Annotated in this window: 52 protein-coding genes, 1 other RNA gene and 7 pseudogenes (1 of these 60 only partly in view); 20 read left to right on the plus strand and 40 right to left on the minus strand. The window is 41.0% G+C overall.

Annotated elements, in window-relative coordinates; translation table 11 throughout:
• Window positions 1–105 precede the first annotated feature (105 nt).
• The 4 genes from HGO23_RS15125 to HGO23_RS15140 form a co-directional block, all read right to left on the minus strand.
• Window positions 106–345, minus strand: coding sequence for a DinI-like family protein (locus tag HGO23_RS15125; protein ID WP_244967821.1), 240 nt, complete (start codon window positions 343–345; stop codon window positions 106–108).
• Between the two features lie 16 nt (window positions 346–361).
• Complete coding sequence (locus HGO23_RS15130; protein WP_099136848.1) at window positions 362–574, minus strand: hypothetical protein; 213 nt, start codon at window positions 572–574, stop codon at window positions 362–364.
• A gap of 169 nt (window positions 575–743) precedes the next feature.
• A complete protein-coding gene (locus tag HGO23_RS15135; protein ID WP_209027160.1) occupies window positions 744–2,732 on the minus strand; it encodes a replication endonuclease in 1,989 nt (662 codons plus the stop codon).
• Between the two features lie 106 nt (window positions 2,733–2,838).
• Window positions 2,839–3,177, minus strand: a complete 339-nt coding sequence (locus HGO23_RS15140) for a DUF5347 family protein (protein ID WP_209027161.1) — start codon at window positions 3,175–3,177, stop codon at window positions 2,839–2,841.
• A 202-nt stretch (window positions 3,178–3,379) separates the two neighbouring features.
• On the opposite strand from HGO23_RS15140, the gene HGO23_RS15145 reads away from it, so the two are divergent.
• Window positions 3,380–4,000 carry a phage repressor protein CI gene (locus HGO23_RS15145; RefSeq protein ID WP_099136851.1) on the plus strand — a complete coding sequence of 207 codons (621 nt, stop codon included), beginning with the start codon at window positions 3,380–3,382 and terminating at the stop codon, window positions 3,998–4,000.
• Window positions 4,001–4,070: 70 nt separating this feature from the next.
• Here the strand turns inward: HGO23_RS15145 and HGO23_RS15150 are convergent, their stop codons facing one another.
• A complete protein-coding gene (locus HGO23_RS15150) occupies window positions 4,071–4,616 on the minus strand; it encodes a GNAT family N-acetyltransferase (RefSeq protein WP_099136852.1) in 546 nt (181 codons plus the stop codon).
• Window positions 4,617–4,769: 153 nt separating this feature from the next.
• The gene (locus HGO23_RS15155) at window positions 4,770–5,261 is read right to left on the minus strand and encodes a bactofilin family protein (protein WP_099136863.1); all 492 of its coding nucleotides are present in this window, start codon (window positions 5,259–5,261) and stop codon (window positions 4,770–4,772) included.
• 989 nt (window positions 5,262–6,250) lie between these two features.
• On the opposite strand from HGO23_RS15155, the gene HGO23_RS15160 reads away from it, so the two are divergent.
• Window positions 6,251–7,066 carry a helix-turn-helix transcriptional regulator gene (locus tag HGO23_RS15160; protein ID WP_209027162.1) on the plus strand — a complete coding sequence of 272 codons (816 nt, stop codon included), beginning with the start codon at window positions 6,251–6,253 and terminating at the stop codon, window positions 7,064–7,066.
• 130 nt (window positions 7,067–7,196) lie between these two features.
• On the opposite strand, the gene HGO23_RS15165 is transcribed toward HGO23_RS15160, so the two are convergent.
• Window positions 7,197–7,892, minus strand: a complete 696-nt coding sequence (locus HGO23_RS15165) for an epoxyqueuosine reductase QueH (protein ID WP_099136854.1) — start codon at window positions 7,890–7,892, stop codon at window positions 7,197–7,199.
• Between the two features lie 159 nt (window positions 7,893–8,051).
• Window positions 8,052–8,801, minus strand: a complete 750-nt coding sequence (locus HGO23_RS15170; RefSeq protein WP_099136855.1) for an SDR family oxidoreductase — start codon at window positions 8,799–8,801, stop codon at window positions 8,052–8,054.
• A 283-nt stretch (window positions 8,802–9,084) separates the two neighbouring features.
• On the opposite strand from HGO23_RS15170, the gene HGO23_RS15175 reads away from it, so the two are divergent.
• Window positions 9,085–10,713, plus strand: a complete 1,629-nt coding sequence (locus tag HGO23_RS15175; protein WP_209027163.1) for an AMP-binding protein — start codon at window positions 9,085–9,087, stop codon at window positions 10,711–10,713.
• 67 nt (window positions 10,714–10,780) lie between these two features.
• Here HGO23_RS15175 and cobT read toward each other — a convergent pair whose 3' ends face one another.
• The 3 genes from cobT to cobU form a co-directional block, all read right to left on the minus strand.
• The gene (gene cobT, locus HGO23_RS15180) at window positions 10,781–11,845 is read right to left on the minus strand and encodes a nicotinate-nucleotide--dimethylbenzimidazole phosphoribosyltransferase (RefSeq protein WP_099136857.1); all 1,065 of its coding nucleotides are present in this window, start codon (window positions 11,843–11,845) and stop codon (window positions 10,781–10,783) included.
• Between the two features lie 82 nt (window positions 11,846–11,927).
• Window positions 11,928–12,692 (minus strand): adenosylcobinamide-GDP ribazoletransferase, encoded by a 765-nt coding sequence (gene cobS / locus HGO23_RS15185; RefSeq protein ID WP_099136858.1) that lies wholly within the window; start codon window positions 12,690–12,692, stop codon window positions 11,928–11,930.
• The gene (gene cobU / locus HGO23_RS15190) at window positions 12,689–13,234 is read right to left on the minus strand and encodes a bifunctional adenosylcobinamide kinase/adenosylcobinamide-phosphate guanylyltransferase (protein ID WP_209027164.1); all 546 of its coding nucleotides are present in this window, start codon (window positions 13,232–13,234) and stop codon (window positions 12,689–12,691) included. The genes cobS and cobU overlap by 4 nt, the downstream gene beginning before the upstream one ends.
• A gap of 364 nt (window positions 13,235–13,598) precedes the next feature.
• On the opposite strand from cobU, the pseudogene HGO23_RS19765 reads away from it, so the two are divergent.
• Window positions 13,599–13,722 (plus strand): annotated as a pseudogene (locus HGO23_RS19765) (VOC family protein); the annotation flags it as partial.
• A 168-nt stretch (window positions 13,723–13,890) separates the two neighbouring features.
• On the opposite strand, the gene HGO23_RS15200 reads toward HGO23_RS19765, so the two are convergent.
• Both HGO23_RS15200 and HGO23_RS20090 read right to left on the minus strand, forming a co-directional pair.
• On the minus strand, window positions 13,891–14,610 hold the full coding sequence (locus HGO23_RS15200) for a hemagglutinin repeat-containing protein (RefSeq protein ID WP_425330500.1): 720 nt from the start codon (window positions 14,608–14,610) through the stop codon (window positions 13,891–13,893).
• Between the two features lie 27 nt (window positions 14,611–14,637).
• Window positions 14,638–14,814, minus strand: a pseudogene (locus tag HGO23_RS20090) (hemagglutinin repeat-containing protein); the annotation flags it as partial.
• A gap of 92 nt (window positions 14,815–14,906) precedes the next feature.
• Here HGO23_RS20090 and HGO23_RS15205 point away from each other — a divergent pair.
• A pseudogene (locus HGO23_RS15205) lies at window positions 14,907–16,042 on the plus strand (ISAs1 family transposase).
• Window positions 16,043–16,046: 4 nt separating this feature from the next.
• On the opposite strand, the gene HGO23_RS15210 reads toward HGO23_RS15205, so the two are convergent.
• The gene (locus tag HGO23_RS15210; RefSeq protein WP_209027165.1) at window positions 16,047–17,546 is read right to left on the minus strand and encodes a ShlB/FhaC/HecB family hemolysin secretion/activation protein; all 1,500 of its coding nucleotides are present in this window, start codon (window positions 17,544–17,546) and stop codon (window positions 16,047–16,049) included.
• Between the two features lie 801 nt (window positions 17,547–18,347).
• Here HGO23_RS15210 and HGO23_RS15215 point away from each other — a divergent pair.
• Window positions 18,348–19,415 carry a PfkB family carbohydrate kinase gene (locus HGO23_RS15215; RefSeq protein WP_209028804.1) on the plus strand — a complete coding sequence of 356 codons (1,068 nt, stop codon included), beginning with the start codon at window positions 18,348–18,350 and terminating at the stop codon, window positions 19,413–19,415.
• A gap of 12 nt (window positions 19,416–19,427) precedes the next feature.
• On the opposite strand, the pseudogene HGO23_RS19770 reads toward HGO23_RS15215, so the two are convergent.
• The 3 genes and pseudogenes from HGO23_RS19770 to HGO23_RS15225 all read right to left on the minus strand — a co-directional run.
• Window positions 19,428–19,562: pseudogene (locus tag HGO23_RS19770) on the minus strand (GNAT family N-acetyltransferase); the annotation flags it as partial.
• Between the two features lie 124 nt (window positions 19,563–19,686).
• Window positions 19,687–20,301 carry a tail fiber assembly protein gene (locus HGO23_RS15220; RefSeq protein WP_209027166.1) on the minus strand — a complete coding sequence of 205 codons (615 nt, stop codon included), beginning with the start codon at window positions 20,299–20,301 and terminating at the stop codon, window positions 19,687–19,689.
• Window positions 20,301–21,278 carry a tail fiber protein gene (locus HGO23_RS15225; protein WP_425330521.1) on the minus strand — a complete coding sequence of 326 codons (978 nt, stop codon included), beginning with the start codon at window positions 21,276–21,278 and terminating at the stop codon, window positions 20,301–20,303. Before HGO23_RS15225 ends, HGO23_RS15220 begins: the two co-directional genes overlap by 1 nt.
• Window positions 21,279–21,778: 500 nt before the next feature.
• On the opposite strand from HGO23_RS15225, the gene HGO23_RS15230 reads away from it, so the two are divergent.
• Both HGO23_RS15230 and tssI read left to right on the plus strand, forming a co-directional pair.
• On the plus strand, window positions 21,779–22,714 hold the full coding sequence (locus HGO23_RS15230; RefSeq protein WP_244589947.1) for a type VI secretion system baseplate subunit TssF: 936 nt from the start codon (window positions 21,779–21,781) through the stop codon (window positions 22,712–22,714).
• 101 nt (window positions 22,715–22,815) lie between these two features.
• Window positions 22,816–23,841 (plus strand): annotated as a pseudogene (gene tssI / locus HGO23_RS15235) (type VI secretion system tip protein TssI/VgrG); the annotation flags it as partial.
• Here tssI and HGO23_RS19990 read toward each other — a convergent pair.
• Window positions 23,832–23,993 (minus strand): annotated as a pseudogene (locus tag HGO23_RS19990) (IS630 transposase-related protein); the annotation flags it as partial. The pseudogenes tssI and HGO23_RS19990 overlap by 10 nt on opposite strands.
• 48 nt (window positions 23,994–24,041) lie before the next feature.
• Here HGO23_RS19990 and HGO23_RS15240 point away from each other — a divergent pair.
• Both HGO23_RS15240 and HGO23_RS19775 read left to right on the plus strand, forming a co-directional pair.
• A complete protein-coding gene (locus HGO23_RS15240; RefSeq protein ID WP_244967823.1) occupies window positions 24,042–24,698 on the plus strand; it encodes a DUF2931 family protein in 657 nt (218 codons plus the stop codon).
• Window positions 24,699–24,770: 72 nt separating this feature from the next.
• Window positions 24,771–25,033 (plus strand): annotated as a pseudogene (locus HGO23_RS19775) (PAAR domain-containing protein).
• Between the two features lie 142 nt (window positions 25,034–25,175).
• On the opposite strand, the gene lysS reads toward HGO23_RS19775, so the two are convergent.
• The 5 genes from lysS to xerD form a co-directional block, all read right to left on the minus strand.
• A complete protein-coding gene (lysS, locus tag HGO23_RS15245; RefSeq protein ID WP_099136394.1) occupies window positions 25,176–26,690 on the minus strand; it encodes a lysine--tRNA ligase in 1,515 nt (504 codons plus the stop codon).
• A gap of 9 nt (window positions 26,691–26,699) precedes the next feature.
• Window positions 26,700–27,798, minus strand: a protein-coding gene (prfB, locus tag HGO23_RS15250; protein WP_099136393.1) for a peptide chain release factor 2 whose coding sequence is annotated in 2 segments (ribosomal slippage) — window positions 26,700–27,722 and window positions 27,724–27,798 — 1,098 coding nt in all. Because the reading frame shifts where the segments join, the coding sequence is not laid out codon by codon here.
• Window positions 27,799–28,016: 218 nt separating this feature from the next.
• Window positions 28,017–29,750, minus strand: coding sequence for a single-stranded-DNA-specific exonuclease RecJ (recJ, locus tag HGO23_RS15255; RefSeq protein ID WP_099136392.1), 1,734 nt, complete (start codon window positions 29,748–29,750; stop codon window positions 28,017–28,019).
• Window positions 29,751–29,803: 53 nt separating this feature from the next.
• A complete protein-coding gene (gene dsbC, locus HGO23_RS15260; RefSeq protein ID WP_209027168.1) occupies window positions 29,804–30,505 on the minus strand; it encodes a bifunctional protein-disulfide isomerase/oxidoreductase DsbC in 702 nt (233 codons plus the stop codon).
• Window positions 30,506–30,581: 76 nt separating this feature from the next.
• Complete coding sequence (gene xerD / locus HGO23_RS15265) at window positions 30,582–31,520, minus strand: site-specific tyrosine recombinase XerD (RefSeq protein ID WP_209027169.1); 939 nt, start codon at window positions 31,518–31,520, stop codon at window positions 30,582–30,584.
• Between the two features lie 106 nt (window positions 31,521–31,626).
• On the opposite strand from xerD, the gene fldB reads away from it, so the two are divergent.
• Window positions 31,627–32,145: a flavodoxin FldB gene (gene fldB / locus HGO23_RS15270; RefSeq protein ID WP_099136389.1), complete on the plus strand. Its 519-nt coding sequence runs from the start codon at window positions 31,627–31,629 to the stop codon at window positions 32,143–32,145.
• Window positions 32,146–32,234: 89 nt separating this feature from the next.
• Here fldB and HGO23_RS15275 read toward each other — a convergent pair whose 3' ends face one another.
• A complete protein-coding gene (locus tag HGO23_RS15275; RefSeq protein ID WP_209027170.1) occupies window positions 32,235–32,615 on the minus strand; it encodes a DUF4354 family protein in 381 nt (126 codons plus the stop codon).
• Between the two features lie 1,013 nt (window positions 32,616–33,628).
• Here HGO23_RS15275 and HGO23_RS15280 point away from each other — a divergent pair.
• A complete protein-coding gene (locus tag HGO23_RS15280; protein WP_244967824.1) occupies window positions 33,629–34,723 on the plus strand; it encodes a Txp40, insecticidal toxin (previously name A24tox) in 1,095 nt (364 codons plus the stop codon).
• 278 nt (window positions 34,724–35,001) lie between these two features.
• On the opposite strand, the gene HGO23_RS15285 is transcribed toward HGO23_RS15280, so the two are convergent.
• A complete protein-coding gene (locus tag HGO23_RS15285; protein WP_244589944.1) occupies window positions 35,002–35,460 on the minus strand; it encodes a protein YgfX in 459 nt (152 codons plus the stop codon).
• Complete coding sequence (gene sdhE / locus HGO23_RS15290; protein ID WP_209027171.1) at window positions 35,441–35,707, minus strand: FAD assembly factor SdhE; 267 nt, start codon at window positions 35,705–35,707, stop codon at window positions 35,441–35,443. The genes HGO23_RS15285 and sdhE overlap by 20 nt, the downstream gene beginning before the upstream one ends.
• Before the next feature lie 299 nt (window positions 35,708–36,006).
• Here sdhE and ygfZ point away from each other — a divergent pair, with 299 nt between their 5' ends.
• Both ygfZ and HGO23_RS15300 read left to right on the plus strand, forming a co-directional pair.
• Window positions 36,007–37,005: a tRNA-modifying protein YgfZ gene (gene ygfZ, locus HGO23_RS15295; protein ID WP_209027172.1), complete on the plus strand. Its 999-nt coding sequence runs from the start codon at window positions 36,007–36,009 to the stop codon at window positions 37,003–37,005.
• Window positions 37,006–37,025: 20 nt separating this feature from the next.
• Window positions 37,026–37,634 (plus strand): HD domain-containing protein, encoded by a 609-nt coding sequence (locus tag HGO23_RS15300; protein WP_099136385.1) that lies wholly within the window; start codon window positions 37,026–37,028, stop codon window positions 37,632–37,634.
• Window positions 37,635–37,704: 70 nt separating this feature from the next.
• On the opposite strand, the gene HGO23_RS15305 is transcribed toward HGO23_RS15300, so the two are convergent.
• From HGO23_RS15305 to HGO23_RS15340, 8 genes are all read right to left on the minus strand, one after another.
• Window positions 37,705–38,427, minus strand: coding sequence for a type 1 glutamine amidotransferase (locus tag HGO23_RS15305; protein WP_099136403.1), 723 nt, complete (start codon window positions 38,425–38,427; stop codon window positions 37,705–37,707).
• Window positions 38,428–38,564: 137 nt separating this feature from the next.
• The gene (gene gcvP / locus HGO23_RS15310) at window positions 38,565–41,441 is read right to left on the minus strand and encodes an aminomethyl-transferring glycine dehydrogenase (protein WP_209027173.1); all 2,877 of its coding nucleotides are present in this window, start codon (window positions 41,439–41,441) and stop codon (window positions 38,565–38,567) included.
• Between the two features lie 101 nt (window positions 41,442–41,542).
• The gene (gene gcvH / locus HGO23_RS15315) at window positions 41,543–41,935 is read right to left on the minus strand and encodes a glycine cleavage system protein GcvH (protein ID WP_099136383.1); all 393 of its coding nucleotides are present in this window, start codon (window positions 41,933–41,935) and stop codon (window positions 41,543–41,545) included.
• Window positions 41,936–41,981: 46 nt separating this feature from the next.
• Window positions 41,982–43,079, minus strand: a complete 1,098-nt coding sequence (gene gcvT, locus HGO23_RS15320) for a glycine cleavage system aminomethyltransferase GcvT (protein WP_209027174.1) — start codon at window positions 43,077–43,079, stop codon at window positions 41,982–41,984.
• Window positions 43,080–43,454: 375 nt separating this feature from the next.
• The gene (gene ubiI, locus HGO23_RS15325) at window positions 43,455–44,687 is read right to left on the minus strand and encodes an FAD-dependent 2-octaprenylphenol hydroxylase (RefSeq protein WP_209027175.1); all 1,233 of its coding nucleotides are present in this window, start codon (window positions 44,685–44,687) and stop codon (window positions 43,455–43,457) included.
• Between the two features lie 23 nt (window positions 44,688–44,710).
• Entirely contained in the window at window positions 44,711–45,901 is a 1,191-nt protein-coding gene (ubiH, locus tag HGO23_RS15330) for a 2-octaprenyl-6-methoxyphenyl hydroxylase (RefSeq protein WP_209027176.1), read from the minus strand.
• Window positions 45,901–47,241: a Xaa-Pro aminopeptidase gene (gene pepP, locus HGO23_RS15335; RefSeq protein ID WP_209027177.1), complete on the minus strand. Its 1,341-nt coding sequence runs from the start codon at window positions 47,239–47,241 to the stop codon at window positions 45,901–45,903. Before pepP ends, ubiH begins: the two co-directional genes overlap by 1 nt.
• A gap of 44 nt (window positions 47,242–47,285) precedes the next feature.
• Window positions 47,286–47,867: a YecA/YgfB family protein gene (locus HGO23_RS15340; RefSeq protein WP_099136378.1), complete on the minus strand. Its 582-nt coding sequence runs from the start codon at window positions 47,865–47,867 to the stop codon at window positions 47,286–47,288.
• Between the two features lie 264 nt (window positions 47,868–48,131).
• Between HGO23_RS15340 and zapA the strand changes: the two genes are divergently transcribed.
• The 3 genes from zapA (at window position 48,132) to HGO23_RS15355 (ending at window position 49,450) form a co-directional block, all read left to right on the plus strand.
• Window positions 48,132–48,440 carry a cell division protein ZapA gene (gene zapA, locus HGO23_RS15345; protein WP_038270060.1) on the plus strand — a complete coding sequence of 103 codons (309 nt, stop codon included), beginning with the start codon at window positions 48,132–48,134 and terminating at the stop codon, window positions 48,438–48,440.
• A gap of 180 nt (window positions 48,441–48,620) precedes the next feature.
• Window positions 48,621–48,804: non-coding RNA, 6S RNA (ssrS, locus tag HGO23_RS15350), on the plus strand.
• A gap of 49 nt (window positions 48,805–48,853) precedes the next feature.
• Window positions 48,854–49,450 carry a 5-formyltetrahydrofolate cyclo-ligase gene (locus HGO23_RS15355; RefSeq protein WP_209027178.1) on the plus strand — a complete coding sequence of 199 codons (597 nt, stop codon included), beginning with the start codon at window positions 48,854–48,856 and terminating at the stop codon, window positions 49,448–49,450.
• Between the two features lie 121 nt (window positions 49,451–49,571).
• Here HGO23_RS15355 and serA read toward each other — a convergent pair whose 3' ends face one another.
• Window positions 49,572–50,813: a phosphoglycerate dehydrogenase gene (gene serA, locus HGO23_RS15360; RefSeq protein WP_099136376.1), complete on the minus strand. Its 1,242-nt coding sequence runs from the start codon at window positions 50,811–50,813 to the stop codon at window positions 49,572–49,574.
• 272 nt (window positions 50,814–51,085) lie between these two features.
• Window positions 51,086–51,745, minus strand: coding sequence for a ribose-5-phosphate isomerase RpiA (gene rpiA, locus HGO23_RS15365; RefSeq protein WP_209027179.1), 660 nt, complete (start codon window positions 51,743–51,745; stop codon window positions 51,086–51,088).
• 229 nt (window positions 51,746–51,974) lie between these two features.
• Between rpiA and HGO23_RS15370 the strand changes: the two genes are divergently transcribed.
• Window positions 51,975–52,883 carry a LysR family transcriptional regulator ArgP gene (locus tag HGO23_RS15370; protein WP_209027180.1) on the plus strand — a complete coding sequence of 303 codons (909 nt, stop codon included), beginning with the start codon at window positions 51,975–51,977 and terminating at the stop codon, window positions 52,881–52,883.
• Here HGO23_RS15370 and HGO23_RS15375 read toward each other — a convergent pair.
• Both HGO23_RS15375 and HGO23_RS19780 read right to left on the minus strand, forming a co-directional pair.
• Window positions 52,880–53,617, minus strand: a complete 738-nt coding sequence (locus tag HGO23_RS15375) for an oxidative stress defense protein (RefSeq protein ID WP_209027181.1) — start codon at window positions 53,615–53,617, stop codon at window positions 52,880–52,882. The two genes, HGO23_RS15370 and HGO23_RS15375, sit on opposite strands and share 4 nt — an antisense overlap.
• Window positions 53,618–53,807: 190 nt before the next feature.
• Entirely contained in the window at window positions 53,808–54,359 is a 552-nt protein-coding gene (locus HGO23_RS19780) for a LysE family transporter (RefSeq protein WP_244967825.1), read from the minus strand.
• On the opposite strand from HGO23_RS19780, the gene HGO23_RS15385 reads away from it, so the two are divergent.
• On the plus strand, window positions 54,243–54,887 hold the full coding sequence (locus HGO23_RS15385) for an IS6 family transposase (RefSeq protein ID WP_244967826.1): 645 nt from the start codon (window positions 54,243–54,245) through the stop codon (window positions 54,885–54,887). The genes HGO23_RS19780 and HGO23_RS15385 overlap by 117 nt on opposite strands.
• A 570-nt stretch (window positions 54,888–55,457) precedes the next feature.
• On the opposite strand, the gene HGO23_RS15390 is transcribed toward HGO23_RS15385, so the two are convergent.
• The gene (locus HGO23_RS15390; protein ID WP_209027183.1) at window positions 55,458–55,796 is read right to left on the minus strand and encodes a LecA/PA-IL family lectin; all 339 of its coding nucleotides are present in this window, start codon (window positions 55,794–55,796) and stop codon (window positions 55,458–55,460) included.
• A 721-nt stretch (window positions 55,797–56,517) separates the two neighbouring features.
• Here HGO23_RS15390 and HGO23_RS15395 point away from each other — a divergent pair.
• Window positions 56,518–56,805 carry a hypothetical protein gene (locus HGO23_RS15395; protein ID WP_209027184.1) on the plus strand — a complete coding sequence of 96 codons (288 nt, stop codon included), beginning with the start codon at window positions 56,518–56,520 and terminating at the stop codon, window positions 56,803–56,805.
• Here HGO23_RS15395 and HGO23_RS15400 read toward each other — a convergent pair.
• Window positions 56,791–57,671, minus strand: partial view of an IS30 family transposase gene (locus HGO23_RS15400; RefSeq protein WP_209027116.1) — the 3' portion only. It continues 88 nt past the right edge of the window; 881 of the gene's 969 nt are visible here — the last part of the coding sequence; its start codon lies off the right edge, out of view — the gene reads right to left on this strand; it ends in the stop codon at window positions 56,791–56,793. The genes HGO23_RS15395 and HGO23_RS15400 overlap by 15 nt on opposite strands.

Here is a 57,671-nt window from a genome sequence, read left to right on the forward strand (position 1 = left end):
TCTGCTGGGATATTTATCTTTTTAAAAAGCATAAGGGCAGGAATTGCCCTGCCCTTATGTTATTTAAATTGCTTGCTATTTGTAGGTGAATTCAATCTATTAGGCCTAATCCGCTAGCCAGCTATCATCCTCCCAGACACTTTGGATGAGTTCCATTATTTGGTTGTGTTCATTACTGTTTTTATTTCCTGTCACTTTTACGGATGTATTGCTGCTGACGGCAATTCTAAAACGCGTATCTGGATACTGAGGTAGTATTTTCTTTTTAAGTTCATTTTCAAGTGCAGACATGACTGATTCAGAAACATTAGCTCGCTTATCGAAAAGTATTTCAACTCGCATCATTTTCTCCCGTCAAAGTCTATTCTTCTACCGAATCTGAATTTACCGACCATTCCCTTTCTAATAAATTATTTTTATACAACTTATTATAACCACTGAGTCTTTTTTCATAAGGTGCAGATAACTCAGCTATCCAGACCAATGCCAATTCTTTGTCTTCTGCTTGATTGCATTCACAACTTGTCGCCATTCTGGCAATAAAATTAATACGTTGTGCTACCAATGATTCCATAAGAGAGTCCACTGATATATACGCCTCCACTCAAAACTGTATATATATACAGTACACCTAATTAGTGAAAATTTAAAGTAGTTTTTTCCCTTCCTAAAGATAAAAATTAATAGTTAATAACTATTATTTATTTCTTTTATGGAATTTTTTTTTGTAAAAATAACATTACTTAAAATAATTTCACATCCATATCACAACAATACCTTTCCTGTCTATCCGTACAGTTATTGACAGAACTCCAAGAGCACCATTTTCTGTTTCTTTTATAGACAATCTTTTCCGATGTCGGAATCGCATCAGATTTTGGTACAATTGTCCATTGATGGATTCGTGTACAGATATATTTCGCATAAGACAGCAAAGAAGACGTGACTCCTTGAATGGCATGGACATCTTCACCATAAGGGCTACCAAATGGAATCTGTTTGTAAGAGAGCCGAATGACCAAATCACGACGAGCAACCCACGGCCCACCCTGAGCCTGTGTATAGGCGGCCCAATTTCCTTCATCTGCGGCCTGTAAAACCGCATTCATTTTATTATCAGATAAACGTACTTCTTTGAGTCGACGCAATTCACGCCAAACTGAAACCGGAGCGCCACCAATTTGTTGAAATTGGCGAATACGCCAACGACTTGCCCATGCTGTTACCGATTTAGCCATATCGCGCAATGATTCGCCCGTTTCATGGTCGATTTCATCTTCTAACGCATAACCATCGATATTTTTAGAAATATACTTTGCGATATAACCTGTCGCACTACCTTGATGAGGATCTATCTCCCTGTAATCAAAACGGGATTTTTTGTCATTATTACGATTACGTAGCAACTCTTCCTCCTCTTCCTGACAAGCGTAATGTTCAAGGATTTTTCTGACCTGCTGCACATGTTCTGGCAACATAAATAATAAAATATGCCAATGCGGAGTACCATCATGGTGAGGTTCAACAACACGAAAACCAAACAGATTAATTCCCGCACGGGCAATAGCAGCACGAGCTTTTGCCCATACACTACATAAATAACGCTGTGTATCACTGGGGGTGACTCCCTCCCACTGTTTGACAAACCCTCCTTGATACCGGACTGCGTGGTATTTTGATGGGGCCGTAATAGTATAGAATTCCCCTACACATCCCATTTTGTCAGCAATATCCTCGAAACCGCGCATTCTGACCATCAATTCACAACGACGAATAGCAGGATTCGCATTACTGTGAACTACCGTTTCAGCTAATGAAATACGTTCTCCCGCTTCATTTTCCAGATCAAAATGCTGGAAAAACTCACGATTGCGTCGCTTCTGCTCCAGCCATTCACGCAAAGCATGCTGCGAAACATAAGGCGATGCCACTTTCTGAACCTGTCCAACTGCAATTGCCATATGTTCCGATTGAATATCCCGCAGTCGCTTTAAACGGAAGTACCACCAGCGGGCGGACATCATACGCAACATTCCCGCACAGAGCTGATCGACAGAAAGTGCTTTGCGTCCATGGTTAAATCGTTGCCAATAAGGTGGATTAGTACCACATTGCAACGTTAGTTTTGCCAATAATTGATAAACTTCTGCGATACGAGAAAATTGTTCCGCTTCGCTATCCAAAGATTTCGTTTGGCTATATTGGGACTCTTGCAAAAAAGGTTTTTGCAAAGAAGAGAGATTTAAAGAAGCAGGTTCCACAGAGGGTTTCAGAGAGTAGTACTCATAGTTCTCCATGATAAACACAGAGACTTCATGAGCGAGCTTCAAAAGCTGCTTGCGATCATAAGTCACCACGTTATCCAATTGTGCAATAAAAGGGAAAGGAGCGATACCAGACACACGGTGTTTGAATTGGTATCTGTGCTTAACCAACTGTAACCGTGGCAACACATTCTGCCCGACAGTTTTTCTCAGATAAGAATTAGCATCCCTGCGCCCTGATTTGGTAAAAATATCGGCATAACGGCGGCTGAAATATTTCGCCAGAAAGTCCGGCATCTGACCGATATATTGATGGCACCATTGATAATCTTCTGCATTCGCCTCCCACAATAAACATTCTGCCATTGAAACGTTCTGTGAGATGTTTGGTCGGTACATCCCCGGCTGCTTATTGTTGGCAATATAATTGCCAGCGTGATATTCATGAGAGAAAAAAACACTATTCATCCATGCCACCATATTAAAGATATGTGAGTGCCTGGCATACACATGCCATCTGTTCAAAAATGCTATTTATTCAAAAAATAAACAGAAAAAATGTTTAAAAGAGTAATTAATTGGATAACGTCAAATGTTTGGGAAACTGACTAACTACAACCTTAATATGATTCATCGCTTTGATCAGAGACTGTTTTTCCTCTAGAGTAAGTTGGCTGATTTCACTGTCATGACGGGAACGTGGGATATTCGCCAAATAAAAAATAGCGGATAGCACCCGCTTATTCTCTTCATAATGACAATCCCTTTTGTCACGCATATCAGCAAGAAACCGTCTTAATTCTTTCTCATCATCTCCCCAGTATATCGCTCTGATCCTCGACAAATGGTTCAATCCTTCCAATCGCTGACCGAGGTTAACTTGGGCAAATTTTTCTTTCTCTGTATTCGCCATATTTTCCTCACTCTTTTACCTTCAGAGAGATTATTGTCAGAGCAATACCTGGAACACAGCTGATCTCTGGTATAAGGATTGAAATTTGGCAATTCATGATGCAATATCTCTCAATGGTTTTCGCATTAACCAATCTGGGCCCACACTAGATCTCAATTAGAGAACTTAAGTGGGATAATAATTTCCATTATCTATACTGTCAATGAAAAATACCAATATTGAGATCAAGATGGGGGCTGATAGTGGTGGGCGACCAGCTATCGAGCGCCTTGTCCGCGCGTATGGATATAAGTCTCGTCAGGCTCTGAGTGACCATTTAGGCGTGTCCAAAAGCACTATGGCAAACCGCTATCTTCGTGATAGTTTTCCGGCTGATTGGATTATCCAGTGTCATCTAGAAACTGGTGCTTCACTGCTATGGTTAAGTACAGGGCAAGGAGAGATGTTCCCAAACGGCGAAGAGGGTAAAAAAACGGAACGGTTGGAAGATATCATCGCGCCGTCAATCTCTCGTGTAAAACTGTCAGGGGGAAAACTAAATGAGGCTGATCCGGTTATCCTGGACAGTGAGCTAATTTCCAAAGACCTCAGAGAACCGCTGGTGGTTGATGATGGTATATCCTGGTATCTGCTTAATGCTCAGGAAGACAACATTCAGGATGGTTTATGGCTGGTAGACATTGAAGGAATGCACAGTATCAAGAAAATAGCCAAAATCCCTGTCAGTAAAATTCGGGTCAGTGATGATGATGTCACCTTTGACTGTGCGATCAGTGATATTCAATTCATTGGCCGCGTCACTTTGGTGATCTCCAGGCAATAACGGTTTATGTAGTAATACGTTTTCCATCAAGGTCATTTCTGCCCATCAGAATAACCTTGATGGCGTTTATTTAATCATCCGGACACTTGATCCGGTACAGAACGTGCTCCCGCAACGGGTTATCTTCCTCAACTGCTGGATGCATGAATGTTTTTTCATCTCTGGTCATACCCAATTTTTTCATCACACTTTCTGAGCGATAATTCAACAAGGAAGTGAACGCTACAATTTCATCCAGTCCAATTTCTGTAAAAGCAAAATCAAGAACTTTACGGGCAGCTTCACAAGCATAACCTTTTCCCCAAAATGGTTTATCAAGACGCCAACCTATTTCAACAAAAGGAGAAAATGGAAATTCAAGATTAGGGATATTCAGCCCGACAAAACCAATAAATTCGCCACTCTGCCTTAATTCAACTGCCCATAATCCCCAACCTCCCTGTATTTCGAATTTACGAATACAATTATCAACTAACATGTCACTTTGCTCTTTTGTCAGCGTTTTGGGGAAAAATTCCATCACTTCTGGATTACTGTTTAAGCGAAAGAAAAGTTCTCTATCTTCTTCCTTCCAGGCGCGAAGCCATAACCTTTCTGTTTCCAGCTCTATAATCACAGTACCTCCTTGAAATCCATTAGGTATAAATCAATTGACTATAAAAACAAAAACTGCCGGAAAATTCTACATATTCCCGGCAGAAATACATGGAGTTTTATACTCTATGAATCTCAATAGATTGAAATACGAGGAGTATTTTATCGGCAGATATCAGGCAGTAGTTTTAGATTTTGGCTTGTCTGCCTGACTTTCCTTGATAGAAACAATTCGCTCTGCTTCCTGTTTTTTCTTATTCTCTACTTGTTCAGACTGACCAACAAATAATCCACCACGTCGGATTGACAGACTTCCGCAACGGCTAATACCCCGTAATTCTCCGTGCTCAAAAATATCCAATGTTTCTGCACAGCACGTTCCTTCAACATGACCATCAATAATAATTTCAGGTGCACTTAGTTCACCTTCCACTTTTCCGGCGTGCATAACACGGATAGCACCTCCTTTTACGCGGATATTCCCGACAACTTTTCCCCAAATCTGAATATCTCCTTCCATATCAATATCCCCTTTGAAGACAGAATTCTTCGCGATAATTGTATTCGCGCGGGCTTCAGTACCGGAGATTTTTTTCTCTTCAATTTGCATGGGAATGATTTGTGTGACCGGGCTGGCAGCAGATGCCTCAGTTTTTTTTCCAAACATAACTTTGATTCTCTGTTTCATATTAGTAAAGTAAAATACTAAGGCTAAAAAAGATAAAATTGCTGTTATGGCACAACTAATATTTGCACCATACATGTACAATCCCAGTGTAATAGCCCAAAAGAGCCATAGACTGTATAAAAAAACGCTATCTGAAAAACGATACTTTTCCATACTTTTCTCGTTCTTGTGATCTTTTATCTTTCATCAGCAAATATATCAATGAGTATGCCTTAGCGGATATAGAAGAAAGGCGATGAAAATACATCCTAGCATTGTATCAGTATAAAAAACAATCTACAAAGCTATAACAGAGGTATTTGTAACGCTATTACACCGATAACGTTGTCTCTAAAGCCTAATGTACTGAATTATTGGTGATTCTCTCTTAAACTCCAACATAAAAAGCTCACTTCAACAGCTTTATCTTACTATTTTCAATATAAAAACCATATAAACCAATAAATCCGCAACACAATTAAACTAATAATTAACAAAATAACATCACAGGTGATACAGTAATATTGCTGTGCTCCAATACCTAAACAATGAAAGAATAATCATGAGAGCATAAACTCTAGTATAAATATGACTCTATTCTTTTACCTTCTCTAATATAAATATTTATTTCAAAAAATAATCAATCCATTGGGATTTAAATTTACCCGATTAAAAATTGATAACTTTTATTAACGGAATGGATAAAAACATATCACCGTCTCAGCCTCTCTAGCGTGAGAAAAAATAAATTTAAATCTAAATTTTTGACATTTAAAACTAACATAAATATTAATTTGAAGATATAATACTGGAGTAATTTAATTGATGTTACGCATACGATTTTGATATCTGCCAAGATGTTTAATCCTACATTCAATTTATCAATATATATTCAATAAGTTTTGAGTTGCAAAAAAGCCACTTGAAAGATAGCGGGTATGGTCAATGGATCTCAGATTACTCATGATACGGAAGATTAGGAGTATAAAATGAAAAGGACGACAGGCTTAAACAAAAAGAGTATTTTCTCTTTACAGTTAACCATGCCGGACTTCAATATTCTCGAACATAAACAAAGAGGGCTGTATATTTTACTTGATGGCGAAATGATATGGAAAGATTGCACCAAAACCTATCACATCAAGTCAAATGATATCCTTCTTACCCATCCGGGAAACTATGCCGCAAAAACTAATACAAAAAATTGTCAGGCATTATGGCTACCATTACATATGGATTTTTTACGTAGTTTTATAAAACGTTTTGGAGCGCTATTAAGTAACGTAGAGCGCCATGATTTCCCAGCTTATCGGTTAATTCCTTTCAATCAGTTTCCTTTATTAACAGAAAGTGTCCGTGGATTAGTCAACTTACTTGCTCATGACTATCCCCCAGCATTAATTCAGTTAAGAATTGAAGAGCTACTTTTATTACTTTCTCTCGGAAAGCAAGGCTCATTATTGATATCGGTTCTGCGGCAGTTGAGTAATCGTCAGGTAGAACGATTGCAAACATTTATGGAGGCTCATTATCTCAAAGAATGGAGGCTGAATGATTTTGCCCGCGAATTTGGTATGGGATTAACCTCCTTCAAGGAGCTTTTTAACCGTGTTTACGGCATATCACCACGTGCCTGGATCAGTGAACAGCGTATTCTTTATGCACATCAATTATTACTAAACAGTGGAATGAGTATTGCGGATATCTCGCTGGAATCTGGTTTTTCCAGTCAGTCTTACTTTACTCAAAGTTATCGGAAACGTTTTGGATGTACACCCAATCGAGCCAGATATGGCAAAAATTAATTATAGTTTTTTTGCCTCATCAAAACTCAGACAAATATGATGAGGCAAAAAATAACAAACCTGCCTCCATATCAAAATGGTGGACAGGTAATTAAATAAGAGAGAATGATTTAATCGACAGTGATAGTAATTAATGATCTTTCTTATCACAGTTTTTATTACTTTTTTTATCGCTATCTGCACTATAAAATACAGTACCGAGTTTTATTCTTTCCCGTCCGGTCGCCAAACGATGTCGATTAGTATCGCGCAGAGAATAAATACAGCCGCAATATTCTTGCTGATAAAATTCTTCGCGTTTACTGATTTCTATCATACGCGCAGAACCACCGCCTTTACGCCAGTTATATTCCCAATATGTTAACCCCGGATAACGGGAAGCCGCGCGGATACCACACTCATTAATTTGCTGCATATTTTTCCAGCGTGAAATACCAAGTGAACTGGTAATAACAGGAAAACCATGTTCATGAGCATATAGCGCCGTCCGCTCAAAACGCATGTCAAAACACATAGTACAACGAATGCCGCGTTCAGGCTCGTTCTCCATGCCTTTTGCTCGTTCAAACCAGTTATCACGATCATAATCAGCATCAATAAAAGGAATGCCCATCTGCTCTGCAAAACGAATATTTTCATCTTTACGCAGTTCATATTCCTTTAGCGGATGAATATTCGGATTATAGAAAAATATCGTGAAATCTATCCCCGAAGCTAACATTGCTTCCATCACTTCCCCTGAGCACGGCGCACAACATGAGTGCAGCAGTACTTCATTATGTCCATTGGGTAGCGGAAGCGACTTACGTTCATAGTTCAATAACATAGTATTTTACCTAACTCAGACAATAAAAAACCAGGAAGAGAATATGCTTCCCCTCCCTGTGTTTATTAGTTGCCCATCTTACCTTTTTCTTCTGCCTTACGACAACGGACAGAAAGAAAAGAATAGAAAGAAAAGGCGATTTTGATCACATTAGGTCAATCAAACACCTTGTATTTCTGGCAATACCTGCCCACCATCAACCACAATTGTCTGTCCGGTTATATATTTCGCTTCATCAGAAGCCAGGAAACAAGCAGTATGACCAATATCTTCCGGTGTTCCCAAGGTACGCATTGGGGTTGTAGCTTCAAGCTGTTTCAAAAAATCCTCACCGAATGCCTGCAAGCCTTCAGTGACAATCATGCCGGGCATGATGGAATTAATCGTAATACCCTGAGTCGCATATTCAAGTGCCGCACTTCGCATAAACCCTAGCTGCCCTGCTTTACTAGCACCGTAATGGCTGTATCCCGGCATTCCTACCATCTCACCAGTGATAGATGAAGTAATTATAATTCGTCCATATTGCTGCTTCTCCATTACATTCAACGCAGCCTGAACTAATAAGAATGTGCCTTTCAGGTTGACGGTATACACTAAATCCCAATCTTCAACCGTCATCTCTTTTAAAGAATGTTGTGGAAAAATACCCGCATTTGAACAAAGAATATCAAGCCTGCCATATTTTTCGACAATTCCATCAATCACATTTTTACATGCAGCCTGATCCGTGACATCAAGGGAGATAAAATCAACACCCAATTCTTTGGCGATAACCTCCCCTTTTACTTTATCCGTACCTGAAATAATGGTCGTGGCACCTGCCCGTTTAAATACCTGAGCAATCCCTTTACCAATACCTTTGGTTCCTCCAGAAATAAATGCAATTTTTCCGGTTAAATTAAACATTTTTGTTTCCTTTTATATCGGTAGATACAGTATTTTTGCTACCTTACACTTAATTTCCCAATATATTTTCGGCATATTATTTTATCAATAACAATAAATATAATCGATATACTAAAAACAATAAAATATCAATTTAATATCTAAATAAAAAGTGTGATGTTATTTAACTTAATTTCGTGAGAAATTTATTGAGAAAAGAGCACTCATAATTATTTATTATGGATTGCATATTCTCATAACCACGATTACTTTTAGTAATAAGTGAAGATACAGGGTAAAAAATATGACTCTCTCTAATTCATTCTTAAATGAATATGACGGTAGTGCACTATCACCTATTTTATTTCTCAAAAGATCCATATTAAGTAATGGTGACTATCCTGCGGTAATAGATGGAGAGCAGTGTTGGACGTGGCAACAATATGCAAAGCGCTGTGAAAAAGTTGCAGTTGCACTTCAGCAAATGGGAGTAGGTAAAGGTAGTGTTGTCTCCACACTATTACCCAATATCCATGAACTGCTGGAGCTACATTATGCTGTTCCGCTATCCGGTGGGATCCTCAATGCCTTAAGTATCAGAACAGATTCAGCTACACTAAATTTTATTTTTGAGAAAATTAATCCTGAGATATTGGTTATAGATAAAACCTATCTTCCATTGTTAGATGATGTTGTTTTTAATAATCCGATAAAAATCGTTGTGGTTACTGGAAATATTGTAGTGACTGAAAATAATTCGGCCATATCAATATCAGAGCCTGATCAGGATTTTATCTACTATGAATCACTATTAACCCAATATCCATCCAAGACCCTGAATTTTTATCCCATTGATGAACAGGAAGCCATCAGCATTAATTTCACTTCGGGAACCAGTGGACATCCCAAATTGGTTGTCTATTCACACCGAGGAACATTCCTTAATGCTATTTCCAATATCCTGGATTGGGATATGCCTAAGCGCCCTACTTATTTATGGACACTACCAATGTTTCATTGCAATGGCTGGTGTTTTTCCTGGACTATAGCTGCACGTGCCGGTACACATATCTGCATGCGCAAATTTGATGCAGAAGAAGCCATACAGCTTATGCAGAAACATCAGGTTACACACTATTGTGGCGCTCCAATTGTGCATTATTCCCTGGGACAAGAAGCTCAAAAACGCGGTATCTCTTTTAATAATAATGTCTACGGTCTTATTGCCGGCGCTCCACCAACAGAGAAAATCTTTGCTCTACTTGACGCTGTCGGGATCGCTGTTACCCAAGTCTATGGCCTGACAGAAACTTATGGGCCGGTCGTTGTTTGTGAAGATAAACACGATTGGGAAACACTACCAACATCAGAAACAATTTTAAAAAAGATGCGTCAGGGTATTGTTTCTAATTTACAAGGAGAAGTCAGGGTTATTGATGAAAACAGTGGATTAACAGTCCCTTCTGACGGGCAATCCATTGGTGAGATTGCCATCCGGGGCAATATTGTTGCCTCTTATGATCTTGCCCACCGTGTTACATCTGATATGACAAATCAGTGGTTTTTTACTGGGGACTTAGCCGTTGTTGATTGCGATGGTTATATTAAAATTATCGATCGGAAAAAAGATATCATTATTTCTGGTGGTGAGAATATTTCCAGCCTTGAGTTGGAGAATGCTCTGTCAAATTATCCCGGAGTTTTGGCTGTCGCTATTGTGGCAAAACCTGATGAATATTGGGGTGAAGTTCCCCATGCCTTTATTGAACTTGATGAACATACATTGATTACTGAACAAGAATTGGATGACTATATCTGTACCGTTGTAGCACGCTATAAGCGACCCAAAGGCTATACTTTTTTAGCACTGCCTCGCAATGTAAACGGGAAGATCCTCAAAGAACAATTAAGAAAATTAGCTAAAGACCTATAACATACAGGACATGGTAAAATGCAAGGATTCATGCAGTAATATAACATTACTCCCGAAAAAACTTAACTCAATGGAGTAACGCAGGAAATCGAATCCCACTTTTTGCCAGATACCCCATATTGCGATACATGGCACAGGCAGCATCAATCAGAGACATTGCAATTGCTGCCCCGCTGCCTTCACCAAGACGCAGATCTAAATGCAGATAAGGCTGTAGCCCCAAATGCTGTAATGCCAATACTGCACCTTTTTCTGCTGACATATGAGATGGAATACAATAATCCCGAACAGAGGGAGCCATCTGAACTGCCGCCAGCGCAGATGCGTAAGAAATAAAGCCATCAAGGACGACCGGAACACCTGCTGCTGCTGCTCCCAAAATCACTCCTGCCATCCCCACAAGCTCAAACCCACCCACCTTTGCTAATACATCAAGAGGGGACTGCACATCAGGCTGATTCACATCAATAGCACGACGTACAACAGATTCTTTATGCCTGAGTCGTTCAATCGGCAAATTAGCGCCCAATCCAACCACATCACAGGGCTCGCTTCCGGTAAGGACACTGATGACTGCCGCTGCTGGTGTAGTATTTGCAATTCCCAGCTCTCCCACACCAAACACTGAAACTCCTGCTACAATACGCTGTTGAACTAGTTGTGCACTTGCCAACAATAATGCTTCTGCATATTCATAAGGCATAGCTGGGCCTTGTGTAATATTGCCACAGCCCCTGGCTAATTTGAGGGATAGCAAATTATCTATTGGCTCACAATCGATACCAATATCTACAGGCAAAACATGAGTATTGCTATTTTTCGCCAATACACAAACCCCTGTCAGCCCTTGCAACATATTCCGTGCCTGTATAGCCGTCACATTCCTGGGAGAAATAGCCACACCTTCATCATAAACGCCGTGATCAGCACACATAACGACGATCTCTTTTTGCAGATCTCGCAGATCTTCAATACCGGGCATTCCCGCAAGTTGTATTGCCAGAGTCTCCAGACGCCCCAGGCTGCCAATCGGTTTGACCAAGCTGTTGATATGCTGTGCTGCTTTCTCCATTTTTGCCCGATCAAGTGGTTGAATTTTATCAAACAAAATCGACAAAGATTGAAAGGCCATAATTATCCTTCCGGCTACATTTCAGATTGGATGCTTAAAGAAAACCACATTCATTTACTCTCCATAAACCCATTTTTAAAAGCTATTTCCAAATCAAAATCAAAGTCAGTAAAAAAACCACTTCGCCTATTTCAATTGCCGCTCCCATCGTATCTCCGGTCTGCCCTCCCAACCGATAATTAAAATAGAGAGAAAGTAAAAAAATGGCGATCATCGTAACCATCATTGCAGATAATCCCTGCCAATCGCCAAGTATCATCACCAATACTGTCCCTGTCAGTAAAACGAGTATCGTACCACGTGGAGTAATACGACCAATATAACTGCTCCCCATCCCTTCATTTTCACGGGCATAACGCTGCTCAAACATCAAAAGCACAACAACAGTACGTCCAACAACAGGAGCACAGGATAATAAGGCTAATAACTTCAGGGGAGGATGATAGGCAAGTTCAACAACAACAAGAATTTTAATGAGGATACAAAAAATCAGGGCCAGCCCGCCATACGTTCCAAGACGACTATCCTGCATAATTTCCAGCATTCTTTCCCTCTGACGGCTGGAGAAAATCCCGTCACAGGTATCAGCCAGACCATCTAAATGCAATCCGCCAGTCAGAAGCGCCAAAGCTAACGCATAACCGATTGCACCAATATACACGCCCCCGCCAGATTGACTTATTGCCAGAGCAATACAAGATGCAATTACACCGACAATAAGACCAATCAAAGGGAAAACAGGTACACCACGCCCTAGTTGGCGAAAATCAATACCCTGGGCCCATTTTGCAGGCACAGGAAGCCGTGTCATAAACTGTAATGTTGCCCAAAAAAGTTTCAATTTCATTTAATCTTCACTCCAATACCAGAAACCATCAGCCAGACTGATTCTGCTGTCTGTGCCAGTTTCTGGTTAGCTCGTCCGGCAATATCAATAAAATGACGAGCCAGTCGATTTTCAGGGGTAATTCCCATCCCTAGTTCATTGGTCACTAAATAAATGGGCATCGGACAATTCAGGCAAGCATCGACCAAGTCATCTATCTGGTGGTGGACAAATACCTCCAATGAGGTGAAATCCAGTTTATCAGGTGACACACCTTCTGATTTATCAAAAAGAAGGTTAGCAATTAATGTGGTTACACACTCAAGTATAACTCCCTCTTCCGGTTTACGGTGCTGGCGAATAACATTTCCCAGATCCTGATGTCCTTCCCAGGTTCGCCAATGTGAGGGGCGATTTTGCTGATGCCGCTCTATACGAGCAGCCATCTCCTCATCCGTGATTTGAGCCGTAGCAATATACAATACCTGTTCGCAGCGCTCTGTGATCAACCGTTCAGCATAAGCACTCTTTCCACTACGAGCTCCGCCAGTGACTAAAATCATTTGTTGGCTCCAGAAAATTGCACAGTATTTTGTGATTACAACAAACTCTGGCTAAGCCAGCTTATATCGTTGCCATAGAATAACGTATTGAATAACTATTTGATGAATTCATACAGATAAGTGTTTTGTATCGATGTGAATTAGCTCACAAAGTCAAACAAATATTCGTATGTGCTGTCTGTTACAATAATATTCCAATATAATTACCCTATTATTAACAGATATACAGACATGCAAAATCCAGAAAATCACCTCACAGATATATCTACTTTTATGGCCCTCGATATTCGTGTTGGCAGAATCACCAAAGCTGAAAAAATGTGACCTTAGGGACACGGATGCTGTAGTTTTAAATAGGAATACTATGAGAATACAAAAAAGATGTGGGTTACATTGCTATTGTTGTTGATGATTACGACAAAGCTATTGATTACTACACCAACAAATTGGGTTTTACGCTGGTGGAAGATACTCCCCAACTAAGTAAAAGTGAAGATATTTATGGTAACCGTTTGGATTTATATCAAAACGCAATTTCTTAATATAAAGATTATCCAAATTTAAAAAACAGCTTAATTCAAATTCTAAAATATCAATGGCGCAATATTATTACGCCATTGATGTTAGTTATAAATGATAATAAAACGATGCTCACTTTATTTATAGCCTTTTATTTCACTTTCAAGCGCTCTGCTTTTTTCATCATAATTTTGAATATCTGTATATGGAATTTTTTTATTTACAATATTGGAAATGATTTCTGGCAAACTCGCTATAAATTCAATAGGCGATTCAGGTAATTTTACTGACACTTTTTCTCCTTTACTATATGCAGTTACTGAATGATTTTCTATTTCCTGAGTATTCAAATTGACAGGTTTATTAGGGCTGTCAATTTTCGCCCCAGTCAGATAAGTTTTACCAACTACGCTCAGATCTACACCATTAGCACCAAAAATACCAGACTGATTTGCCAAAGCCTCATCATCGTATTTTTCGTAATCAACCTTTAATTTATCTTTTGTCCCGATTAAAATATTTTTGATTTTACTCAATACACCCCAAATGCCGGTTGGCTGTTTATCATTAAATAAATTACCACTACTAAACATAATTCCAGCATCTACATATGTCTTTTGTCCATTATTTATATTCTTAACAGTTTCAATATTGAGATTACCTCCCATTTTACCATTCACTCTATCTGCTACAATATTAGAACTTTTGAGTGTAGTATCTTTTCCACTAGTTAATGTAACAGTTTCACCTGTAATCTGGCTGTTATGGTTGGTAACTGCATTTGCATAACCTTTGCCGAATTCTCCATAAGCCTTCACACCAAATTGACCTAATTTAGAACCAGTTATTGCAGCCACGAATCCCCCTTCACCACCAACTTGAAGACTATTTTTCTTTGTAATATCCTGCGCTGATGTAATAATAATCTCGCCCCGTTTTGCTGTTAAATCTATCTGATGACCAGAAACATTTGTGCCTTGTAAGGACAGATTATTATCAGCAGTTAAGCTAACACCTTGTGCACCTTTAATATTACTGCTTTTTGCTATTATCGTCCCCAGGGTGAGATCACGAACGTTATTTAATCAAAATTAATCCATTTGACCCACGAATTCAGTTGTGATCTTATACTCCTTTTTTTGGGAGTACCCTAATGGAACTCGATGCTTTTTCTCAGCATTTCGGTGAAATCAAAGATCCTCGTCAGTCTGCCAAAATCAGCTATCCCCTGTTTGATGTGCTTTTTCTGACAATGTGTGCCGTCTTGACGGGCGCTGAAGGTTGGGAAGATATCGAAGATTTTGGGAATATGCGCATCAACTGGCTTCAGGAAAAGGGATTTTTTCAAACCGGCTTACCTGTACATGATACAATAGCACGTATCATTTCCCGCCTTGACCCTGTCCAGTTTCAACACTGCTTTATTCGCTGGACTCAGTCGGTCAGCAAACGTACCGATGGTGAAATCATCGCGATTGATGGCAAGGCATTACGGGGAACCGGGCATTGGCATAAACGATTATCGGCTATCCATATGGTGAGCGCATTTGCTACGGCCAATGGCGTTGTCATGGGACAGTTAAAAACTGAAAAAAAATCTAATTAAATCAATGCGATCCCGAAGTTAATTGATTTACTGGACATCAAAAGTTGTTTGTTCACCCTTGATGCGATGGGATGCCAGACTAAAATTGCTAAAAAAATTATCGCCCAGGGCGGTGATTATCTGCGGGCGGTAAAAAATAATCAGGAAACGCTACATCGCGCGGTTAAACAAACACTGTCAGCGCAAGTCACTGCCGTCAGGCAATCAGAAAATGTCTGTATAGAACAAGGGCATGGGCGAATTGAATTACGTGAATATCATGTATTACCGGCGGGAGAACTTGCCTCGCAATTTCCGGAATGGAAAGGCTTAAAAAGCATTGGTGTGGCAATACGATATCGCCTTGATAAAGCGAGAAAAAAGAATCACTGGATTATCATTATCATATCAGCTCTGCCGAACTTGAATCAGACCGTTTTAGGGAGGCGGTACGGGGTCATTGGGGTATCGAAAATCGCGTTCATTGGGTGCTTGACGTATCAATGAATGAAGATGCGTGTGCCATTCGTCGCGGCAATGCTGCTGAGATATTAGCGGGTATGCGGCACTTCTCGCTTAATATGCTGCGTGCAGAAACCAGTGTAAAAGCCAGCATGCGACGCAAAGCAAACATGACCAATATGAGCAGTGAGTATTTGGACAAAGTTTTCATTGCAGGTTTTCAGGTGTTGGGCAAGAAATGAACATTCATGCTTTTGCCCTGCTACCAATACTTAATGTCAGAGAGCCTTGAGGTATAGAGATCGGATAAGACAATGTATTTTTTAAATACCGACCATTTTCAGAGCATAAAAAACTTTCATTAAATCCCCGAATATTATTTTTATCACTAATATCTATACATTCCATAGCTGGTAACCGATTTCGACTATATTGCGTATAAAATTTGCTATAAAAAAAATAGGATGATTTAAACAGTGTCAATCTCTTTTTCAGATTCAGTGACATTTGACCTTTAATAAAATCCTTGTCCATAACTGTCTGTACATCAAACCATGGCATTCCTTTATCAATTCCAATATAAAAGGTAAAAACACCTGTAGGAATAACTTGCAAATGATTAACACTAAGAGAAACAAGACTAACGGTTTCACTATTTGTTATGAGTTTTTCATCATTTAAATAATTATTTCCTTTTTTATATATGACCTGTGTACTTAATGTATCTATTTGTTTTTGATTACGATGAAATACCCAATCAACACGCATTCCTGTTTGCTCAGCATTTCCTCTTATATTTATTGACCTAACCTGTAAATGCATCTTATTTCTATATTGGGAATCAACATAAAATCCGCTGAATGTCATCTCACCATAAGGAAGTGAGTAAAGTAAGATATAAGAATGGTTATACTTTTTTTTAAAAGTATTTAATGTAGAGCTTCCACTGAAACTAATAAAATCCGATAATCCCAATGGGCTGTCAAAACTGGTATTTAACCTTCCCATCCACTTCCCGGTACTTTTTTGCCCATAATTATCGGTTGTCACAGAGACTTTCCAGGGCGCACTATGTTTGTTACTCAAGAGAATGATAGAACCTCCATTGACTGTACCCGGCAAAATATCCAACGTGGTTCTATTTGATTGCAGACGATTTGCCTGATCTAACCCTTGATCAAGTTGATGTATATTTAATGACTTATTCTTTAAATCAGGAAAAAGAGTCTGGCTATTAACCCAGCGATCTCCTCCCTGAATATCTTCAACAAAACCCTCTATAACGCTAATCCCCAATTTCTTATCATAATCAGGCGGAATGAGTTTTACTCTGGCTGTAACATAACCTTTCTGAATATAAAGATTCGTAATTTCTGATGCTAATCTATTAATATAACTACTGGTAATACAATCACTAGGAATAGCACTTAACGTTTTCAGGTCAGAGGTTGACAATAATGATATTCCCTGCATATAAATGCCACTAATTGGCAAACATCTTTTTGACTCCACAAGCGTTGGTGATGATTTTTTTGCAGAATTCTGTTCTGATCGATTGAGTATTGCCTGATGCCGTCTCTGTTCAATGAGTTTGTTAATCTCTCTTTCACTGTTCTGTAAATTATTTATTCCTTCACTCACAACAGATGGCGATAAATTTTCATTAAGGCTTACCGGAGAGGCAGATACTGTAAACGAAATATACGGTATTAAAAATATAAATATTGTTGTGAATTTTCTAATCATATACGGCACCAAAATAATCAATTAATACTTATCATTAATACATTAATTCACACTGAAAATTTTTTAATCACAATTAATTAACATCAAATTTAGTACTTACATATTGCCATATTTTTTTAAGTCAAATACAAACAATTCATAAACACCAACAAGAAAGAGATTAATATGAAACTACTTAATAACATTAACGTAATAAAAAATCGCTCATTATCCCTATGAAAATCATAAGAAATAAAATTAATAATCTATTTTTGGCAATATAATCAAACTCATAAAATGTTTTATTCAGATGGTAAAAATAAATATATATTTAAATAACGGAAATTTGTGAAAAACACCTCATATCATGAAGATAGACTTAAATACCAACGTTGTTATCTGAATACAGAAATCAGATTTATTTCTGATAGCATTAGGCAGGTTTACACAAAATTTTTAATTTCATGATGTGAATTTAATATAGTAAGATATGAAATATCTTTCGCTATCACATGATATTAAAAGCTCTTCCATAAAAACCAAACACTTGTTTGTAAGAAACATAATTATCCATAATGCATTGATATTAAATAATTTTATTTAGAATAAAATATAGTTTACAATCTAAACACTTTTATTATCCTAAACATTTCTGATTTATTAGAATAATATTTATGATACAGATCACAATTTTATCACAAAATCAATCCAACCAAACTTACGATCACTTTCTCAAAAGCCGAATAAACTATAAAAATAACCTTTACTGTCCGCTCAATATGAAATAAAAGTATGAATACAAAAAGTAACCAAGGCCATAATATGTCAAATAGGGAAACCCAAATACTGCAAATTTTAAAACGAGATCCTTTTATCCAACAGCAAGAAATTGCAGATATTCTTGGAATTAGTCGCTCGTGTGTTGCAGGGCATATTATGAACCTAAGTAAAAAAGGTTATATCAAAGGGAAAGGTTATATTTTATCCAATGATGTTTATGCTGTTACGATTGGTGCAACTAATATAGATATAACCAGCTATACCTTTGCTAAAGTAGTATATGATGATTCCAACCCAGGGAAAATAATCTCGACCCCCGGTGGGGTCGGGAGAAATATCGCTCAGAATATTGCTGCATTAAAGAATGAAAGTTATTTAATTTCCGTCGTTGGTAACGACCAACATGGCAAATTTCTGTCAGAACAAACAAAATTATCTGGCGTTAATATTAAATGTTTACATAAGCTGGATGATGAAAAAACATTAATCTGCAATTCATTTATTGATGAAAATGGAAAATGTATCATATCTGTAAATGATATGAGCATTCTGGATAAACTTACTCCCTCGTTACTGACTCAATCTAAAAAACTTATCCAAAATGCCAGTGTATTAGTTCTTGATTGCAATTTATCTCAGGAATCATTGGAATGGATATTCAGCCACGCTAATAATGTTCCGATTTTTGTTGATACTGTTTCCACCTTCAAAGCGTCTAATATCCGCCATTGGCTATCCTATATCCATACTCTGAAACCTAATCGCTCCGAAGCCAAAATACTCAGTGGTATTGAGATTGAAACATTGGAAGACGCAGCCATTGCTGCATCTTGGTTTCATCAACAGGGTGTCCAACGAATAATTTTAAGTATGGATGCAGAGGGTGTGTATTATAGTGAATTAGATAACAAAGCAGGTCATTCTCACGCACTAATGAGTAATGTCGTCAATACAAATGGAGCTGGTGATGCAATGATGGCAGGGCTTGCTCACTGTTGGCTGGCCGGAATGACACTGGAAGATAGTGTTCAATTTTCTCAGCAATGTTCTGCATTCACATTGTCATCGGAAGACATTGTAATCTTTCCCAATAAATTTAAACATCGGTAGCCTTGTTTGGTATCAATTTTTTTCATAAACATCTGGACGAAATATTTGCCAGACAAAAATCTCACGATTAACAGGAGAATAGCCAAACTTTTCGTATAACGAATGTGCAGATGAAGTCACCAGCATTACTCTTCGCAATCGTTGAATAATAGGAATTGTGTGTTTAGGTATTCTGTTGGCGATAGGGAACTTGTGATATTTCAGAAGAGTATCGATTAGACGTCCGTGTCTAGATTGGTATGAGATCAATATATGCTTATACACCCTATCATCATTTTGGCTGTTCAGGCCATACGATATCAGGGGCCATAGAACAGTCTACCCGGTTGAGCAGAACCCGATATCTGCGCCAGACGGTAAGTTTTGATTTCTCTGTATCGGTGGCAATGCCTAAATCAATGGCATCCTGTAGTGGAGCAATCCGATGAAACACCTCAATCAGCAATTGTTGTTTCTGAGATTCTGCCTGCTGCACCTCATACTGACTCTGTGCTCCAACATCCGTCACCCACTGCGTACCATTCCATTTATCAAAGGGAGTTTTCGGCTCCAGTAACGTTAATTCTGTGGGAATATCCCCAATTTCTGTTATCTCAATGTGCTTACGAGTCTGAATATGGTATGCCATTTTACCCCGGTAATCTGGTACGTACTCCCATGATTTGCCGTCAACTGTCCGGCAAATCACCTTATTCGGAGCTTTGGGCAGTTTGGGTTCATCCAGATACGATCCCGCAGATAAAGTAACGCCAATAAAGGTACGTTCCAGTTTTGTTCCGATGTATTCCCGGTTTACCGCACTCGTGCAATAAACCTGTATCCAGCCATAGGACAGGGCAAATCCATTTTCATCAAATTGTACCGATGGTTCTGTTGGCTGAGTCATTACCTTCCCCTTACTAAAAATATCACTGCAACGTTTTTCATTCTATTTTCAGACGATGTTGGGACAACGGAAGAAGCACGAAATTCTCGATCCTCATAAGTGTAAATGTTGGTTCCTGGAGTATAAGCCTGATATTCCCTACCCTGATTGATAGTAGTGAATGCCCCTGTTGTATTATCGGGAGCTTCATCTGTCTTACGACTACCTGTCCTAATTACTCCTGTGATATCCCTAATAGCATCGGACTGAAATGATCCCAGCTCTCTATCAAATTCCGGGTCAACTCCTCCGGTTTGATCCCATCCACGAGGCACATAACCCCGCCAATCTGGCAGATTTCCCAAAGGGTAATATTTAAGTAATTCAGGATATTGATTAGGGTCAATTTGTCCACCCTCCATCGGCAAGAAGTTATTGGGGTGCGGTAGATCACTGCCCCACATTAAAATGCCACCGATGGGAACTGCCAATAACTCAGCGTCTTCTTTTTTGATGCACTCACTAATCAGCATAGTTGTCACATTTTGGCTCATCACAAGGTCATTAGATACCCCAGTTTGTTGAACAATGGCTGATTTTTGCAAGGCATTTTCCGCCTGATTGACTGTATCTCGTAATCCGAGATTGTTTATAAAAGCGTCTTTATCAGGAATATCAGCTCCGTTCTGGCCTTTCGCTAAGCGGGTATTGGCATTGCTATTCGCATTGTTGGCATTTTGGTTGGCTGTATTAGCTAAATCATATGCTGTTTTCACCGCTTTTGGTGTTGCTGCATCAGTCTCGCTATTACTACCGACATCATTGCTCAGGATAACAAATCCTTTATCTTGTAGCGTTGCATCTGGATGGTTGCGACTTAGGGCGTGTTTTTCTATCGCTTTTTTAATTGAATCTTTGACATACTCCGGTGTTGTAACGGTCACAAAGCTGCTATCGTCTAATGCCTTTGTCTCAGGTTTTTTATCTTGCATATTTATTCCCTCATTTAATCAACAATACACATTGCTAAATAATATGAAGGCGGTGGAATACTTCTCCGCCTGTGAACATCAACAAAATTGGTTCATCAATACTAGAGAGTACGGCTTGGCTAAGTTCAGTGTAGCGGTCAAGAAATTCCGGACACATTTTTAGCCACCCTTTCAGGCTACGGGAGTTTTGATTTGCCACCCGAAGGCGCTCCTGACAGGCGACAGATCGTTTTTGTAGAAAAAATATTAACGGTTAGGTAGGGTGGTGTCAAATTGTTGCTGTTCCTGCCATCCTTATTTCTGCCTGAATTTCCGTGCAAATTCCGCTAACACCTCCATATTCCGCCAAAATCAGACGAAAATTGGATTTAATTTGTTAATTAATTTTATTGATGTATGTGTGCAATAAACCACCTTTATTGGTCGGATACCCATGTTATCTCCACCTGATGCAGACATCACCGATCCCTGATTAATAAAACATCTGACATGACTAAGTGAAAATAATGAAAAACAACAAGGAATCGCTGTATCTACAAGAACGCACAGTGAAAAAAACCGGCATCCACAGTGAAATTATTCTGACCCTGTGTCAAACCGGCACGGTGTCTCCGGTCTGGCGAAGCGGAGCATTGTCTTTTTTTCTCGGCACTGACACGGAAAAGGCGGCACAGCTCAGTCTCTGGCTCGATCAGCATCTCTGTGATGTCAGCCTGACAATACAGGGAGAGCAGCGAAAACTGCGCTGTTCCCCTTATGTCTGGCATAACCTGTTTGATAGTCCGGTGCTGCCTGCGTCAAAGAATACCTATTCTGGCCTACAACCGTTGGTGGAATATTATGCGCTGCCCCAGCTTTATAACTTTGTTACCCTCGATATCCGTAGTCACTGCGTGGAAATTCCGCTGAATGCGGACGGCACGTTTGAGCTGGTTTTTCGTTTCGAGGGTGAACTACCGCTGAATAATGTCGATGAGGCGTTTTTGTTGGGCTACGTCCCGGCCATTCATCTGGAAAATCAGACCAGCCCGTCCATTCTGCTGGATTCCGGCAATCACAGTTACCCGCTGCCATTGGGGGAATCAGTGCGATTATTCCGGTTGCGCGATATTCAGGTGGTGCAACAGCCCGATGACAATGAGCAACGCGGTACACCTTATCACTGGCTGCCGATTGAACAGTTTACCCCCGCCGGGTATTTTCTGGATGAGGATTACCAACCCGACACTTTTTACTACCAGCTTCAAACCGAGCGTGATTTTCTGGACAGGACACAGCACCGGCTGCACTTTTTTGATTTGATGGGCAAACCAGCAAACCACTTGCCGACCCTTTCGGTATCGGGCTATTTCATCGGCTACTATGAGCAGGCGTGCGCCTTGGAACAAGGCACTATCACTGTGACGCAGGAAGGCTCGCCGTCCCTATCTCATCGTACATAATATCACGCCAGTTACCCCCTGATTTGTCACCGAAAGCCTGAAACAGTTTCTCCGACTGTTTGACCCTTATGCTGACACGAATCGCCCATTGAGCCGCCGGCTCTCATATGCAGAGCAGCGAAGGGTTCCGCGATTTTGGTAGCCAGACGCCCTATACCGTGTTTGAAAGTTACGGCCGTTTTCAGAAAGATGCCGCCGCCAAACCGTTTTTAAAATACCGGCAGGAAGCACTGGATAACCAGAAGCAAACCGGCAGCGGCAGTAGTAACTGCATCAAACTGATGCCGGGCAAAATCTTCGAGATAAAAAGTCACCCGCACGCGCCGCTCAATACCCGCAGGCACTGGGACACGATGCCAGTGAAGGCACCACGCTCTCCAATCATTTCAGTTTTATTTCCGGCTTTGATGATTACCGCCCGCCTTTCCACTACAAACCCTTAGCGGACGGGGATGAAACGGCGATGGTAGTTGGGCCGGAAGGAGGGGAAATCTTCGTCAATAAAGATGGTGCCATTAAAGTCCATTTCCACTGGAACCGCTATGACCAGCCGGATGATGGGGTTTCGTGCTGGGTACGTGTTGCGTAGGGCTGGAATGGTAATGGCTTCGGTTTTATGGCGATACCGCGTATCGGGCAGGAAGTGATTATTTCTTATTTAAACGGTGATATTGACCGCCCAATCGTCACCGGATGTGTTTACAACGGTCTGAACCGCCCGCCACTGGATTTACCAGCAGAAAAAACCCGCACTACCTTTAAGACCAAGACGCACAAAGGTAAAGGCTTTAACGAACTGCGCTTTGAGGACGCGAAAGACAGTGAAGAAATCTATTTCCGCGGTCAGAAAGATTTTACCGCGCATATCAGAAACGATGCCTACTGGCATATCAAGCATGACCAGAAACAGCGTATCGATAACAACCGTTACCACGATATCCGCGCTGATGATCATCATCAGGTCGCCGGTTCACGCAAAATTACCACCGAAGGAAATGTTTCCCACCGGATTGCCGGCAGCCAGCATATCCAGACAGGGGATGTCACCGTGATTGACAGTGGGCAGGAAATTCACCTGAAAAGTGGCGCTGGAAGCCGCGTCAGAAATCACGCTGAAAGTGGACGGTTTATCACGAGTCATACAAGGCGCTATTTTATGACTCCAGCGAAATAAGGTACGCATAGAAATGTCAAAATGGGCACTCGTTTGTTCGAAAGTCAACGAATGCTTGTCTTTGTATGCCAGTACTCGCTTTCGAAAATCCAAACTGTAGCCCATCTTACTTTATCCCTTGTCAGTTGAATCCAGACATTATGCCATATTAATATGATTCTGCTATATAAACCCATTGTGCACCACAGTGAGCCGCTGCCTTATGAGAAATGGTGGTTTAAATTGCGCACTCCTGAATATTTTCCCGCCAGCATCAGCTTTGTTCAGTTTCAGGATGAGGATAATTACGTTGTACAAAAATTTATGCCTGATGGCGCAAATCCAGATTATGAAAGTCTGAATAGTTGGAATAAACGATTAGGAGGGAGTCGTGGTATCCGAAACAATGGAGAAGCGCTGCCCCAATGGATACAAATCTGTTGGGATTCCGTGATTGATAAAAAATCTTATCAGACAACTTTTAAATTTACTCCCGAAGTCTGGCAACTGATGCGTGAACCTTATATCGGGCGTGCAGTTAAGGGATATGTATTCTATCGGGATACAATACTTGTTGGATTAGCTCTCGGTGGAACTACCTGGGCTTGGTTACGTGATTATGATAAAAATAACGGTGATAATATTTTAGTTGCCACTGGTGAATCCGTTTCCGGTGATAAAATGGCTATTTGTCAGGGAAAAACAAACCATCCGGATGGTTATGATGAATATTCCGAACGTATCAAGAACTTTATCAAAGGAAAAAATATCCCTACGGAGAATGGTAAAACGCTTGTCTTGAAGCCATCACAACATCAGAAATTAATATAAATTATTTATGATTTCTGATGTTTTTGCTGACTTAATCATTGATAACCGAATTTTTCAGGTATGAGGTCAAACATGGCAAAAAAAGCCGTTATTTTATTAAACGACACCACCGATCACGGTGGAAAAGTGATTACTGCTGTGGGTGGCTACACCTAAAAAGGTATTCCCGTTGCTGGAGAATCGGATTTAGTTGAGTGCCCCAAATGTGATGGCGTTTTTCCTATTGTCGAAGGCAGTGATAATTTAAAAACTAAAGGAAATCTATCGCTGTGGAAGGGATGTACACAGCCTGTGGTGCCAAACTGATTGCCAGCCAGAAAGAGTTTCTCGCGTAATCTAGTTATTTTGGCCTATTCTGAGCGTCACTGACGCGCTGCGCTTGTCTTCTCCTCACTTTTTATTTTTTTCCTCACTGTAAAAACGCCCCGCTCAACAGACTGAGCAGGGCGTTATTCATCGATTTTAATCAAAAAGCGATTATTTGTTCGGACGCATGGCCGGGAACAAGATCACGTCACGAATGGTATGGCTGTTAGTGAACAGCATCACCATACGGTCGATACCAATACCCAAACCCGCTGTTGGTGGCATACCGTGTTCCAATGCGGTTACGTAGTCATCATCGTAGAACATGGCTTCGTCATCACCTTCGTCTTTCTGACGAACCTGCTCTGCAAAACGTTCTGCCTGATCTTCTGCATCGTTCAGCTCGGAGAAACCATTACCGATTTCACGTCCACCAATGAAGAATTCAAAACGGTCAGTAATGAATGGATTATCGTCATTACGACGTGCCAGTGGAGAAACTTCTGCCGGATATTCAGTAATAAATGTTGGCTGAATCAGATGGCTTTCCGCAGTTTCTTCAAAGATTTCACACTGAACACGGCCCAATCCCCAACCTTTTTCAACTTCAATACCAAGAGATTCAGCGATAGCAACAGCTTTATTCATATCATCCAGATCCGCCACATTGGTTTCCGGGCGATATTTGCAAATCGCTTCTTTCATGGTCATTTTCACGAAAGGTTTGCCAAAATCAAACTCTTGTTCGCCGTATCTGACCAGAGTTGTACCCAACACATCCTGAGTCAGTGTGCGGAACAGTTCTTCAGTCAGAACGATCAAATCCTGATAATCAGCATAGGCCATGTAGAGTTCCATCATGGTGAACTCTGGGTTATGCCGTGGTGAAACCCCTTCATTTCGGAAGTTACGGTTGATTTCGAACACACGTTCAAAACCACCCACCACCAGACGTTTCAGGTAAAGCTCTGGTGCTATACGCAGATACATATCGATATCCAACGCATTGTGGTGAGTAATAAATGGACGCGCACTCGCTCCGCCAGGGATCGCCTGCATCATTGGCGTTTCAACTTCCATGAAATTTTTACTGATCATGAAATTACGCAACGCGGACATAACCCGGGAACGGATCTGGAATGCCTGACGCGATTCATCATTCGAGATCAGATCCAGATAACGCTGACGGTAACGGGTTTCCTGATCCGCCAGACCGTGGAATTTATCCGGCAGTGGGCGCAGTGCCTTAGTCAATAAACGCAGTTCACTACAATGAATGGAAAGCTCACCGGTTTTAGTTTTAAATAATTTACCGCGTGCACCTAAAATGTCACCTAAGTCCCATTTTTTGAACTGTTCGTTATAAATGCCTTCCGGCAGGTCGTCACGGGAAACGTAGATCTGAATACGACCGCCCATATCCTGTAAGGTTGCAAAAGATGCCTTACCCATGATACGGCGGGTCATCATACGACCTGCAATAGTCACTTCAATGTTCAGCGCTTCCAGCTCTTCCTGAGTCTTGTCATCGTATTTTGCATGCAGATCTTCAGAAATGTTTTCACGACGAAAATCATTCGGGAATGCAATGCCGTTGCTGCGCAGTGTAGCCAGTTTTTCACGGCGTGTTTTCAGTTCGTTATTTAAATCAGGAGCCTGTTCAGCCCCCTGCTGTTGTTGTGACATTTTAGTTCCTCATAGGCCAGCTTTTAAGCTTGCTTCAATGAATTTGTCCAAATCACCATCCAGCACAGACTGCGTATTGCGGGTTTCAACACCTGTACGCAAGTCTTTAATGCGGGAATCATCCAAAACATAAGAGCGGATCTGACTACCCCAACCGATATCCGATTTGTTCTCTTCCATGGCCTGTTTATCAGCATTTTTCTTCTGCATTTCCAGCTCATACAGTTTGGCTTTCAACTGTTTCATCGCCTGATCTTTGTTTTTATGCTGAGAACGGTCTGTCTGACACTGAGTAACAATACCCGTCGGTATGTGAGTAATACGCACCGCAGATTCGGTTTTGTTGACGTGCTGACCACCCGCACCAGAAGCACGGTATACATCGATACGCAAATCAGCAGGATTGATTTCGATATCAATGTCATCATCAACTTCCGGGTAAATAAAAGCTGAGCTGAATGATGTATGACGGCGACCACCAGAATCAAACGGGCTTTTACGTACCAGACGATGTACGCCAGTTTCTGTACGTAACCATCCGTAGGCATATTCACCGATAATTTTGATGGTAGCGGATTTCAGACCTGCAACATCACCATCAGATTCTTCAATAATTTCGGTCTTAAAGCCTTTAGATTCCGCCCAGCGCAGATACATGCGCATCAACATACTTGCCCAATCCTGTGCTTCCGTACCACCAGAACCTGCCTGTAAATCCAAATAACAGTTTGCACTGTCATATTGACCAGAGAACATACGACGGAATTCAAGCTGGCCCAGTTTTTCTTCCAATTGCTCCAATTCAGCTACCGCTTCATTGAAAGTTTCTTCATCATCAGCTTCAACAGCCAGTTCCAACAAGCCGTTTACATCTTCTAAGCCTTGTTCAAGCTGATCAATCGTTTCTACAATGCTTTCCAGTGATGAACGCTCTTTACCCAACGCCTGTGCCCGCTCCGGTTCATTCCAGACATCAGGCTGTTCCAATTCAGCATTGACTTCTTCTAAACGTTCTTTCTTGGCATCATAGTCAAAGATACCCCCTCAGAACTGCTGTCCGCTCAGACAGGTTCTGAATATGGTTTTTTACCGGATTAATTTCAAACATATTTCGTGTCTTATACGTTGTGTTTTTATAAAAAACGATGTTTTTTACAGAAAGATGATCGCATGGATATTTTCGAACCGCGTATTGTAACGGATCTGGCAAAGGGTTTATAGCATTTCAAGTGACTTGCCACATAATCACATTTGATTATGTGGCAATGGATAAATGGTTAGTCACACTACCTTAGACACTCGATCGACTCAGTCAATGAGGCCAATTCAGTGAGGCCAGATGTGCTGGATTAAAAGCTGAACATCACGGTTACCGCGAAATTCGTTGATATCCAGTTTATAAGCCAGTTCCACCGTCTTAACGCTGTTATCTGGCCAGAATTTTGTATCGATGTTAAACGCGATACCATCCAACATCGGCCCTCCTTTTAACGGCTCAAGCATGACTTTCAGATGATTTTCACCAACAATCCGCTGTTGCAGAAGCTTGAATTTACCGTCAAATACCGGCTCAGAAAATGCCTGCCCCCAAGGACCGCCATCTCGCAGGATCTCAGCAACTTCCAGTGACAACTCTTTTAATGCCAGCTCACCATCACTCCAGATTACCCCTTCAAGTTGAGCGATATCCAGCCAGTCTGCCACCAACTCAGAGAAATGGCGCTGAAACTGGTCGAATTTATCCTGCTCAATCGATAGCCCGGCTGCCATGGCATGGCCACCGAATTTCAGCATTAATCCCGGATATAAGGTATCAAGGCGCTCAAGGGCATCTCGCATATGTAGTCCATTTACGGAACGGCCTGAACCTTTCAGTGTTCCGTCTCCCGCAGGGGCAAAAGCGATAACCGGACGATAAAAACGTTCTTTAATACGAGATGCCAAAATGCCCACAACTCCCTGATGCCATTCAGGATGATAAATAGCCAGCCCGTAAGGTAATTCAGTATGAGTACGCTCAATTTGGTCACAGATCTGCAAGGCTTCCTGCTGCATACCCTGTTCAATTTCACGGCGGGTTTGGTTCAATCCATCTAATTCACAGGCAATCTGTCGCGCCTGTGCGATATCATCGGTTAGTAACAATGCGACACCAACGGACATATCATCCAGTCGCCCTGCTGCATTTAACCGTGGGCCAAGGGAGAACCCCAAATCGCTGGCAGCCAGCTTTCCTGATTCCCGTTTAGAAACTTCCAGTAATGCACGAATACCGGCACAACAACGCCCTGCCCGGATCCGGTTCAATCCCTGATACACCAGAATACGGTTATTGGTATCAAGAGGAACGACATCTGCCACTGTTCCCAATGCAACCAAATCAAGCAATTCTGCCAGATTCGGCAAAGGAATACCCTGTTGCTCAAACCACCTTATTTTACGTAGTTCCGCTCTGAGTGCGGACATCAGATAAAAGGCAACACCAACACCCGCCAATGCTTTCGAAGGAAAGGAGCAATCCACCAGATTGGGGTTGATAATAGCATCTGCGGCTGGCAATGTTTCTCCCGGCAAATGGTGATCTGTGACGATCACTTTGATGCCATGCTGATGTGCTGCCATAACACCATCATGGGAAGATATCCCATTATCGACGGTAATGATCAGATCAGCCCCTCTTTTGGCGACATCATTCACGACCGGCACACTTAGGCCATAACCATCTTCAAAACGATTAGGCACAAAATAATCCAGATCCCGATATCCCATTGCACGTAATGCACGGATGCTTAATGCGGTGCTGGTTGCTCCATCAGCATCAAAATCACCAGCAATAACAATGCGCCAATGTTGGTGCAACGCTGTGATAAGCAAGGAAACAGCCTCTTCAATGCCATTAAGAGATTGATAATTAAGTAACCCTTTTGCTCCGCGTTCTAACTCATCAGTCTGGCGTATACCACGCGTAGCATATAAACGGCGCAATAACGGATGGATACTATCGGGAAGGTGGCTATCATCCGCCGCTGGACGGCGGCGGAGCTGTGTTTTTCTATTCACTGGGCTTAATTCACTACCTGTTATTAACTAAATCAGGATCCGTTGGCGATGGATTATTCAGCATGCTGTGCTAATGCGTCAGCTAAATCTTTTGGTGGCATAAAACCACTAATCATACTGCCATCTTTGAGTATCATAGCTGGTGTTCCACTGACACCAAACTGTAAGCCTAGCTCATAATGTTTGGCAATATCCTTCTTACAACTTTCAATAGGTGAAATTTTCTCACCTTTAAAAGCATCATCCAATGCTTTAGCAGGCTTCGCACTACACCAAATAGATTGCATATCTTTCGCTGATTGGTGTTGCAAACCATGACGAGGGAATGACAGATAACGGATAGTAATTCCTTCATCATTATATTCCTTAATATTTTCATGTAACTTACGGCAATATCCACAAGTAATGTCTGTAAATACAGTAACTACATGTTTTTCTTTTGGAGCCTTATAAATGATCATTTGATCTTTCAAGGTTTCCAGTTTTTCTACCAAAGCCTTATTAATCACGTGTTTTGGTATTTTTCCACTGAGATCGTAAAGTGGCCCCTGGAACAAATATTTACCATCATTGGATATATAAAGAGTTCCATGCTGGGTCAAAGCAGTACTTACCCCGGTAATATGTGATGGAGTAATACTTTCTGCCTTAAGCCCCATTTTTGACAATGATTTATTAATCATGCTGTCGTCAGCAAAGGTATTGTTGGTAAAAGCAGTTAGTATCAAGGAAAGACAAAACGCAATCTTCTTCATTACTTTGTTCCTTTTTTTCATCTTTCTTCGCAACCTATTCATAAGCTGTTATCAACGAACAGTCATTTATGAGTTGTTATCCGCGAGGATGATGTTGTTGATGCAGCACTTTAAGACGTTCAGTTGCCACATGTGTATAAATTTGTGTTGTGGAGAGATCACTATGTCCGAGTAACATCTGCACAACCCGTAAATCAGCACCATGATTGATTAAATGTGTTGCAAAAGCATGGCGTAAAACGTGCGGGGATAAACGCTCGGAATCAATACCAGCCAATACAGCATAATGTTTGATCCGATGCCAGAAAGTCTGGCGCGTCATCTGTGTTCCCCGTTTACTGGGGAAAAACACATCGGACACTATGCCATTCAGTAACCATGAGCGTCCATACTCTAGATATTGTTCCAGCCAGTAGAGAGCTTCTTCTCCTAAAGGAACTAACCTCTCTTTGTTCCCCTTACCCACGATCCTGACAACGCCCTGACGTAAGCTCACATCCGATAATGTTAACCCAACCAATTCGGATACGCGTAACCCACAGGCATAAAGCACTTCAAGCATCGCTTTATCCCGCAGTTCTATTGGTTGATCAGTCGAGGGAGCGTTTAGCAAATTTTCAACCTGTTTTTCGCTTAAATCTTTTGGTAAGCGCTTAGGTAATTTTGGAGCAGATAAAAGCGCAGTTGGATCATCCGTCCGCATTTTTTCGCGATAGAGATACTGAAACAATCTGCGCATGGAGCTCAACAAACGCGCAGAGCTACTGGCTTTATAACCGCCATCCACCCGTTCAGCCAAAAATGATTGTAATTCGATAGACTGTACAGAAAGCAAATCATAGCCACCATGCACCAGCCAATTATTCAGGGATTGTAAATCAAGCCGATAAGAAGCCAATGTGTTTTCTGCCAGATCTTTTTCCAGCCAGATCGTATCCAAAAATTGTTCTATCAGGGGATTAGCCGACGGGCTCTGTTCCGATACATCAGTTTTTAATACGTGTTTGCTTGGCACAAGCCCTCCTTTATATCTGTGCCTTCCGATCGGCTATTATGCCTGAAAAAGCAATTCTTCTGTTACAATACCCTCTCTTATATTAGAAATTCCCTGATAAATAATGATGAAAATTGGTCTCTTTTACGGCTCTACCACTTGCTATACTGAAATGGTAGCAGAAAAAATACGCGATATTCTTGGTGAAGATCTGATTGAGCTGCACAACATCAAAGATTGTGATCTTAAATTGATGGAAGAATATTCTGTCTTGATCCTCGGCATTCCTACATGGGATTTTGGTGAAATACAGGAAGATTGGCTGACTATTTGGGATCAACTTCCATCACTGAATTTGGCAGGGAAAATTGTTGCCATGTATGGCATGGGCGATCAAATTGATTACAGCGAATGGTTTCTGGATGCTCTGGGAATGCTGTATCACCATTTACTTCCTACGGGCGTACAGTTTATCGGCTTCTGGCCGACTGAAGGTTATGAATTCACCAGTCCAAAACCACTGATCGAAGATGGCAAACAGTTTGTTGGCCTTGCTCTGGATGATGTGAACCAGTTTGAAGAGACTGAGGAACGCTTGAATCAATGGTGTATGCAGATATTGGCAGAGATGGAAGCACTGTTTTAACATCACTTAAGCTTTCTTAAAAGTTCAGAGCGAGCCTGAACAGTTAATCCGAAGAAAGCAGCCAAAAAGCTGCTTTATCTGGTTAAATTTTAATTGCAATCGCCAGAAATTTTAATAAGAGCGGCTTTATAAACTACGTCATTTTCAGAAGCAAACACAGCAATACCTTTGACGGACTTGCCCGCTTTCAGTGTGCCCTGATTCAAGTCTTCATCAACCGTATCCAGCCTAAATTCTTTTTCGTCAGAAGAGTAAGCTTTCAGGCAAAGCTTCGACAAATCAATATCCTTACCGGATAAGTTCGCTACTGCAACCTCGAAGGATTTAGTGTAAGCATTTTTGCCACCCACTGACATAGAGCCGTTAGATTTCTCTGTAGAATAAACAGCAACATTATCAAGAGTAGACGCGTTTGCAACAAAGCAAAAGCCAGCCAAAGCAACTGATGCGACAAATGTGGAAACCTTCATATAAGTCCCTTCTTTAGTTGAAATTTCGTAATAACTGTACGTATGCAAGATACAGTCTCAATTATGATACTACCTTTAAGTAACTAATCCATCAGTAAAGTGATATTTCAATATTATTGCAGGATTGGATGACATTTTTAAATTGCAATGACACAAAATAATTCAGATTGTTACCACTTATAATATCCTGAAAAATGCCTCAAAAAAAATCTTGTAGAAATTTTATCTAAAGACCCTGATTATTTTAAAGTTAATTAAAATTAAACCAATGATAAATTACTTAGTTATTAGTAGAAACATATTGCTCATAAATAAATTGGCATTAATTTATAACTAGTAAATATATAATAAAATGTAAATCCTATTTGCAAAATTAATTTACTACCATAAAAAATTGAGAAATATGTGCTAACGCTTAAATTATTTTATAATTAAAACCAACAACAATTTAAAAAAAATTTAACAACATGTACGCCAACATATTTGTCAGAAATTCCGTACAATATTGATGGAAAAAATTTAATATCAAAACTACATCGCGTAATTTTATCTTTTTTACTTTATTTTTCATTATCATTAGAAACACCACTAAAACAAAATATATAGAGCTAATGCTGTTTCATTCGCTACAGTTGCCTCTAAAAGAGTCCTGATAAACTGGCTCAGGCCACAGAGATTTAATTAAAATCGAATCATTCATGCCTATAATATAATCAAAATCAAGTCACTTAGCAGTGCTTGACACTATAAAAGTGCTATGTTATCTATATGTCTAACGGTCATATAAACAAATGTTTTTTATATTTATTCATAATCATAGAAAATGATTATATAGTTACTTATTATTAAGATATTAGCATCTCAATTATCCGAAGTATTTGTAAGGATATTATCGAGAGCAAATAAACTTGATAATTTAATTAAAGCAGTCAAGAAACCGTAACAGTGGAAATCAGCGCTGCAATTTATATTAGTAGTTATTTCAATAAGTACCAACATAATGGGAAAGTACAATGGTTGAAAATACAATGGTTATAAAATCCGTAACAACTTCGAGTGTAATACAATTAACTCCTGATGATAGAGGTGAAGATTATCTACCCGTTGAAAAGCAAATAGCGAACGAAATAATACGTGTACTAAACTTTAGGCAAGAAGAAGATGGAAGTTATACATCAACATCTACAAAGGAATTTCGAGCTAAAAGAACAATATTAGCATATGCTTTAGCGGTAAGTGGTATTCATAATGTATCTCAACTTCCAGGTTACTATTATCATAAAGATACTGCAGAGAGAATTTTTCAAGAATATATGCCTAATCTTTCATCTGCACTATTGGGTGAGAATGGTGATCAAATTTCTAAAGATATGGCAAATGGATTTCTCCAGAACGAACTGGATTTTGAAGGTGAATATCCTGAAAATATCTGGGATGTTCCTGACCTTGAAAATAAGCCATTGAGTGATTATTTAGATGAAGATAAATTATTAGCACTCTATTTCTTTGCTTCACAAGAAATCCCACTGGAGGAAAATCAACAATCAAACGCCACAAGATTTTTTAAATTAATTGATTTTTTATTTATCTTATCTGCTGCAACATCACTAGGAAAGAGGATTTTTTCAAGAAATTTTTACAATAGACTAGAAACTAAATCATTAGAGAATTATATTGGGAGAAAAAAACTTTCTCAGCCTTTCTTTCGACCACCTCAGAAATTACCTGATGGCAGGATAGGTTATCTGGCAGGCCCAACAAAAGCACCTAAATTGGGTTCAGCAGCATCGTCCACAACAGCACCGTCTAAATGGAAAGTTAGTTTGCAAAAACTTAGAGATAACAAATCCAAGAATGGATTTGCTAATATGGACGACGCTGCAAAACAAAAATATAGCTCCTTTATAAAAGAGGTGCAAAAGGGTAATGATCCAATTACAGCAGCAAAAAACATTGGTACAGCAAACGGCAGTAACTTCGAAAAACTGCAAGGTAGAGATTTATTTAGTATAAGGCTAAGCCAAGAACACAGGGTAACATTCATCAAAAATGACACTGACAAAATAATTGAGATTCAAAGTGTTGGAACTCATTATAAAAATTTGTAGCCTGATTTATAGATGGTGATAAGAGGTGAGATAAATGTGAAGGTTACAATTCTATTGTACTGGGTGTAAAAAATGGGTGGTAAAAATAGGCAACGTGGTTGACGTGGCTAATGGAGCCTGTATTGCATTTTGTGTAAATGCCTTTTCTAGAGGTGACCGTCCAGACGGTCACCGAATTCGCTAATAAAACAGCTTATTGCCATTCGCTAGTCCAGCAGTGACATATCCATTTCTTAGCCACAACAGATTCCCCACACAAGAATAAGACAGTCAGATTCTCATGATCTTTCTGCCTTTACCTTTTCTTTCCACAATTCTGTACTACGCATAATCTGGCTAAAACTACGCCAAGCTTCAACCGACACACTATCCGATGCTACCCATAATCGAATATTAGACGGGAGGCAGAAACTTTCCGTTTGCTCAAAGGCACGTAGTGTGAGCATTATTCCATAACGGCTAAGCCACGGTGGCTGAGTCATTTTCCATCTTTCTTTTTGCCAATGCACTTTATTGCCACGAAACAGTATTAGTTTTCCCTGACACTGCATGATATTTCTCTGGCTCCTTATCCAACTCGCCACTATGGAGATAATGATCGGCAGCAGAAGCCAGACATAAAAACTATTGGCAAACCACGGTGCTAATAGAGCAGCTAGGGCTATCACTCCATGCACGCCAGAGGAAAACAGGCGGGTTCGGAGGGATACTCTCAGTTCACTGTGCCACAGGGCCACGAGCTTGGTTTCTGCTTTGAATCAATTGCACCATGTTAAAAAGCTCCTCATCTTCCGGGCGGCCATGATTCATCAGCCAATTGAAAAGATCAGGATCTGGACATTCCAGCAAACGAACAAAAATGCGTTTTTCATCATCACTCAACAAGTCATATTCATATTCAAAAAATGGCATGATAGAAATATCCAGTTCACGCATCCCGCGACGACATGCCCAGTGAATACGCGCTTTATTGTCAATATCCATGTTTAAAAAGCCTCTTGATTATTTTCATTCGTGCCATTGGGACGGCAATGCTTTATCACTGTAAAAACCTGTTACAGTAAAAGCCTGTAATTATCAATGATTCTGGGCTGTTTTTCATCATTGGCAACGATTGAACTGTTGGTATCTCTACAATATGCGAAGAGTATCGCAATAAAATGTATCGCTACAATCAGCCAATAAACCTTCAACCAGCAAATAAAAGAATAACTCCTTTGCATTGAGCTTCATCTCTTTTACCATTAACGTTATTTCTCAGATAGTTTATGGCAGGAGCTGTTATGGCTTACCAAATTCCGTTTTCTGCACAATCTCTATTATCTTCCACAATACTTCCACTGACGTTAATTTCCCTTGATGATTGGGCAATGGCTACTGTAACCGGGGCTGATACAGAAAAATATCTGCAAGGTCAGATGACAGCAGATATTAATTCCCTGGATGTAAATCAACATGTACTATGCGCCCACTGTGATGCCAAAGGAAAGATGTGGAGCAACCTGCGACTGTTTCATCGTGGAGAAGGTTTTGCCTATATTGAACGTCGTTCGGTATTGGATATACAACTGACTGAATTGAAAAAATATGCGGTATTCTCCAAAGTGGCCTTTGCCAAAGATGAAAAAAGTATCTTACTTGGTATTGCCGGAGCGGGAAGCCGGGAAGCACTGGCAACACTTTTCCCCATTTTACCTGACGCAGAAACAGCAGTTATCCAACATGAAACAACAACTATTCTTCATTTCTCTCTCCCTACAGAACGTTTTCTTTTAGTTACAGATAGCACTACTGCAACCAAATTAGCAGAAGTGTTAGTTGAAAAATTTCAGGCACAATTGAACGATAGCCAACAGTGGCTGGCGCTAGAGATTGAAGCAGGGTTCCCCGTAATTGATGGAGCAAACAGTACACAATTTATTCCACAAGCTACTAATCTTCAGGCCATCAAAGACAGTATCAGTTTCAAAAAAGGCTGCTATGCCGGTCAGGAAATGGTAGCACGTGCTAAATATCGCGGTGTTAATAAGCGGGCCATGTATTGGCTGGCAGGTAGCGCATCTTCTCTTCCTGTAGCCGGTGATGAACTGGAGTGGCAGTTAGGCGATAAATGGCGCCGGACTGGCTCAGTTCTCGCTGCGGTCAAATTGGCTGATGGCTCCGTTTGGGTGCAGATCGTTATGAGCAATGATATGGAAGCAGATAATGTATTCCGTATTCGCAACGATGAAGGGCATTCTCTTTCTATTCAGACACTGCCTTATTCATTGGAAGAAAAATAATATTTGAGGTTTAGTTTTTTATGTCATCAAATGTATCTCCTGTTAATTTCGGCCCGTTTACCGATGTTATCTCCTTTATCATGGAGCTGGATAAATTAAAATATGTCCATCGTAAAACGAAAATCCTGAACAATCAGCGCAATGAAAATTCTGCGGAACATAGCTGGCACTTTGCTCTTGCAGTTATCAGTTTTGCCCCTTATGCCGGAGAGGTAAATATCAGCCGTGTTATACAGATGGCATTGATTCACGATATTGTGGAAATCGATGCCGGGGATGTTATCGCGTTTGATTTAGCCGCCCGTGAAGCTATCCACGAGCAAGAAGTGCAAGCTGCCAAGCGTATTTTCGGCTTACTGCCAGAAACGCAGAGAGATTATTTTCTGGCCCTTTGGCACGAATATGAAGACGGTGAAACACCTGAAGCGCGTTTCGCCAAAATGCTCGACAGGGTCATGCCAGTATTTATGAATCTGCATAATAATGGTCAGAGTTGGGTAGAAAATAATATTCGTTTTGAACAAGTCTTTAACCTGCTCCAGTTTATTTCTGAAAGTTACCCTGAATTTTGGAAATATTTGCTACCACAACTGGAAGCAGCAAGAGAAAAAGGTTGGTTGAAGGAATAATCCTCTATCCCCAATTAAAATCGTTCAGTTTACCGTCACGACTTAAAAACCGTCGTGACGATTATATCAATCAATTCAAATTTATATATTGGTTAGCCAATTTATCAAGAAAAACAAATAATTTATTATTCATCTCACTATAATCATGGGAGCGTAATATTTCTGGTGTTTGAACAAATGTATGCTCATCCGCTTTACTAAGGTCTTTTTCTGAATTTTGAATAAGCAATTCAACTACCTCTGTAGTCAGCTCCATATGACACTGGAAAGCATAAACCAGACTTTGGTATTCAATGATCTGTCTGGGGCAACCTTCACTAAAAGCGATAATCTTTGCATCCTGGGTCAAACCCGGCATATCGTTATGCCAATGCCCAACTTCAAGAAGTTCACCGAAATGAGTAAATTTATCATTTTTTAAACCTTCCGCAGTAAGCATAATTGGATACTTTCCTATTTCTTTCTCAGGACTATGCTCAAAAGCAGCCCCCAATGCTTCTCCAATTAACTGTGCGCCAAGACAGACACCAATAACTATCTTATCTGATGCAATCGCTTTTACAATAAGTTGCTTTTCCGCTGCTGCATCAAAATGTGCACAGTCAGTCGTTGTGGTTGCAGGGCTTTGCGGCCCTCCCATAACTATCAGGAAATCAATACCCTCAACTGAATCTGGTAATTTATCTCCAAGATAAGTCCGTGAAAATGTAGTCTGATATCCTCTTGCGTTAGCCCAATCTTCATATGCCCCAGGTGCTTCAAAATATTCATGTACTACAAAATGGATTCTTATCACTTTATCACCTTAGAAAAGGATTGAATTATTCCAGCGGATGTCTCTAGCTGATATAAAAAAGCAGTGTGAGATGACTCTCAACACTGCTTTTATTTCCAATCGATTTTATTCTAAATCAATTAGCGACACCATGATTACCGATAATCTTCAATCGGTACACAGGAACAATGCAAGTTACGATCCCCATACACATCATCAAGACGTTTCACCGTCGGCCAATATTTATTTGCTTTTGTCTCTGCTGTCGGGAAAACGGCAATTTCACGGCTATACGCATGGTCCCAGTCAGTAATCAGCTCAGTCTGAATATGTGGTGCATTCACCAGCGGGTTATCTTCCAGTGGCCAGTCACCTTCCGCCACTTTTTTGATTTCTCCGCGGATTGCCAGCATCGCATCAATAAAACGATCAATTTCGATCTTACTTTCTGATTCTGTTGGCTCAACCATCAGAGTTCCAACGACAGGGAATGACATAGTGGGTGCATGGAAGCCATAGTCAATCAAACGCTTGGCGATATCCATTTCACTAATACCAAATTCTTCTTTCAGTGGGCGAATATCCAAAATACACTCATGGGCAACATAACCATCGCGGCCGGTATAAAGGATTTCATAAGCGTCTTTCAGACGAGCTGCGATGTAGTTTGCATTCAAGATCGCAGCCTGACTAGCTTGTTTCAACCCTTTTGCCCCCATCATGCGGATGTACATCCAGCTAATCGGCAGAATAGACGCACTGCCAAATGGTGCGGCCGATACTGCACCTGATGTGGTTAATGACCCCATTTCCACCACGGTATGCCCCGGAAGGAAAGGGGCAAGGTGTTTTTTCACACCAATCGGCCCCATACCCGGACCACCACCACCATGCGGAATGCAGAAAGTTTTATGCAGGTTCAGGTGTGAAACATCAGCACCAATAAAGCCCGGAGTTGTGATCCCAACCTGAGCATTCATATTTGCACCATCAAGATAAACCTGCCCACCATTTTGATGAATAATGTCACAAATCTGGCGGATGGTTTCTTCATATACACCGTGGGTTGATGGATAGGTAACCATGATACAAGCCAATTCATCATGGTGTTTTTCCGCTTTTTCACGCAGGTCTGTCAGATCGATATTGCCTTCTTTATCACAATTCACCACAACCACTGTCATGCCTGCCATATGTGCAGATGCAGGGTTTGTGCCGTGGGCTGAGCTTGGGATCAGGCAGATATGACGGTGTTGTTCACCGCGGCTGGCATAGTAATGACGAATAGCCAGTAAACCAGAATATTCTCCTTGGGCACCAGAGTTTGGCTGCATAGATACTGCATCGTATCCTGTCAGTAATACCAGCCAATGTGAGAGCTGGCTAATCAATTGTTGATAACCCTGTGCTTGTTCTGACGGACAGAAAGGATGCAGGTCAGTAAATTCAGGCCATGTGATTGGTATGAGTTCAGCGGCCGCATTCAGTTTCATTGTGCATGATCCTAGTGGGATCATCGCCTGATTCAGTGCCAGATCTTTACGTTCCAGACTATGCATATAGCGCATCATATCTGTTTCGCTATGATAACGGCGGAAGGTATCATGTGTCAGAATTTCATCATCGCGCAGCATTGAAGCCGGTATGGATTGGCTGTTCCCTGATACTTCACTATCAAGAACATCAACATCTAACACGGTTTCAGAACCAGTTAAAACTTGATACAAGGTTATCAAGTCTTCACGACTGGTTTTTTCACTCAATGACACGCCAACAGCACCAAGAATATCAGTACGTAAGTTGATTTGTGCTTTTTCCGCTCGTGCCAGTACTGATGCCTTATCGATGACTTCTACAGCCAATGTATCAAACCATGTTTTGTGACGCAGCGTTATGCCCGCTTTTTGTAGACCAGCAGCTAAAATGTCAGTCAATCGGTGAATGCGCCCCGCAATTCTTTTCAGACCTTCAGCACCGTGGTAAACCGCATACATACCAGCAATATTCGCTAGTAATACCTGTGAAGTACAAATATTGGAATTCGCCTTTTCACGGCGAATATGCTGTTCACGTGTTTGCATCGCCATACGCAATGCCCGGTTGCCAGCGGCATCGCGGGAAACACCTATAATACGACCCGGCATTGAGCGTTTATATTCGTCACGGCAAGCAAAGAATGCAGCATGCGGACCGCCGTATCCCATAGGGACACCAAAACGTTGTGCTGAACCAAAGACAATATCAGCGCCTTGTTTGCCCGGCGCAGTCAGCATAACCAGTGCCATAATATCAGCGGCAACGCTGACAATGATGTTTTGCTGTTTCAGTTTTGCGATAAGATCGCTGTAATCATGGATCTGACCTGTAGTACCAACTTGTTGCAGCAAAACACCAAAAACACCCTCTAGTTCCAGTACTCTTTCTGCTTTATCAACAATAACATCAAACCCAAATGTTGCCGCTCGTGTACGCACCACATCTAATACCTGTGGATGAATATCATCAGCTACGAAGAAACGCTCCGCATTCTTCAGTTTGCTAACCCGTTTTGCCATTGCCATCGCTTCGGCTGCTGCGGTGGCTTCATCCAACAGTGATGCTGAAGCAAGATCTAATCCGGTCAGATCGATGGTGACTTGCTGGAAGTTCAGCAAGGCTTCTAATCTCCCTTGAGAAACTTCAGGCTGGTAAGGCGTATATGCTGTGTACCAACCGGGATTCTCCAGTAAATTACGCAGGATAACCGACGGTAGTATTGCGGGAGCATACCCCATACCGATATAAGATTGATAACGTTTGTTCTGACCCGCTATTGCTTTCAGTTCAGCCAGTGCCTGTTGCTCTGTTGCACCTTCACCTACTGCGGGTGGCTCTGGCAATGCGATATCACAGGGAACAATTTTATTAGTGAGATCGTCAAGAGAGTTCGAGCCAACCATTGCCAGCATTTCTTTTTGCTGTTCAGCAGAGGAACCAATGTGGCGACGAATGAATTCACCTTGATTTTCAAGTTGGATTAGAGTCTGGATCATTGATAATAATTTCCTGAAACAAGCTAAAAAACGGCACATATAAAAAACGCCCCACTCACTGTGTAACGTCGGCGACGTTGATGATGTGGGGCGGTGATTACTTACTCTTCTTCTTCCAATAGTGACCGATAACTTTCTGCATCCAGCAGGTTGGTCAATTCACTTTCATCAGTAACCTTGATGCGGAATAACCAGCCTTCGTTATAAGGTTCGCTATTCACTAATTCGGGCGAACCTTCTAAAGCTGGGTTGACGGCGATAACTTCACCACTCAGTGGTGCGTAAATATCGGAAGCTGCCTTGACTGATTCAACGACTGCACAATCATCACCGCTGTTTACGACCGCTCCGATGTCAGGCAAGTCAACAAATACCATATCACCCAATAATTGCTGGGCATGTTCGGTAATACCCACGGTATATTCGCCATTTCCTTCAGAACGAATCCATTCGTGTGATTCGGTATATTTTAACTCAGTTGGTACATGACTCATCGGTTCCATCTCCTTATTTTTATTTATTAAAATGTTGCGACCAAAATCATCCTACAAGCGATTTTCCCAGCCTGACAAAACCCGGTTTAACAACCTGAACCGGCATTTCGCGATTACGGATCTGGACAATCACCTGTTCTCCAACCCCTTGCGGCACCCTTGCAAGAGCAATACTGAATCCTAATGTGGGTGAGAATGTTCCACTGGTAATAATACCAAAACGTACTTCACCCGTTTCATCAGTGAAACTCACCGTTAACCCACTGCGTAAGACGCCTTTTTCACGCATAATTAACCCAATCAATTGTTCTGTCCCAGCTTCACGCTGTTTCAACAGGGCTTCACGGCCAATAAATTGGCGCTCTTCCGGTGCCCATGCAATTGTCCATCCCATATTCGCAGCCAAAGGTGAGATGGATTCATCCATTTCCTGACCATAAAGGTTCATACCAGCTTCAAGGCGCAGTGTATCCCGTGCTCCCAGTCCTGCTGGTTTAACACCTTCTTTCAGTAACTGCTGCCAAAAATCAATAGCTTGCTCCTGAGGCAATGCAATTTCATAACCCGCTTCACCGGTATAACCGGTAGTTGCGATAAATAAGTCACCAGATTGCACACCAAAGAAAGGTTTCAGACCTGCAATGGATTGTTTTTGCTCATTATTTAACAAAGACTGAACTCTGGATTGTGCGTTAGGTCCTTGAACTGCAATCAACGCCAAATCATTACGCACGGTGATCTCAACAGGGTATTTCTCCGCATGTTGTTGGATCCAGGCTAAATCTTTTTCACGTGTTGCCGAGTTAACGACCATACGATAAAAATTATCAGTGAAAAAATAGACAATCAGGTCATCGATAACACCACCGGAAGCATTAAGCATGCCGGTATAAAGCGCCTTACCTTTTTCAGTCAGCTTAGCAATATCATTTGCCAGAAGATAACGGAGAAAATCACGGCAACCTGCGCCGTGCAAATCCATAATGGTCATATGGGAAACGTCGAACATACCTGCGTCAGTACGCACCGCATGATGCTCGTCGATTTGTGAACCGTAGTGAAGGGGCATCATCCAGCCATGAAAATCCACCATGCGTGCCCCGCATGCCAGATGTTGATCATATAGTGGGGTGTGTTTTGACATTATTTCCCTCTTTCCATTTTTAGCATGAAAACGTTCTTGATCTGAGTAACATACATACGGCGTATTAACCGGCAAATGTTGGATCATGAAGCAAAGAAGCGGTTAATAACGCAAACGATACCTTGGACTAGAAGTTATCACTGAAAATGGAAATGAACCATAAAATAAATTATCAACATAACAATGATACCTTCAAAAACCTTTCACTATCATGCGGAATTTTTTTCTATTTTATTGTGTGGGAACGCTAAAAAATGGCAGTAATATGTAAAAAATATTCTTTTTTTTATTACAAACAGACTAAAGCATGAAGCAAATCAACTGAATACACTTTAGCCTGATATAAAAAAAACTAATCCAAAATAAGAGAAATAATTAGATTTTTTCAACTGAAGAGGTTTGAGTAATCAACCAATCCGGCAGATCATGAAGACCCATCGCATGACGGAGTAATTGTGGTTTCACTCCGGGGAAACTGTTAGCCAAAGTCAGCCCTACATCACGAAATAGTTTCTTGAAAGGATTATTTCCATCAAATAGTAGACGAAATCCCTGCATACCAACCAGCATGACAGCCGCACTGTGTTTACGGCGACGCTCATAACGACCAAGATAGAGATATTGACCGATATCTTTGCTTTGCTGGTTCAATCGGTTCAATTCTCCGATCAACTCTGCTACATCCATAAACCCCAGATTGACTCCTTGCCCGGCCAATGGATGGATTGTGTGTGCTGCATCTCCCAATAAAGCTAACCGATGTGCAGCAAAATTACGAGCATAACGTCCCATTAATGGGATAGTTTGACGGTCACTGATCAACTCACACTGCCCCAATCGCATGTCAAAAGTGACACTCAATTGCCGATTAAACAACTCAGTCTCCATTGTCTTACGTTGTTGCGCCGCTTCCGCAGGCAATGACCAGACAATAGAACATAAATGAGGATCAGAAAGTGGCAGGAAAGCAAGAATACCATCCCCATGAAAAACCTGGCGTGCAACGCCCTGATGAGATTCCGCAGTACGAATAGTCGCGACCAATGCATGATGTTCGTAATCCCAGAAAGTCAGTGGAATATCTGCATGCTGACGCAGCCATGAATGAGCACCATCTGCACCAACGACTAACCGTGAAGTCAGCATTCGCTCATCGGACAGGGTAATAAAGGCTTCGTTTTCTCCCCAGGCAACATTCTTAAGAGAAACAGAGCTAAACATGGTTACATCAGATAAACTTTCAGCCTGTTGCCAGAGAGCCTGTCGGATCACATTATTTTCAATAATATGTCCAAGATGATTGAGGCCATTTTCCGCCGCATTGAACTGAATACGACCGAAGCTATCCTGATCCCAGACTTCCATTCCCTGATAAGGGCTGACACGCATTGCGAGGAGCTTCTGCCAGACACCGAGATGGGTTAATAACCGCTCACTGGCTGCATTGATGGCAGAAACACGCAACGTATGTTCATCATCAGCATGAAAAGTGCTGGTTGGTGGATGCTCTTCTACAATCGCAATGCGCAGACCGCTACTATGTAAACCACAGGCCAGCGCAAGGCCAACCATACCGCCTCCTGCGATCACAACATCAAATGATTGCATGTTTTTATTCCTCTTAATCTGACTTATTCTGCCGTTAAAAGATGGGCGCCCCAACCCAATGTCTGTCGGGCCAATGGACCCTTTATCAGTGGCAACATTTCCATCGCCATCAGGCCAAGATTGCGTCCGATTCTCAACGGAAAGTAGTCATTGGCAAACAGCCTGACCAACCCATCAGTAATACCGATCGTCGCCTCACGATCTGCAAAACGTTGCTGTTGGTAACGAGTCAGAATGTTATAAGAGCCGATATCGTGCCCCTCAATCGCAGCAGCTGAAATAACCTGAGCTAATGCCATTACATCACGCATACCTAAGTTAAAGCCCTGCCCTGCAATTGGATGCAGAGTTTGGGATGAGTTACCTACTAATGCCAAACGATGGCTGATCTGCCGTTTGGATGTAGATAAAGTCAGTGGATAACTGTACCGCTGACCTGTTTCCAACATTTTCCCCAGCCGCCAGCCAAACGCTTTTTGCAGTTGATGGCGAAACTCGGCATCTTCCCACTGATTAATTTCCGCCCATTTATCCAATGGATGACACCAGACTAAAGAGCTGCGCCCTTCTGACATTGGCAACAGTGCCAATGGGCCATGTTCAGTAAAACGCTCAAATGCCCGGCCTCGGGGATGTTCAGATGTCAGAACATTGGCAATGATGGCAACCTGACCGTAATCCTGCCGCTGCCACGGGATATTACAAGCTTTTGCTACGGAAGACTGGCTTCCGTCCGCTGCTATCAACAGTTTTCCCGTAATTTTTTCGCCACTATTCAAGGTAATAGAAACTGAAGTGTCCAGCCGCTCAACAGAATTCACTTTAGCCGGACAATAAAGTTTGATATTAGGTGCCTGTCTTAATAAATCAAACAGACTGTTTCCAGCATCGTGCAGCTCAATAACATGACCCAATGCCGGAATGTCATAATCGTCAGTCCGGATATTGACAAAACCACTACAACCACGGTCACTGACATGAACGTGAGTAATTGGGGTCACACAACCTTTCAGTGCAGACCAGACACCTATCTGGCTCAAACGCTGACATGTACCATAAGCTAAGGCAATCGCCCTTGCATCAAAACCCGGATGTTCCTGTGTTGGCTCTGCTGCTTCAACTAAAGAGACTTGCAACTGCCCCCGACTCAAAGAAGAAATAGCAAGCGCTAATGTTGCACCAGCCATCCCTCCTCCCACGATAATCACGCTCATTATGACTTGACTTCCTGATTACTGTAACCCTGTTTTGCCTGTGCCATCAGTGCTTCAATTTCATCAGGATCTTTAACGACATACTCAGTCAAATTCTCATTGCCTGATTCTGTAATCACAATATCGTCTTCAATGCGGATCCCAATACCACGGTATTCCGACGGCACATCAGCATCCGGTGCGATATACAGCCCCGGCTCAACAGTCAGTACCATGCCAGGTTCCAGAATGCGATCACGATCAACACCGTAATGCCCCACATCGTGGACATCCAGCCCCAGCCAATGACTTAAACCATGCATGAAAAATTGACGATAGGCATTGGTCTCGATCAAATATTCCACTTCACCATGCATAATGCCTAGTTTAACCAGCTCTTCAACCATGATGCGCACAACCTGCTCAGTCACTTCACGAATGCTAGTACCCGGTTTATAAAGTTCAAGGGAGACATTGATGGATTTCAGCACAATGTCATAAATTTCTCGTTGAGGACGGGTAAATTTGCCATTAACCGGAAACGTCCGCGTAATATCCCCCGCATACCCTTCATATTCACAACCTGCATCGATCAACACTAAATCGCCATCTTTCATACGACGGTCGTTTTCTGTGTAATGCAGGATACAAGCATTTTCTCCTGTACCAACAATGGTGTTATAAGCAGGGTAGCGCGCACCGTGATAAGTAAATTCATGGTGAATATCAGCTTCAAGCTGATATTCAAACATATCCGGGCGGCAGTTTCTCATAGCTCTGGTGTGTGCCTGAGCACTGATTTTCCCGGCTTTGCGCATGATTTCCAATTCAGCTTCTGATTTAAACAAGCGCATTTCATGCAGCCATGGACGCCAGTCTGCTATTATTGATGGGGCGCTGAGATTACGGCGACTATTCTTACGTAACTTATCCAGAGCACTGAATACGATCTTATCAGCATATTCAAATTCCCCCTGAGAGTGATAAACCACATCTAACCCATTCAGCAAGAGGTAGAGTTGTTCATCAATATCATTAAATGGCAGAGCACGATCCACCCCCAGTTTTTCTGGAGCAGCTTCCTGCCCAAGCCGACGACCAAACCAGATTTCTGCGGTGAGATCACGCACTCGATTAAACAACACACTGTGGTTGTGAGTTTCATCGCTTTTAATAAGAATAAGAACAGCTTCTGGTTCATTAAACCCGGTCAGGTAAAGAAAATCACTGTGCTGACGATAAGAATATTCACTATCTGAGTTGCGTGTCGCAGGCGGAGCCGCAAAAATAATGGCCGCACTGGCTGGTGCCATTTTTGACAATAATGCCTGACGACGGGATAAATATTCTTGTTTAGTCATACCCTCTCCTGCAATCTCGTTATTATTAATTAGTTAATTACCAATCAATGCAGCGTTGGTTTTTCATCTTTTTTCGTTGTATTGCCTGCTTTTTTGGGCGTCGCTAGTGCAATGTAACAGAGCTGCACTGCAACACGGACATATTCCAATACTTCTTCCAGTGCCTGAGATAGCTCTTCTTGATATTCGCTTTCGTCGTATCCCAGCATACCTATATTACGTAAATCAGTAATAACTTCCTGAATTTCTTTTTTTTCTGTTATTTTTGGATCTACAACCCCCAATCCCAACAGGAAATGGTTTACCCATCCTGCCAACGCGTCAGCACATGCAAAGACACCAGCTTCATCATCAGGAAGTAGTAAATTAAAATTAAAGTTACTATCATCCAATGATTCGAAAGTGACTTCATACAATTCTCTGATTGGCTGTGCGAGTGTCTGTGAAAATGCAAAGCCATCATTAGTGAGATCATGTACAAGAGTCTGCCAGCTACTGTCGTGATTTCCACCACATAATAAACCACTTATTAAGCCATGCATTTCTGCGGCTGTCAGTGCAACGGACTGTTGATGCAAAATTTCATCAAATGATTGATAATTAGGTAATGAGTTTTGTATAGACATGTATATTGATCATCGTTGGCGATATAAGTTCATGCTATGCTACCATCAAGGGGAGTCGCTATACCAGACAACATAATCAGGTTGTCTTTTGGTATTGTATGATAATGATTGGTGTCGGCCTTATTTTTATACCAAAATATGTTTTTTTACCCCCAATAAATTTCGAGTTGCAGCTATAACATAACAACTTGAAAGATGAGGGACGTATAACAGAATTAAGGTATCAACAAAGGTATCGATACAGTAATAAATCAGGAAGGTGTCATGTCTGCACAACCAGTAGATATTCAGATTTTTGGGCGGTCATTACGTGTCAATTGTCCACCGGAGCAGATAGAAGCATTACAAGCTGCGGCGGAGGAACTTGATCAGCGTTTGCATAACCTCAAAGAACGCACCAGAGTGACTAACACTGAGCAACTGGTTTTTATTGTGGCACTGAATATCTGTCACGAGTTAGCACAAGAAAAAATGAAAACCCGTGATTATTCCTATAATATGGAACAGAAAATTAAAATGCTCCAGCAGACTATTGAGCAAGCCTTATTAGAGCAAGGTAACAAAATTAGCTGACCGCCTACCTGTTAATAAACAGATCTTTGTTGATAAATCAGGCAGTAGTCACGATAGATGAATATAACCAGTTGCTTTCTCCATTTAGTTCCATACAATAGGTTGCATGATGTTGCTTAAAACCAAATGGGTAGGTTCCTGATTTAATGGTTCTCTGCTAATGGTTTAAGTAGTAAAAAATTTTCTCTGAGGTGTTCGTGTGCAGGGAAGTCCCCTGAGCCGATATTTCATATCTATAGAATGTGGTATTCCGTTCCTTGTGAGCATGCTTGGCCAGACCAAGAAGCCTAATAGGGGCGACTCCACGTTCACCTTGAACCAAGGGTTCAAGGGTTACCACCTGTAACGGCATCTTGGAGAATCCTATCTATCTGTTTTGTATCCTTTTCTGCACTACTAAATAGGTAGGTATCATGCAATCAGATTCTTTTTTCTCTCTCCGAAAAAGCATCAGACAAAAAATCCGACAACTGCGTAAAAGCCTTTCCCCTGAACAACAACTGCAATTTGCTCTACAGGCTGCCGAGCGAGTCATAGTTCATCCAAGGATCCTCCAAGCGAAAAAAATTGCCCTGTATCTCTCTTTTGATGGAGAACTAGATACACGTCCATTGATTCAACAACTTTGGCAGCAAAATAAACAGGTTTACCTACCGGTATTGCATCCTTTCAGCCGGAATCACCTATTATTCTTGCATTATCAACCTGATACTCCTCTTGTCCAAAACCACTTTAATATAGAAGAACCGCGACTAGACGTCAGACAGGTTTTACCTATCTCTGAACTGGATATTATGTTTATCCCTCTGGTTGCTTTCGATCATACAGGGCAACGGTTAGGCATGGGAGGAGGGTTCTACGACAGAACACTAGCCAAATGGCAACAGCAAAATTTTTATCCGATTGGGCTAGTACACAATTTTCAGTTCGTTAATACGCTGCCCAGCACAAGCTGGGATATTCCGTTACCGGAAATTATCACACCAGAAAAAATATGGCATTGGTCGTAATAATTGCAGGGGATTGAGTTTAGCCGATTAGTCCAAAGGCTATTGTTTCTTCAATAGCCCTTATTTTATTTGGTTACGTGTTTTTCACCTAACTTACTTATTCACTTAAGTACAGCTCGCCTTAGTAAAGTAGACGGGAGCGGATCGTGCCAGGTAAGGCCTTCAATTGTTGCAAAACTAATTCAGCCTGGGCCGGATTTTGCGTCATGATATCGATAACCACATAACCAATATCACCTTCAGTACGCAGGTATTGTGCTTCAATATTGATTTCCTGATCGGTGAAAACCTGGTTGATGCTGGTTAAGATACCCGGACGGTTTTCATGGATGTGCAGTAATCGATTAGTATCCTTAGCATGTACTGGCAGTGAAACTTCCGGGAAATTAACCGCCGACAGTGTAGAACCGTTGTCAGAATACTTGACCAATTTTCCGGCGACTTCATAACCAATATTCTGTTGTGCTTCTTGTGTGGATCCACCGATATGTGGCGTCAGCAATACATTGTCAAATTTGATTAATGGGGAGACGAAAGGCTCGTTGTTGGTTGCTGGCTCCACGGGGAATACATCAATTGCAGCGCCGGCAATGTGCCCAATTTCTAGCGCTTCAACTAACGCAGGAATATCAATAACAGTACCGCGTGAAGCATTGATTAAAATTGAACCTGGTTTCATCCGCTCTAATTCTGCCGCACCAATCATATTTTTAGTTGAAGATGTTTCAGGAACATGCAGGCTCACGACATCACTCATATTTAACAATTCAGATAAGTGATGAACTTGTTGGGCGTTCCCCAGCGGTAGTTTATGTTCAATATCAAAGAAATAGACATTCATACCGATATTTTCAGCCAGAACACTAAGTTGTGAACCGATATGACCGTAACCGATAATGCCTAATTTTTTGCCACGTGCTTCATAACAACCCGCAGCCTGTTTGTTCCATTCTCCTTTGTGAGCTTTGGCATTAACTTCTGGAACACGACGCAATAGCAGCAGCAGCTCTCCCAATACCATTTCAGCCACTGAGCGTGTATTGGAGAATGGAGCGTTAAATACGGGAATACCGCGTTTTGCTGCGGCGTTCAGATCAACTTGATTAGTTCCAATGCAGAAACATCCAACTGCAACCAATTTTTCAGCGGCAGCAAAAATTTCTTCGGTTAACTGAGTACGGGAACGGATCCCCACAAATCTGGCATCGCGGATCGCTTCTTTCAGTTCTTCCGGTTCTAATGCGCCCTTATGATACTCAATATTGCTGTACCCTGCTGCCCGCAAATTGTCTACTGTGCTCTGATGAACACCTTCCAGCAACAGAAACTTAATTTTATCTTTTTCTAAAGATACCTTAACCATTTATCCGCCTTATTTGTACTAATTTTCGTAATGCCGATAGGTTTCACTAAAATAACAAAAAAAACGTCAACAGCAATACAATCGTTTGCCTGTAAAACAGCATAAGAAACAGTAAAAAAGTTGTTATGCAAAGTAAAAATTTTAGTTACGAGATAAATATAGAACTTTGAGTTAGAATTAGACAAATATACAATATATATATCTGAATTTTATTTTTTGAATATAAATCTGAAATTTTTTTAAGGGCAGAGTATTCTGCCCCCAACTAATAATTACTCTGCAATCGTTTTTACACCATTAGCTGTACCAATCAGTACGACATTCGCACCACGATTAGCAAATAAGCCAACAGTTACTACACCAGCAATAGCATTAATTTTGTTTTCTAATTCGATTGGGTTAAGAATAGCAAGATTGTGAACATCTAAAATGACATTACCATTATCAGTGACAACGTTCTGACGGTAAACCGGAGTTCCTCCTAATTTCACCAACTCACGGGCAACATAAGCACGTGCCATCGGAATAACTTCAACCGGTAACGGGAATTTACCCAATATATCAACCTGCTTGGATTCATCAATAATACAAATGAATTTCTTTGCCACAGCAGAAATGATTTTCTCTCTGGTCAGTGCAGCTCCACCACCTTTAATCATCTGCATGTTGCCATTGATTTCATCAGCACCATCAACATAAATGTCCAAAGAATCAACTTCATTACAATCAAGCACAAGAATGCCAAGACTTTTCAATTTCTCTGTCGATGCTTCCGAGCTGGATACTGCACCTTCAATTTTGTCTTTCATTGTACCCAACGCATCAATAAAATGGGATGCCGTTGAACCTGTACCAACCCCAACAATTGTTCCTGGTCTGACATACTCCAGTGCTGCCCAACCTACCGCTTTTTTCAGTTCGTCCTGTGTCATATCAATTACTGCCTATAATCAATTACAAGAAAAATCCAGCCGCCAGTATAAACAATATTTTATCTTATCCTGTGAAAAAATATGGCATAGTGCTACCTAGACCCAAAAATCTTTTGAGCACACAATATATTTTTGAGTCAACAACGGTTTCTGAACACACAATTTTGAACACGCAATCTAGTGCCCTGATAATCAAAGAGAAGAGTAAAAATGGAGAGCCTGATTTTCAATGAAACGCCCTGATTACCGATCCCTACAAGCGTTGGATGCCGTGATCCGTGAACGCGGTTTCGAACGTGCAGCACAAAAGCTTTGTATCACTCAATCCGCAGTATCCCAACGTATCAAGCAATTAGAAAACTTATTCGGTCAACCGTTATTGGTTCGTACCGTTCCCCCCCGCCCGACAGAGCAAGGGCAAAAACTGCTTGCGTTATTACATCAGGTAGAGTTGCTCGAAGCACAATGGCTCGGTGATGAAAATGGAAATGAGACTCCTCTGTTGCTTTCTCTTGCCGTCAATGCGGATAGTCTGGCAACCTGGCTCTTACCGGCCCTTCATCCCGTGCTCTCTGATTTGCCTATCCGGCTCAATATTCAGGTGGAAGACGAAACACGTACGCAAGAAAGCTTGAGGCGCGGGGAAGTTGTTGGTGCAATCAGTATTCAATCACAACCCCTACCAAGCTGTCTGGTGGATAAATTAGGTGCTCTTGATTATCTGTTCGTCGCTTCCCCTAAATTCGCTGAACGTTTTTTCCCCAATGGGGTAACTCGCTCAGCTTTACTGAAAGCGCCTGCTGTTGCATTCGACCATTTGGATGATATGCATCAGGCCTTTTTACAGCAATATTTTGATTTATCACCGGGCAGTGTGCCTTGCCATATCGTTAACTCGTCCGAAGCTTTCGTTCAATTGGCAAGGCAAGGATCGACATGTTGTATGATCCCCCATTTACAAATCGACAAAGAATTGAAGGCAGGTGAATTGGTTGATTTAACACCCGGTCTGTGTCAACGCCGTATGCTTTACTGGCATCGCTTTGCCCCGGAAAGCAGCGCTATGAGAAAAGTGACTGACGCCCTGTTAAAACTAGGACGCCAGACGTTACGTCAGGAAGATAATGAAGCTAATTAACGCTGTAATTCAAAAACTGCATCAACATGATCAGAAAACTCTATGCTCTGCGGTTCATAAGTTTCATCGGCTGAATTTTCCGCAGAAGCCGCAGACATTAGAGCTGATTTGAATTGCAGCCGACTCATTGGAAAAGGCACTGCTTCAGGTGGACGATAAGTGATGCTATATACGGAACCTAATTTACTGTTAAAACCTTTTGCCAATTCGGTTGCCTGTTGAATCGCATTCGCAATTGCTTTCTGTCTGGCTTCATCACGATAGCGCTGAGGATCGGCTACGCTGAACTGTACAGAATTAATTTCATTTAATCCCGCTCTCAAGGCTCCATCCAAAAGTGTATTCAGTTGATCCAACTTACGAACTTTAACTTCAACTGCGCGGGAAGCGTTATATCCCGTAAGAGTTGATTTGCCTGTTTTCTGATCATACTGATATTCTGGCTGAGTACGTATATTAGCAGCATTAATATCTTTCTTTTCGATACCATTTGCTTTCAAAAAATCAAAATATTTCGCAACACGCTCATCAACTTTTTTCTTTGCATCTGCCGCACTTTTCTGACTCACTTTCACATGGATCAACAAAGTCGCCATATCTGGAGCCGCTTTGATTGTCGAATTTCCAGAAGTTGATATATGCGGAGTGGATGGTAATTCCGCAGCCGAAGCCGTCATACATGACAAACTACCTACAGCTAACATAACAGCAAATATCAGTGAGTTACGTTTCACTAAAACCTCCTTTCGGATATACCCTTTATCTATCAGGTATACAGCAAATAAATAAGTATTTTCTACAGAATTCTCATATTAAGACAAGTTTCTTTCAGAAACATTAGCACACTATTTTTATAAAGAACCATATTTATAAAGAACAGTTTGAATTATAAAGAAGCATTTAAATTATAAAGAAATGTTTAATTTAATTAAAAATCTGTAATCCTTGCTTAAACAAATTCCATGCGATATACCACATCACACAACCAACAAATAAGTTAATGATGCGCTGAGATCGTGGCTGATTAAGAATCGGTGAAAACCATGCAGCCAGAATAGCCAATGCGAAAAACCAACTGATGGATGCGGCAACTGCACCGAGAGTAAACCACGGCCTGTGTTCTGCTGATAATCGTCCTCCAACGCTACCTAATACAACGAAAGTATCCAGATAAACATGAGGATTAAACCAGGTTACTGCAAATAATGTCACAATTACCCGCCAGCGGCTTTGAGCCAGAGCTTCTGGGTTCTGTCGCATTAAGCGGTCATCAGGTAAGCTCCCCTGTTTTTGAGCGAGTCCAGAACGATGTCCCTGATCCGAAACGCGTTTAAACGCCTCCATTATCCTGTTGATATCATGGCCCAATGTGTTCGTTGGTATCTGGCCTACGCCCTGAGCCTGCGCAATCTCGAGGAAATGATGGCGGAGCGGGGGATTGAGGTTGACCACGCTACCATCTCCCGCTGGGTTCATCGACTGGTTCCACTGATTGTCAAACGTTACCGACGCCGGATGCCTGCGGTTGGCGGCCGCTGGCGAATGGATGAAACCGATATCAAAATTAAAGGCCAGTGGCGCTATCTTCACCGGGCGGTGGATTCGGCCGGCAATACGGTAGACTTCCTGTTGACCGCCAACCGGGATGCCGATGCCGCCCGTCGCTTTTTCAACAAGGGCATTCGTCAACACGGACGACCGGAGGTCGTGACCCTCGATAAAAGCGGGGCCAACAAAGCGGCGCTGGCTGGCCTCAATGCGGGCAAGCCGAAGAAAAATCGTATCAAAATTCGGCAAAGCAAATACCTGAATAACCTGATAGAGCAGGATCATCGGCGGATTAAACGGCGTATCCGCCTGATGCTGGGGTTCAAAAATTTTCGGCAGGCACAGACCCTGCTGGCGGGCATAGAATTGCTTTGCATGCTCAGCAAAGGTCAGTATGTGCAACAGTACGGGATCTCGATTTCTCCCGCGGAATACTTCTATCTACTGCTCGCCTAAAAAATAATCACCGCAATTTTTGCTAATTTGCCGTCGTTAATGCGACAGAACCGAAATTAACGATCACCGGTGAGTCAACTTTCGAGAACGAAATAGGGGGCAAGTGTGGTTTGTAGCACGGCCACGAACGTCGACCAACCAACCCCACATTTACTCAGGCTTTCTCTGTTAATGCGACAGAACCCTAATTCTCTACGCTGCTCCTTCGAAAAAATGGATATCTTAGCTTACTACCGTCGGCTATTTGCAACAGTGTCGTTATAATTGGTCTTTATTTAACCTAAATAACCTTGCTAAAAATATGATATCTAGCCCTGTGTTATCACCATAGTTAATGTAATTAAATTTGGAATTTATCGCTGCCGAATAATTTCGGCAGCTTATTTTAATGGTTAAACAAATTTTTATAATTTATTTGTCTGTTAGTTTTTACTATTGTTTTTTCACTGAAAAAGTGATGGAAAATGCTTATTATCATAATTATCAGTTATATCATCAAGATATCCAATAGCTTCTCCATTTTCTTTTACAACGCTTATTTCAAATTGACCTGAATTATTTTCATAATAATCAGTTGCAGATAAAAAGATAAACTTTAATTCCCCCCCCATCTTCAGGGATTTCTTTATGAAGAACTCCATTTCCTATCTCGTAGATATTATTGCCAATTTTTGCTGCAAGAAAAAATTGCTTTGGATTACTAGGAGGAACAATAGGTAATACACCTTGGGGTGAAGATAGGTATTGATTGGGATTTGGATTACCTCCATTTGGTATATTCCCTGAGTAATCAGCCCACCCTGTAGCAACAACAGATATTACATCACCTTTATTTAGCATTATTTCTGTAGGGCTACCTTCTTTTGAATTAGCTAGAACTTTTCCAGTCCAATAATTTAAAGAACTCATGATATCACCTTTGTTCATTATGTTTGAAAATATAATTAAAATAATTAAATGATATATTAAATTATTTATTTTGTATATGAAAGTTAAATGAGATTATTATCAGGAAAAATAAGAGTTGTCTATTATTTTTTTTAATAGACGCTGGATTAGATTTTAAACTAGACAATGCGATGGATTTACATTCGGTGAAATATATGTAATATTTTTCTCTGTCAGTATTGTTAATCGGGGCTATACTGACAAAGAGGGGAATTTAATGAGAACAACCTAATATTTTTACATTCTTATTATTTTTGATAAACCATTTAATTATATTTATAATAAAAAACATTAGTATTTTACAAAAATTAAATAGTGTTTTGATTTTTATTTTATGCTAGTATGTATTTTAACCAATAAGTGCAATTTCTAAGAAAGGCGGTAAGTTGCTATAGTAGGCATTTCATCTTTCTCGCCAAAGGAAAATGCACTATGGCCTATACACAACTTACCTAAATAGAAAGATATCAGATTTCCAGTTTAAAAGAAGCCGGTTTTAAACAACGTTTTATTCTTCTTTTTTTATAACGAATAAAATAAAGTGTCACACACTTTTTTTATGCCTTCGTGTAATTTTTAACAAAACAAAAATTATAACTTCAGGATAGATAATTGACGTATCGTGTAGTCGATGCATATCCGGATTTTCAGTCCGTTAATCTCTAATTATAAAGGTGACGTTATGAATTATAATGTAGGTGGATATATTTATACACCTAAAAACCACGATGAATCTGTTGCATCCATATTACGTAATTATGATGATCAAGATAATTCAGAAATTAGTGATGCAAGAGTCTTATCAGTAACTGATACGGTAGACAATATTTCAGATATTTTGTCTTTTATTGGAACTTCATTTAGTACAGTAGCAGCTGGAAAATCAGCATTTCCATTAATAGGTAACAAAAAAATATTCAATATAACTTGCATTCACATAATAAGTGCAACATCGTTACAAACGAAGTAAATGAGTGGGTATTCCTTTAAATAACTCATTTGGTGTTTTGTAATCTCGTGTTTTACGAGGGCGATTATTTAATCGGTTTGCCACAAGGTTAACCTCTCGCTCTGATACCTTATTAAAATCGGTTCCTTTGGGAAAGTAATTTCTGATTAATCCATTCGTATTCTCATTTATCCCTCTTTCCCAAGGGGAATACGGGTGAGCAAAATAAATTTTTGTCTCTAAATTTTTACTGATAAATTCGTGTTCGGCAAATTCGAGGCCGTTATCAAAAGTAATTGTTTTAACTTTATGTTTTATCAATGATAAGTATCTTGTTACCGCTTTTGCGACACCTTCTGCTGTTTTATCTTCAAGTTTAATGATGATAGTAAATAACGATTTTCGTTCAACTAAGGTCAATAATGCACTTTTATGATCTTTGCCAACGAGAGTATCTCCTTCCCAATCACCAATACGCTGCTTTTTATCAACCCATTTTGGGCGCTTTTCAATGCTGACTCTGTTTTTGATTTTTCCTCTTCGTTCATAACTTCCATAGCGTTTACGATACGGTTTTTTAGCAATCCTGAAATGCTGCCATAAATCACCACCATTAAGCTTATCCTTATAAATCAATCTATAAACTGTTTCATGATGCAAAGATATTATATTTTCCCTTTTGAGATAACCGACTGTTTGTTCAGGGCTTAAATCTTGCCAAATTAGCTGTTTAATCAACTTTGTGATCTCTGGTGTAACTTTGACTGCTTTTACAGCAGCATAGCGGCGCTCTGAGGCTTTAAGCTGAGCCTGTTTAGGACAGTATTTCTGTGCTTCCCGGTTTCGTCTCAATTCCCGGCTAATCGTTGATGGGGCTCGATTGAGCG

The organism is Xenorhabdus budapestensis (assembly GCF_017743015.1).
Lineage (GTDB): Bacteria > Pseudomonadota > Gammaproteobacteria > Enterobacterales > Enterobacteriaceae > Xenorhabdus > Xenorhabdus budapestensis.

Excerpts from the sequence above, each read along its gene's own strand:
- HGO23_RS15140 (WP_209027161.1), bottom strand. The coding sequence starts at position 3,177 with ATGGCGAATACAGAGAAAGAAAAATTTGCCCAAGTTAACCTCGGTCAG.
- HGO23_RS15300 (WP_099136385.1), top strand. The coding sequence starts at position 37,026 with ATGTCATCAAATGTATCTCCTGTTAATTTCGGCCCGTTTACCGATGTT.
- HGO23_RS15215 (WP_209028804.1), top strand. The coding sequence starts at position 18,348 with ATGTCAAATAGGGAAACCCAAATACTGCAAATTTTAAAACGAGATCCT.
- HGO23_RS15210 (WP_209027165.1), bottom strand. The coding sequence starts at position 17,546 with ATGATTAGAAAATTCACAACAATATTTATATTTTTAATACCGTATATT.
- HGO23_RS15135 (WP_209027160.1), bottom strand. The coding sequence starts at position 2,732 with ATGAATAGTGTTTTTTTCTCTCATGAATATCACGCTGGCAATTATATT.
- HGO23_RS15240 (WP_244967823.1), top strand. The coding sequence starts at position 24,042 with ATGATTCTGCTATATAAACCCATTGTGCACCACAGTGAGCCGCTGCCT.
- HGO23_RS15220 (WP_209027166.1), bottom strand. The coding sequence starts at position 20,301 with ATGACTCAGCCAACAGAACCATCGGTACAATTTGATGAAAATGGATTT.
- HGO23_RS19780 (WP_244967825.1), bottom strand. The coding sequence starts at position 54,359 with ATGAACCCAGCGGGAGATGGTAGCGTGGTCAACCTCAATCCCCCGCTC.
- HGO23_RS15165 (WP_099136854.1), bottom strand. The coding sequence starts at position 7,892 with ATGTTATTGAACTATGAACGTAAGTCGCTTCCGCTACCCAATGGACAT.
- fldB (WP_099136389.1), top strand. The coding sequence starts at position 31,627 with ATGAAAATTGGTCTCTTTTACGGCTCTACCACTTGCTATACTGAAATG.
- sdhE (WP_209027171.1), bottom strand. The coding sequence starts at position 35,707 with ATGGATATTGACAATAAAGCGCGTATTCACTGGGCATGTCGTCGCGGG.
- serA (WP_099136376.1), bottom strand. The coding sequence starts at position 50,813 with ATGGTTAAGGTATCTTTAGAAAAAGATAAAATTAAGTTTCTGTTGCTG.
- ubiI (WP_209027175.1), bottom strand. The coding sequence starts at position 44,687 with ATGCAATCATTTGATGTTGTGATCGCAGGAGGCGGTATGGTTGGCCTT.
- HGO23_RS15355 (WP_209027178.1), top strand. The coding sequence starts at position 48,854 with ATGCAATCAGATTCTTTTTTCTCTCTCCGAAAAAGCATCAGACAAAAA.
- HGO23_RS15390 (WP_209027183.1), bottom strand. The coding sequence starts at position 55,796 with ATGAGTTCTTTAAATTATTGGACTGGAAAAGTTCTAGCTAATTCAAAA.
- HGO23_RS15155 (WP_099136863.1), bottom strand. The coding sequence starts at position 5,261 with ATGTTTGGAAAAAAAACTGAGGCATCTGCTGCCAGCCCGGTCACACAA.
- HGO23_RS15370 (WP_209027180.1), top strand. The coding sequence starts at position 51,975 with ATGAAACGCCCTGATTACCGATCCCTACAAGCGTTGGATGCCGTGATC.
- cobT (WP_099136857.1), bottom strand. The coding sequence starts at position 11,845 with ATGGCCTTTCAATCTTTGTCGATTTTGTTTGATAAAATTCAACCACTT.
- HGO23_RS15170 (WP_099136855.1), bottom strand. The coding sequence starts at position 8,801 with ATGTTTAATTTAACCGGAAAAATTGCATTTATTTCTGGAGGAACCAAA.
- cobS (WP_099136858.1), bottom strand. The coding sequence starts at position 12,692 with ATGAAATTGAAACTTTTTTGGGCAACATTACAGTTTATGACACGGCTT.
- gcvT (WP_209027174.1), bottom strand. The coding sequence starts at position 43,079 with ATGTCAAAACACACCCCACTATATGATCAACATCTGGCATGCGGGGCA.
- HGO23_RS15275 (WP_209027170.1), bottom strand. The coding sequence starts at position 32,615 with ATGAAGGTTTCCACATTTGTCGCATCAGTTGCTTTGGCTGGCTTTTGC.
- HGO23_RS15385 (WP_244967826.1), top strand. The coding sequence starts at position 54,243 with ATGGCCCAATGTGTTCGTTGGTATCTGGCCTACGCCCTGAGCCTGCGC.
- HGO23_RS15125 (WP_244967821.1), bottom strand. The coding sequence starts at position 345 with ATGATGCGAGTTGAAATACTTTTCGATAAGCGAGCTAATGTTTCTGAA.
- gcvH (WP_099136383.1), bottom strand. The coding sequence starts at position 41,935 with ATGAGTCATGTACCAACTGAGTTAAAATATACCGAATCACACGAATGG.
- HGO23_RS15175 (WP_209027163.1), top strand. The coding sequence starts at position 9,085 with ATGACTCTCTCTAATTCATTCTTAAATGAATATGACGGTAGTGCACTA.
- HGO23_RS15340 (WP_099136378.1), bottom strand. The coding sequence starts at position 47,867 with ATGTCTATACAAAACTCATTACCTAATTATCAATCATTTGATGAAATT.
- HGO23_RS15230 (WP_244589947.1), top strand. The coding sequence starts at position 21,779 with ATGAAAAACAACAAGGAATCGCTGTATCTACAAGAACGCACAGTGAAA.
- HGO23_RS15145 (WP_099136851.1), top strand. The coding sequence starts at position 3,380 with ATGAAAAATACCAATATTGAGATCAAGATGGGGGCTGATAGTGGTGGG.
- gcvP (WP_209027173.1), bottom strand. The coding sequence starts at position 41,441 with ATGATCCAGACTCTAATCCAACTTGAAAATCAAGGTGAATTCATTCGT.
- rpiA (WP_209027179.1), bottom strand. The coding sequence starts at position 51,745 with ATGACACAGGACGAACTGAAAAAAGCGGTAGGTTGGGCAGCACTGGAG.
- ygfZ (WP_209027172.1), top strand. The coding sequence starts at position 36,007 with ATGGCTTACCAAATTCCGTTTTCTGCACAATCTCTATTATCTTCCACA.
- HGO23_RS15395 (WP_209027184.1), top strand. The coding sequence starts at position 56,518 with ATGAATTATAATGTAGGTGGATATATTTATACACCTAAAAACCACGAT.
- HGO23_RS15160 (WP_209027162.1), top strand. The coding sequence starts at position 6,251 with ATGAAAAGGACGACAGGCTTAAACAAAAAGAGTATTTTCTCTTTACAG.
- zapA (WP_038270060.1), top strand. The coding sequence starts at position 48,132 with ATGTCTGCACAACCAGTAGATATTCAGATTTTTGGGCGGTCATTACGT.
- cobU (WP_209027164.1), bottom strand. The coding sequence starts at position 13,234 with ATGATTTTAGTCACTGGCGGAGCTCGTAGTGGAAAGAGTGCTTATGCT.
- pepP (WP_209027177.1), bottom strand. The coding sequence starts at position 47,241 with ATGACTAAACAAGAATATTTATCCCGTCGTCAGGCATTATTGTCAAAA.
- HGO23_RS15130 (WP_099136848.1), bottom strand. The coding sequence starts at position 574 with ATGGAATCATTGGTAGCACAACGTATTAATTTTATTGCCAGAATGGCG.
- lysS (WP_099136394.1), bottom strand. The coding sequence starts at position 26,690 with ATGTCACAACAACAGCAGGGGGCTGAACAGGCTCCTGATTTAAATAAC.
- dsbC (WP_209027168.1), bottom strand. The coding sequence starts at position 30,505 with ATGAAGAAGATTGCGTTTTGTCTTTCCTTGATACTAACTGCTTTTACC.
- ubiH (WP_209027176.1), bottom strand. The coding sequence starts at position 45,901 with ATGAGCGTGATTATCGTGGGAGGAGGGATGGCTGGTGCAACATTAGCG.
- HGO23_RS15280 (WP_244967824.1), top strand. The coding sequence starts at position 33,629 with ATGGTTGAAAATACAATGGTTATAAAATCCGTAACAACTTCGAGTGTA.